This is a genomic window from Kitasatospora phosalacinea (assembly GCF_000716545.1).
GTDB classification, from domain to species: Bacteria; Actinomycetota; Actinomycetes; order Streptomycetales; family Streptomycetaceae; genus Kitasatospora; species Kitasatospora phosalacinea.
In genome coordinates this window covers 1-54,038 of sequence record NZ_JNWZ01000028.1, presented here as the reverse complement: position 1 = coordinate 54,038, position 54,038 = coordinate 1, and the positions used below count along the sequence as shown (strand labels likewise).

Below are 54,038 nucleotides of genomic sequence, written 5' to 3'. Positions count from 1 at the left end.
GTCCGTCGAGTCGGGGATCCGCCGGCTCTCCACCACCTCGATGCCGATCCGCCAGCCCTCCTCGGTCCGCTCCAGCCCGGTGACGCCCTCCGGGCTGCGCCCGGTCATCGCCCGCACCTGGGCGGCTGCCCGGCGGGCGGCCTCGGGGGCGTCGATCCGGGCGCGCTCCGGGCCCTCGTCGTCCTCGGGCTCCTCTTCAGATTCCTCCTCAGGCTCCTCCTCGGGCTCCTCTTCAGGTTCCTCCTCCGGCTCCTCCTCGACCTCCTCGGGCTCGGACTCGGCCTGCTCCGGCTCGGCGCGCCGGGCGGTCCGGCGACGGCGGGCGGGTGCGGGGGCCGACTCGTTCTCGTCCGGCGTCCGGCGCCGCCGCCGGGGCGGCTGCGCACGTTCGCGTTCCCGTTCGCCGGTGTCGGCCCGCTCGTCGGTGTCGGCCCGCTCGTCGGCGGTCCGGCGGCGGCGGGGTCGCGGCTCCGTCTCGGGGTCGCGGGCGGTGCGCCGTCGCGGCGCGCCGGTGGGCGAGTCGTGCGCCGGGCGGCGGGTGCGTGACTCGGGCACGGTTCACACCTCCCAGCCCTCGGTGGGCGGCAGCAGCCGCCGGACGAGTTCCGCTTCCCTGGCCGCCGCGTCCTCCTCGCTGATCGTGCCCGCCTCCCGGGCGGACTGGACGTCCATCAGCTGTCGGCGCACGGCAGCGGGGTCGTTCAGTTCCTGCCAGGCCTGCTCGTGCAGGCGTTCGGCCACCCACACCACGCCCCGGACGGGGGCGAGCGGCAGGGTCAGCAGGCCGGTGATCAGTCCCATGACCGGCGTCCTTGTGCGTCGACGAGTTCCGAGGCGAAGTCGTACGGGGCCAGCGGGCCGAGCAGCCGGAGGTCGATCCGGCCTTCCCAGTCGCCGCCGAGCCCGTCCGCGGCGTCCTCGAACTCCTCCCACCTGTCCTCGGCGACCAGGAAGGAGGCGTTGACCGGCTGGTCGGCCGAGGAGTCGGCGCGGGCGGTGGCCGTCGCGAGCGGTCCGAGCCGGGTCACCAGTTCGTCGGCGGCGGCCCGGGCGCGGGTCCGGAGTTCCTCGGCGACCAGTTCGCCGAGCCGGATCCGCTGGTACCGGGAGGCGTCCTCGGACAGCGTGCCGACCTCCTCCCGGAGCTGGGCGATGTCCGGCCGCTGGTCGAGGATCTCGCGCAGCACCCGGTCCTCCCGGTAGGTGCCCCGGACGGTGAACTGGGCGAGTCCGTCCAGTCCTTCCAGTGCGGCCAGGAAGCGCTGTTCCTGCGGGGCGAGCAGTTCGTCGGTGACGGCCGCCTCGTCCCGGACCACCGCGCCGAACCGGAACGGCAGGACGGGCGTGCGTCCGGCCGCCACCGCGTCCAGCACCCGGGCGTGACCGATCAGGTCCTGGGGCGTGCCGAGCGGACGGCTGGTGTCGATCTCGCTGACCAGGGCGGCCACCTCGTGGTACGACACCAGGGCCACCGGCGCGGGCGGATCACCGACCCCGGCCGCCCCCTCCGGCGCGGGGGTGCCGACCGGGACGATGCCGTAGACGTAGCAGGCCCGGTCGGGCGGGAGGGCGTCACTCATCGCTCACTCCCCTTCCGGGTCGGCCGCGACCGCCGACGGGGCCGCTCCTCCTGCTCCTCCTCGCCGTCGTCCTCGTCGTCCCCGCCGACCAGGCCGGTCACCTTCTCCTTCACGCCTTCGAGCGCGCCGCGGGTCTTGTGCCGGGCCCCGCCCTCCTGCATGTCGTTGACCAGTTGCGGAAGCCCTTCGCTCCGGTCCTGGGTGATGTCGAGCCGGTTGACCGCTTCGGCGAAGCGCAGGTACGTGTCGACGCTCGCCACGACGATCCGCGCGTCGATGGTCAGCAGTTCGATCCCGACCAGGGAGACGCGCAGGTAGATGTCGATGACCAGGCCCTTGTCGAGGATCAGGTCGATGACGTCCACCAGGCCCGAGGAGGAGGGGCGGGACATGTAGTTGCTGGAACGCGGGGCCACTGACACCGCTCTCACCTCTTCCGGGAGGAGGTCCGGCGGGAGCTTCGGCGGGCGGGCGGTTCGGGCTCGTCCTCCTCCTCTTCCTCCTCGGCCTCGTCCTCGTAATCGCCGTCCTCGTCCTGGTCCGCGTCTTCGTCCGCTTCCTCGTCCTCGCCTTCGTCCTCCTCCTCGTCCGCGTCCTCGTCCTCGTCCTGGTACTCGCCGTCCGGATCCTCGTCCTCGCCGTCCTCGTCCTCGTAGTCCTGGTCGTCGGGCCCCTCCCCGTACTCGTCCTCGCCCTCGTCCGGCTCGTCCTGGTCCGGCTCGTCCTGGTCCTGGTCGTCCTGGTCCTGCTGCTCTTCCTCCTCCTTCACGGCGTCCTCGTGCGAGCGCACGACCTCGCTGTCGCGGATCTCGCCGCGCCAGCCCTCGACGCTCTCGGGGTCGAGGATGGTCCGCGTCATCACGTGGCGGCGGAAGTGCTTCAACTCCAGCCGGACGCGCCGGCCCTGGGCCCGCCACAGGTTGCCGGTCCGCTCGAACAGGCCCTGGGGGTGGTACTCGATGACGAGCAGGATCCTGGTCAGGTTGGGGGTGAGTTCGTGGAACGTCACCGCGCCGTCCGCCGAGCCCTTCTCGCCCTTCGAGCGCCAGACGATCCGCTCGTCCGGGACCTGCTCGACGATCGTCGACTCCCAGGTGCGGTGCGAGAGGAAGATCCCGGCCTTCCAGCTGAGCTTCTCGTCGGCGGACTGGTCGACCTGCTCGACGCGCTTGGTGTACTTCGGGAAGTCCTGGAACTGCGTCCACTGGTCGTAGGCGACCCGGACCGGGACTCCGACGTCGATCTGCTCGACGATGTTGGTGACCTTGGTCTCCTTGTTCCCTCCACCACCGCCACCGCCCCCGCCGCCACCGAGTTTCCCGGTCACGGCCTCCTTCACGCTGGACGCTCCCGCCCCCAGCAGCTTCTTCGCGATCGACCCTTTGAGACCGCCGCCTCCGCCACCCCCGCCGCCGTCACCGTCATCGCCGTCGTCCCCGCCCCCGCCCCCGCTGCCGCCGTTCGCCACGTAGTCGACGAGTTTCTCGGTGACCCCGCCGACCTTGTCGGCCGCCGCCGTCATCGCCCGCTCCCCCAGCGCGGACGCCAACTCCCGGGCCTGTTCCATCAACCGGTCGGTGGGGAGCGCGTCCAGCACGCCGCCCGAGCCGCCCTTGCCGTCATCGGACTGGGACTGCTTGGCCATCGCCGTTCACCCCGCCTTCGTCTTCTTGGCCGAGGCCCGTGTCCCGGCGCTCTTGCGGGCGGACTCGGTCCCGGTCGACTTCCGACCGGACGCCGACGAAGCGGTCCGCTTCGCGGCCGTGGACTTGCGCGGTGACGCCGCCTTCTTCGCGGTCTTCTTCGCCGCGCCACCGCCGCTACCACTGCCGCTGCTGGTGGAACGGGAGGGGGCGGACGCCGTGCCGCTCTTGGCCCGCGACGGGCGTTTCGTCGCCCCGCCGGTCCCGCCGCTCGCCCGGGAGGTGCCGCTGCTGCGCGAACTACGGCGGCGCGGCGGCGGTTTCTCCTCCGGCTCCTCCTCGGACTCCTCGGGTTCTTCCGGTTCCTCCGGCTCTTCCTCGTCCTCCGCCTCGTCCGGCTCCTCTTCCTCGTCCTCCGCCTCGTCCGGCTCCTCTTCCTCGTCCTCCGCCTCGTCCGGCTCCTCTTCCTCGTCCTCCGCCTCGTCCGGCTCTGGCTCCTCGGACTCCTCCGGCTCCTCGCCTTCCTCCGGCTCCGCCTCGTCCTCCGGTTCCTCGTCGTCCCGGCCGCGTCCTGCGGTGCGGTCGCGGATGGCTTCGGTCTGCTGCTGCAGGCGGTCGGTGAGCGCGCCCATCCGGTTGCCCGCAGCCGTGACCAGGGCTTTCTTGCCCGCCTCGGTCAGGTCACCGCGCATCTCGTCCACCAGACCGCGCAATTGCGGTGAGGACTCCATGAGCTGCCCGAACAGCGCGCCCGGGTTGGTGCTGAGTTTCTTTCCCGCCGCCATCCCGGTCAGTGCCAGCGCCCAGCGGGCCTTGTGCCAGCGCCCGAGGAAGTAGCCCGCGACCACGGCGGTTGCCAACTTCGAATTCTTCATGGGATTCCCCGTAGAAGGAGTCGGACCGGTCCTGTAGGCCGCCCCTCTTCGACAGTCGTACCGCCTACCCGGCACGCCGAGGACGACACGCCCGTATCCGGAGCTTTCGGGCATTCATTCCGGATCACCCGGGTATGCGGGGTGCAGCGCGGGCCCGATCGGACGGGCCTGCCGGAGCGAGAACGAAGGAGCAGGTCATGACGGTCGACGTGATGCTGGCGGCGGAGTCGAGCGGCCCGTCCCTCCTGGTGGTGGTCATTCCGGCGCTGATCATCGTCGCCGCACTGATCGGGGCGTTCGTGTGGGGCAGCCGTCGGCGGGCCCGTCGGCGTCCCCCGACGGGGGCCCAGCCCGCGGCCCCGCGGGCCGGCTCCTGGAGCACTCCGGAGGGCGACGGGCCGGGCGACCCCACGCCGACCGCTTCCCCGCGCGATCCGGGCGACCCGAGCGGTCCGGTCGGCCGCTGACCGGCCGCCCGGGCGGGGCCGCCCTGGCGGTGGCCCCGCCCGGGCGGCTTTTGCGGCGATCGGCCCGTTGGGCGCCGGAATGTCGGGCATACGTGCGGCGTATCCGGAGGCTTTCGGCGATCGAGGAGGCGGTCAGCGGTGGTGCTGCTGTGTCTGGGGGTGATGGCGGGCTACGTGCTCGGCGGGCTGCTGACGGCCCGGGCGGTCTTCCGGCGGGAGCGGGAGCGCTTCCTGCGGGCGGGCGGCGGACCGGCGGTGGCCGACGCGCGGCGGGTCGGCACGTTCGAGCGGCAGGAGCGGCAGCAGGCCGAGGCGTTCGCGCTGTGCGCGGGCGCGCTGTGGCCGGTGGCGCTGCCCGTCCTGGCACTGCACGGCCTGGTGGGGAAGGTGGCGCTGGACCGCGGACGTCCCGTCGCCCTCCGGCCGGACCCGGCGGAGGTGGCGGCCCGCATCGAGGAGCTCGAACGCGACCTGCGGCTGGGCCGCCACGCGGGGCCCGCGCCCCGTCCGGTCGAGCGCCGCGCGGTGGGGGACGCTCGGCCGCCCGCCGCGGCCGGGGCCCCGGAGCAGCGGGCCGAAGCCGCGTAGGGCCGCCCTTCGTGATCGGTCCGAGGGGCCGGTCCGAGAGATCGGCGTGAGAGATGCCTGACGAGACCCCTCCCCTGAACCTCGGCGAACAGCTGCTGGAGCAGTTCCTGACCGCGGGCCGCACCCTCGATCCGGGGGAGGCGCCGCGCTTCGCCGAGCAGTACACCCGGGCGCTGGGCCTGGGGGCGGCGGCCGTCTACCTGGCCGACATCCAGCAGCACCGCCTGGTGGCGCTCGCCGACGGGCCGGACCTGCCGATCGACGGCACGCTGGCGGGCTGGGCGTTCCGGACGGGTTCGATGCGGGTGGCCGAGGACACCGGGGCGGGGCTGGTGGCCTGGTTCCCGCTGACCGACGGCGCCGAGCGGCTGGGCGTGCTGGGGTTGCGCACGGCGTCCCTGGACCGGGAGGCGGTGCGGCGCTGCCGGCTGCTGGCCTCGGTGCTCGCCATGGTGATCACCTCCAAGCGCGACACCAGCGACAGTTACGCGCACGGCACCCGGGCGGACACCATGAGCCTGCCGTCCGAGCTGCTCCGGGCCTTCCTGCCGCCGCGCACCGTCTGCACCGACCGGGCGATCTCCACCGCCGTCCTGGAGCCGGCCTACCGGCTGGGCGGGGACGCGTTCGAGCACTCGCTGGCCGACGGGGTGCTGCACGCCGCGGTGCTGGACGCGATGGGCCACGACCTGGCGTCCGGTCTGACCGCCGCGCTGGCCCTGGGCGCCTGCCGCAACGCCCGCCGCAACGGCGCCGACCTGCCGGACCTGGTGGACACGATCGACGAGGCGCTGCACGCCTGGTTCCCCGACCGCTTCGCCACCGGCGTGTTCCTGCGCCTGGACGTCGCCACCGGCACCCTGCACTGGGCCAACTGCGGCCACCCGCACCCCCTGCTGATCCGCTCCGGCGAGGTGGTTCCCGGCGCGCTGGACGGCCCGGGCGAACTGCCGCTGGGGCTGAGCCACTACACCGGCGCCCCGCGGACGGTGCGGACCTTCTCGCTCAAGCCCGGTGACCGGCTGCTGATCTACACCGACGGGGTGGTGGACGCGAAGGGCTCCAACCACGAGTTCTTCGGCCTGGCCCGGTTCACCGACTTCGTGATCCGGGCCGCCGGTGCCGGTGAGACGGCGCCGGAGACCCTGCGCCGGTTGATGCACGCGATCCTGGAGCACCAGGACGAGGGGCTCACCGACGACGCGACCATCATGATGATCGAGTGGCAGCCGCTCTCCCCGCCGCTCCTGGACGACACCCGTCCGCGCACCTCCCCCTGGTGAGCGCCCGGCCCGCCCCTTCCCGTCCCTCCCCGCCCCGGCCTCCGGCCTGATCGCGGATCACGGCACGGGCACGGGCACGGGCACGGACGCGAACGCGCCGGCGGCGGAGGCCGTGTGCCTCCGCCGCCGGCGTCGTCGTCATGGGTGCCGCGGGTGCGCTACCAGCGGTACCAGCATCCGCGACCGCCGGTCGCGTTGGTGCTGCGGGCGATGAAGCCGACCAGCCACACGACGAGCACGACGACCGCGACCCACCACAGGATCTTCACCGCGAAGCCCGCGCCGAACAGCAGCAGGGCGAGGAGCAGGACCAGCAGGAGCGGAACCACGATTTGTCCTCCTTGGTTGGCCTTATTTGGCATTTACGTCGGTACGACAGCCGTCTGCCCGGTGATCGTCCGCTCATGCCGAGGCCGGTACGAAAATCCGTCCGATCCGCTCCGGCCGGTCCGCTCCGGGGGCGGGGCCCGTCAGTTCCCGGCGGCGGGCGGCGGGAAGCGGTCCCAGACCCGGTGCCCGGCGAGCAGGTCGGCGACGTCGCGCAGGACCTGCACCGGGTCGGTGCCGAAGACGATGCCGGGACCGTCCGCCGGGAGGCCGGCCGCGGTGAGGACGTCGCGGGCCCCGCCCCAGCCGCCGATCGCCTTGGCGTGCCGCCAGGCCTCGCCGAGCAGCAGGACCAGCCGCGGGTCGAGGGTGGTGTGCGGGCCGGCGGCGCGGGCGTCCCGGGCGGGGGCGGCGTCGGCGGCGGGGCCGGGGACGTCGGCCAGCAGGACGGCGTCGAACTCGACCGAGCGGGCGGTGGCGAAGCTGCGCTGCACCCGGGCCGGGTCACCGCCGGTGGGGGCGACCACCAGGGGCACCAGGTCGGCGGCGAGTGCGGCCTCCCGGAGGGCGTCGAGGACGGCGGGGTCGGTGTCGGGCCCGGCGAGGATGCCGACGGTGCGGCCGGCGATCGGCCACTCGTGGCCGAGCTGGGAGAGCGCGGGGCTGGGCTCGACCGGTCCGTCGGCGGCCCCGGTCTCCGGGACGGGCAGGCCGAGGGCGTGGGCGACCTCGGCGCACAGCCGCCGGTCGATCCGGGCCAGGACCCGCAGGTTGCGTTCGCGGACGGCCGGTTCGGTGCACTTGCCCAGCTCGAAGCTGTAGGCGTTGATGATGTGCTCCTGCTCGACGGCCGTCATGCTGGCCCAGAAGAGCCGGGGCTGGCTGAAGTGGTCGTCGAACGAGGCGGGCGCCTCCCGGACCTTCCTGGCCTCGGGGACGGGCTGCGGGTGCTCGATGAAGGCGTGCTGGTCGGCGCCGGCGAAGAACGGGCAGCCGCCGTCCAGCGAGTTGGGCTTGTAGGGGGCGACGCCGGAGTGCACGGCGTCCTGGTGGAAGCCGTCGCGCAGCATGTCGTTGACTGGCGCGTGGGTGCGGTTGATCGGGATCTGGGCGAAGTTGGGGCCGCCGAGCCGGGTGATCTGGGTGTCCAGGTAGGAGAAGAGCCGGCCGGAGAGCAGCGGGTCGTCGGTGATGTCGATGCCGGGCACCAGGTGGCCGGGGTGGAAGGCGACCTGCTCGACCTCGGCGAAGAAGTTGGTCGGGTTGGCGTGCAGGGTCATCAGGCCGAGCGGCTGCACGGGGACCAGTTCCTCGGGCACGATCTTGGTGGGGTCGAGCAGGTCGATGCCCTGGAAGGTCTGCTCGGGGGTGTCGGGCATGACCTGGACGCCGAGCTCCCACTGCGGGTACGCGCCGGCCTCGATGGCGTCGTACAGGTCTCGGCGGTGGAAGTCGGGGTCGGCGCCGCCGATCAGCTGGGCCTCGTCCCAGGTCAGCGAGTGGACGCCGAGCTTGGGCTTCCAGTGCCACTTGACCAGGCTGGTGGAGCCGTCGGGGGCGGTCAGGCGGAAGGTGTGGACGCCGAAGCCCTCCATCGTCCGGTAGGAGCGCGGGATGCCCCGGTCGGACATGTTCCACAGGGTGTGGTGGGTGGCCTCGGTGTGCAGCGAGACGAAGTCCCAGAAGGTGTCGTGGGCGGACTGCGCCTGCGGGATCTCCCGGTCGGGGTGCGGCTTGGCGGCGTGCACCACGTCCGGGAACTTGATCGCGTCCTGGATGAAGAACACCGGGATGTTGTTGCCGACCAGGTCGAAGACGCCCTCGTCGGTGTAGAACTTGGTGGCGAAGCCGCGGGTGTCGCGGACGGTGTCGGCGGAGCCGCGCGAGCCGAGCACGGTGGAGAACCGGACGAACACGGGGGTCTTGGCCCCGGCGGCCAGGAAGCCCGCCTTGGTGAGGCCCGCGCCCGTGCCGTAGCTCTCGAACACGCCGTGCGCGGCGGCGCCGCGGGCGTGCACCACGCGCTCGGGGATCCGCTCGTGGTCGAAATGGGTGATCTTCTCGCGCAGGTGGTGGTCCTGGAGCAGGACGGGGCCGCGCGGTCCGGCCTTCAGCGAGTGGTCGGAGTCGGGCAGCCGGGCGCCCTGCGCGGTGGTGAGGTAGGCGCCGTCCTGGGCCCGGACCGGACCGTCCGTCCGCGGGCCGCGGCCGGTCGCCGAGAGGGGCGTGGGCGCGGCCTGGTCGGGCTTGGGGGGCAGGGGCGGGCGCGGCTCGACGGGTTCCTCGACCGTGGGCTCACCGGCGGTCGGCTCGCCGGGGAGGTCGGGGCGGGTGTCGTCGGCAGTCATGGGTGTCCTTTCGGAACGCGGGCGTCATGGGGCGTTACCGGCTCGGCTAACCGGTCGGCCCCGAACAGAAACGGACGAATGTCCCCAGGTATCTCTTATCGCCCCGTTTCCTCCCCTGCACCTCGGGCAGGCGCAACGCGATCAGACAGCCGAGGAGAGGTGGCGGCCGTGGAGCGGACGGATTTCGCGGACCGGGCGGCGCTGGTGACCGGCGGTTCGCGCGGGCTGGGCCTGCTGGTCGCGGAGGAGCTGGCCCGGCGCGGCTGCCGGGTCGCGGTCTGTGCCCGCGACGGCGCCGAACTGGCCGCCGCGGGGCGTCGGCTCGGGCGGCTGACGACCCGGTGGGCGGCGCTGGAGTGCGACCTGTCGGTGCCGGGCGCGGGGCGGGCGGTGGCCGCGGAGGCGGCCGAGCGGCTGGGGCGTCCGCTGGACGTGCTGGTGAACAACGCGGGGGTGATCCAGGTCGGGCCGCTGTCGGCCCTGGCCGAGGAGGACTTCCGCCTCTCCTGGGACGTCATGGTGGCGGCCCCGCTGGAACTGGTGCTGGCGGTGCTGCCGGGCATGCGCGAGCGCGGCACCGGGTCGGTGGTGAACATCGCCTCGATCGGCGGGCCCGTCCCGGCACCGCACCTGCTGCCGTACGTGACGGCGAAGGCCGCGCTGGCGGCGTTCTCCCGCGGGCTGCGGGTGGAGCTGGCGGGCACCGGGGTGCGGGTGACCACGGTGGTGCCGGGGCTGATGCGGACGGGTTCGCACCGGGCGGCCCGGTTCTCCGGCCGGGCGCCGCTGGAGTACGCCTGGTTCGGCGCGGCGGCGAGCATGCCGCTGCTGTCGATGGACGCGGGCCGGGCGGCGCGCCGGATCGTGCGGGCCGCCGAGCGGGGCCGGCCGGAGCTGGTGCTGACCCCGGCCGCGAAGCTCGCGGTGCGCCTGGAGGGAGTGGCCCCGGCGACGTTCGGGGCGCTGCTGGGCGCGGCGGGCCGGCTGCTGCCCGGCCCGGGCCGGGTCGCCGAGCACGACCTGTCGGGCCAGGCCGCGGCCGGGCGCACGGGCCGGCTGGTGCCGGTCCTCACCGCGCTCGGCGATCGGGCCGGCCGTCACACCAACGAGCCCGGCCCGCGAACGAGTTGACCGATCCCCACGGAAGGAGCGCGCGATGCGTGCGGTGACCTGGCAGGGCAGGCGGGACGTCAAGGTGACGGAGGTCCCGGACCCCCGGATCCAAGAACCCTCGGACGTGCTGGTGGAGGTGACCTCGACCGGCCTGTGCGGCTCCGACCTGCACCTGTACGAGGTGCTCGGACCGTTCCTCGACCCGGGCGACATCCTGGGCCACGAGGCGATGGGCGTCGTCCGGGAGGTCGGCGGCGCGGTGGGCTCGCTGAGCCCGGGCGACCGGGTGGTGGTGCCGTTCAACGTCAGCTGCGGCACCTGCCGGATGTGCGCCAAGGGGCTGCACTCGCAGTGCGAGACCACCCAGGTGCGCGAGTACGGCAGCGGCGCGGCGCTGTTCGGCTACACCAAGCTGTACGGCCAGGTGCCGGGCGGCCAGGCCGAGCTGCTGCGCGTCCCGTTCGGCGACACGCTGCCGGTGAAGGTGCCGGCGGGGCCGCCGGACGACAGGTTCGTCTTCCTCTCCGACGTGCTGCCGACGGCCTGGCAGGCCGTCGAGTACGCGGCGGTGCCGCAGGGCGGCACGCTGCTGGTGCTGGGGCTGGGCCCGATCGGCGAGATGTGCGTGCGGATGGCGCTGCTGCGTCCGGGCATCCGGCAGGTGATCGGCGTCGACCTCGTCCCGGAGCGGCTCCAGCGGGCCCGGGAGCGCGGCGCGGTGGTGCTGGACCTGAACGACCGGCCCCAGCTGCTGCCGCAGGCGGTGCGCGACCTGACCGACGGGCTGGGTCCGAACAGCGTGATCGACGCGGTCGGCATGGAGGCGCACGGCTCCCCCGTCGCGTCCGTGGCGCAGCGGATGACCGGCCTGCTGCCGGACGCGCTGGCCCGGCCGCTGATGCAGAAGGCCGGCCTGGACCGGCTCCAGGCCCTGCAGCTGGCGATCGAGCTGGTGCAGCGCGGCGGCACCGTCTCGGTGTCGGGCGTCTACGGCGGCGCGGCCGACCCGCTGCCGCTGCTGACCATGTTCGACAAGCAGATCCAGTTGCGGATGGGCCAGGCCAACGTGCGCCGCTGGACGGACGAGCTGCTGCCGCTGCTGACCGACGAGGACCCGCTGGGCGTGGACTCCTTCGCCACCCACCACCTGCCGCTGGACGAGGCGCCGGAGGCGTACGCGATGTTCCAGCAGAAGCGCGACGGCGCGATCAAGGTGCTGTTCAAGCCCTGACCGACCGCGCCGCCGCACCGCCGCCCCGGCCGAGACCGGGGCGGCGGTGCGGCGGTCCGGGTCAGGCGGCGCGCAGCGCGGGCAGCAGTTCCTTCTCGGCCCAGTCGGTGAACCCGGGCTGGCTGTCGCCGCCGACCTGGATCAGGGCGAGTTCGTCGAACCCGGCCTCGGCGTAGGGGCGGACGGCCTCGAGGAAGTCCTCGACCCGGTCGCCGCACGGGATGGAGGCGGCGACGTCCTCGGGGCGGACGTACTGGTTGGCGGCGGCGAAGCCAGCGGTGCCGGGCAGGTCGGCGTTGACCTTCCAGCCGCCGCCGAACCAGCGGAACTGGGCGTGCGCGCGGGCGATGGCGGCGTCCCGGTCGCGGTCGAAGCAGATCGGGACCTGGCCGACCGAGGGTTTGCCGGCTCCGCCCGCCTCGGCGAAGGCGGTGAGCAGTTCCCGCTCGGGCTGGACGGCGATCACCAGGTCGGCGAGCCGCCCGGCGGTGGCGCAGGAGACCGGCCCGGAGACGGCGACGCCGATCGGGGGCGGCTGGTCGGGCAGGTCCCACAGCTTGGCGCCGTCGACCTGGAAGTGCCGTCCGTGGTGGGTGACGTACCCGCCGGCGAACAGCGCCCGGATGATCTCCACGGCCTCGGCCAGCATCTCCTGGCGCACCGCGACGGGCGGCCAGCCGCGGCCCACCACGTGCTCGTTGAGGTTCTCGCCGCTGCCCAGCCCGAGCCGGAAGCGCCCTTCAGAGAGCAGTTGCACGGTGGCGGCCTTCTGCGCCACCACCGCCGGGTGGTAGCGGACGGTCGGGCAGGTGACGTAGGTCATCAGCGGCAGCGTCTCGGTGGCCTGGGCGACCGCGCCGAGCACCGCCCAGGCGTAGGGGGCGTGGCCCTGCTCGTCCAGCCAGGGGAAGTAGTGGTCGGAGATCACCGCGAAGTCGAACCCGGCCCGTTCGGCGCGGACCGCGTCGGCGACCAGGTCGCGCGGGCCGCGCTGCTCCGTCATGAGGGTGTATCCGATGCGCATGGTGGTTCCTCTCGGGACTGCTGCGGTCAGCTCGCGGTCAGCAGTTGCGGGGCGAGCGTCTTGATCAGGGTGTTGGTCCAGCGCAGTTGGCGGAGCGTCTGCGGGTGGCAGCGGCTCGCCAGGTCCAGCAGTTCGCCGTCCCGGCCGGCCTGCGCGGCCTGGGCGAGCATCTCCCAGTGCAGCGAGTTGCGGGTGGCGGCGAGGTGCAGCGCGGTCAGGGTCTCCAGCAGGTCGGGGAGGCCGTCCGGCCGCGGGGCGAGGTCCTCGGCGGCCTTGCGGCGCAGCCGGGTGAGGGCGGCGGGGTCGCGGTCGGCGGGCAGGTGCAGGTCGCGGGCGGCGGCGGTGGCGGCGATCAGGCGGGCGTGCTCCGCGGACCAGCGGGCGGTGTCGGTGGCGACGTGGTGGAACTCGTGCTCGGCGCGGTGGTCCCCGGCGGCGGCCAGCAGGTCGTCCCGGAGGGCGAGTTCGCCGTCGTGCAGGGTGCGCAGGACGGCTTCGACGGGGTTCACGGGGTGGCCTCCGGTGCGGGTTCGGGCCGCTGGTCGGCGAGCGCGGCGGGGCCGCCGGTGGTGGGGGGTGCGGCGGCGGGGTCGGCGGGTGCGGAAGCGGTGGTGGTGGGGGCGGGCGCAGGGGTACCGTCGGCGGGGGCGAGCCGGGTGAGGCGGGCGGCGGCGGTCTTGTAGAGGGGCTGTTTGGAGACCGGGTCCCAGTCGGTGACGGTGGTCTCGTTGGCGGCGCGCCCGCCCTCGGGGCCGGGGCCGGTGCGGCCGGGGGTGTCCCAGTAGCCGTAGTGGAAGGGCAGGAAGAGCAGTCCGTCGCGCAGCGCGGTGACCCGCAGCCGGGCCCGGACGGCGCCGCGCGGGGTGGCGACCTCGACCAGGTCGCCCTCCCCCAGGCCGCGCCGGCGGGCCTCCCCGGCGCCGATCTCGACCCACATCTCGGGGGCGGCGGCGTCGAGTTGGGGGACGCGGCCGGTCTTGGTGCGGGTGTGGAAGTGGTAGAGGGTGCGGCCGGTGGTGAGTTGCAGCGGGTAGTCGTCGCTGACGTCCTCGTGCGGGGGCAGGTACTCGGCGGCCTTGAGCACCGCCTTGCCGTGGGGGTTGAGCGCCCGGTACTCGGTCTCGGAGACGGAGGCGCCGGTGACCAGGTCGCGCCCGTAGCTCTCGCAGGTGTCGGGGGCGGCCCAGCTGATGCCGTCGGTGTAGAGGCGTTCGGTGCCGTCGGGGTGGTCGGCGTCGCAGGGCCACTGGACGCCGCCGCGTTCGCGCAGCAGCTCGTAGCTGAGGCCGGTGTAGTCGCAGGGGCGCCCGGCGGAACAGCGCTGCCAGGCTTCGAACGCGCCGCGCGGGTCGTGCCAGCCGATCAGCGGGGCGCCGTCGCGGTCGCGGAAGTCCATCCGGCGGGCGTAGTCGAGCAGGATGGCGAGGTCGGGGCGGGCCTGTCCGGGCGGCTCGACGGCCTGTTCGCACAGGTGGACGGTGCGGTCGGCGTTGGTGAAGGTGCCGGTCTTCTCGCCCCAGGTGGCGGCGGGCAGCACCACGTCGGCGAGCAGCGCGGTCTCGGTCGGGTAGAGGTCCTGGACGACGGTGAACAGGCCCTCGGAGCGCAGGAGTTCGCGGATCCGGGCGAGCTCGGGCAGCGAGACGGCCGGGTTGGTGCCGGAGATCCACAGCAGCTTGATCGAGCCCTGCTCGGCGTACCGGAAGATCTGCATCGCGGGGGTGGGCGGGCCGTGGTGCGGGATGCGGTCCACGTCCACGTTCCACAGCTTCGCGAGTTCGACGACGTGCTGCTCGTTCTCCCAGTTGCGGAAGCCCGGCAGGTCGCCGTCGGCGCCGCACTCGCGGGTGTTCTCGGCGGTGGGCTGGCCGTTCATCTGGAGCACCCCGCAGCCGGGGCGGCCGAGCATGCCGCGCACCAGCTGGATGTTGTTCACCTGGACGGCGGCGGCGGTCGCCTGGTGCGACTGGTAGACGCCCTGGAGCACGGTGGAGAGCAACGCCCGTGCCTCGCCCAGCAGTTCGGCGGCCCGTTCGATCTCCCGGGCGGGCACGTCGCAGATCCGCGCGGCCCACGCGGGCGTGCACCTCGCGACGCCGGCGGCGAGTTCCTCGTACCCGACGGTGTGCGCGTCCACGTACGCGTGGTCGATCCGGTCGGTGCGGACGAGTTCGTGCAGCAGCGCGTTGAGCAGCGCGACGTTGGTGCCGATCCGGGGGGCGAGGTGCACCTCGGAGCGGGCCGCGACGGGGGTGGGCCGGGGGTCGACGCACAGCAGCCGGGGCGGGGTGGGCCCGGCGAGGCGGTCCAGCACCCGCATCCACAGCACCGGCTGGGTCTCGGCCATGTTGTGGCCGTACAACGCGAGCGTGTCGCAGTGGTCGACGTCGGTGTACGAGGCGGGCTGGCCGTCGCAGCCGAAGGTCTCCTTGAGCGCCTCGGCGGCGGTGGCGGTGCACAGCCGGGTGTTGCCGTCCAGGTGGTTGGTGCCGATGCCCGCGCGGGCGATCACCGCGAGGGTGTAGTACTCCTCCAGGAACAGCTGCCCGGAGGTGTAGAAGCCGATCGAGCCGGGGCCGTGGGCGTCCAGCAGGTGCCTGGTCCGGTCGACGACCAGGCCCATCGCGGTGTCCCAGTCGCTCTCCTCCAGGCGGCCGTTCCGCCGCACCAGGGGCACGGTGAGCCGGTCGTCGGCGTGGTTGGCCTGCCAGCCGAACAGGTCCTTGGGGCCGAGCCGCCCCCGGTTGACCCGGTCGTCCGCCCGGCCGCGCACCCCGACGATCCGGCCGTCGCGCACCGCGACGTCCATCGCGTCGCCGTTGGAGTGCAGCAGCGAGGCGGTCGGCACCCAGCGGTCCACGCCCGTCCCGGTCAGGTGGGTGTCGCGGCGCACCGGCCACGGCTGCCCGGGTCCGTACGGGGTGCGGTCGCCCCAGGGTTCGGCGATCCGGTCGATCCGTTCTCGCATGCTCCACCTCCGTGCTCTGCTGTGCTGCGTGCTCGTGCTGGGTGTTCCGTGCCGGGTGTCCCGTGCTGCGTGCGCCGCACTCCGTCCGGCGGCTGCCGCGTGTACCCGGGGGGGCGGCCCGGTATGCGCCGGGCGGTCAGGGGCCGAGCAGGTCGAGGACGGCCCGTTCGGCGGCCGGGCCCGGGGCCGGGTCGGGCAGGGCGTCGGCGATGGTGACGCCCCGGTCGTACAGCTCCAGCAGGCGCGGGTTGATGTAGGAGGCCCGGCACACGGCCGGGGTGTTGCCCAGGTGGTCGGCGACCTCCCTGACCACCCGGGCCACGGCGCGGCGGCCAGGCCCCGACCGGGAGCCGGCCAGGCCGACGGCGGCGAGGACGGTGGCGTGCCAGGTGCGGAAGTCCTTGGCGGTGGCGTCGGTGCCGGTGTGCTCGCGCAGGTAGCCGTTCAGGTCGGGGGCGGTCAGGGGGTGCCAGCACCGGCCCTCCCAGTACGCCCACAGCGCGGGGTCCCGGTCGGCGCGCCGCCGCAGGGCGCGGACGGTCCGGGCGGCGGCGGTGTCGGTGAGGGTGAGTTCGCGGTGCCGGCCGGACTTCGCGGTGTACGAGAAGTGCAGGCGGTCGCCGCGCACGGTGCTCTGCGCGCGCAGCAGCGTGGTGAGGCCGTGCGAGCCGTTGGCCTCGCGGTAGGCCGGGGAGCCGATCCGGAAGAAGCCGAGGTCGAGCAGGCGCACCGCGCAGGCGGCGACCCGGTCGTGCCGCAGGCCGCGCAGTTCGAGGTCGGCCGCGAGGCGGGCGCGCAGGGCGGGCAGGGTCCGGGCGAAGGCCAGGACGTGGTCGTGCTTGGCGGCCTCGCGCCGGGCCCGGAAGTCGGGGTGGTAGAGGTACTGGCGGCGCCCGGCCTCGTCGGTGCCGACGGCCTGGAGGTGCCCGGTGGGTTTCGGGCAGATCCACACCTCGGTCCAGGCCGGGGGGACGGCGAGCGCCCTGATCCGGGCCAGGGCGGCGGGGTCGCGCAGCGGGGTGCCGTCGGTGTCGCGGTAGGAGAAGCCCCGGCCCTGCCGTCGGCGGCTCCAGCCGGGGGCGTGCGGGTCGCTGGTGGTCAGCCGTCCCATCGGTGCCTTTCGCTCGGGGGGGTCGGGCCCGGCCCGTTCAGCCGCCGGGCCGCAGGTGGTCGCGCAGCAGCCGCAGGGCGGCTTCGACGGCGGCGGCCCGGATGTCGGCGGGGCGGTCGGTGGGTGGTTCGGGCCGGGCGGTGCGGGTGCCGCCGGGGCCGCTGACGGCGACGTGCACGGTGCCGACGGGCCGGCCGTCGTGCGGGGCGGGCCCGGCGACGCCGGTGGTGGCCAGGCCGTAGGTGGCGTGGGTGCGGGCCCGGACGCCCTCGGCCATCTGGGCGGCCACCTCGGGGTGGACGGTGCCCTGGTCGGCGATCAGGGCCTCGTCCACCCGCAGCAGGCCGCTCTTGACCTCGGCCGCGTAGGCGACGACGCCGCCGAGGAACACCCCGCCCGCGCCGGGGGCGTCGGCGAGGACGGAGGCGAGCCGTCCGGCGGTCAGCGACTCGGCGGTGGCGACGGTGTGGCCGGCGGCGGCGAGCGCGGCGGTGACCTGGCGGGCCAGCACGGCGCTGTCCGGCAGAGCGGGGCGGGGGGTGCCGGTGCTCATGTCTCGCGGGCGACCTTGACGGTCTTCAGTTCGGAGTCGGCGCTGTCGGGGACGAGCATGCCCGCGTCCAGCCCGGTGCGCAGGTAGTCCAGGACGGCGTCGTTCAGGCGCTCGCCGGGGACGACGGCGGGGATGCCGGGCGGGTAGGGGGTGAGCATCTCGGCGGCGATCCGGCCGGACGCCTTCTCCAGCGGCACGTGTTCGGTCGGCCCGAAGAAGGCGTCGCGCGGCAGCGCCTCCTGGTCGAGGCGCAGCTCACCGGGGTCGGGGACGTCCACGGTGGTGGCCGGGCGCAGGGTCGGCGCGGCGGCGACGAGTTCGCGCAGGCCGTGCAGCAGGGCGTCGGCGGTGGTGCTGTCGTCGGCGTGGGTGAGCTGGGCGCTGATCCGGCGGTGGTCGCAGACGTGCAGGGTGAGCTGGTGGTGGGAGCGCAGCCAGTCGCCGGCCCGGTAGCCGGTGGTGCCGAGCGCGGAGATGTCGATGATGACCTGGAGCGGGTCGAGGTCGGCGGCCAGTTCGGGGCCGCAGAAGTCGTCCCGGCCGTGGACGTGCAGGCCCTCGACGGCCTCGATCCGCTCGCGGACGTCGGCGGCGAGCGTCAGGGCGGCCCCGTACAGCTCGCGGCCGTGCTGGACCATCTGGCGGCGCCAGCCGTCGAGCGCGGCGTACACCAGCACGGAGGGGCTGGTGGTGCCGAGCAGGTCCTCGCGCTGCTTGAGGACGTCGGGGGCGACCAGGTCGCCCTGGAGGTGGAAGACCGAGCTCTGTTCGAGGGCGGAGCCCATCTTGTGCACGGAGGTGACGCAGACGTCGGCCCCGGCGTCCATCGCCCACTGCGGCAGGTCGGGGTGGAAGGGCAGGTGCGCGCCCCAGGCCTCGTCCACGATCAGGGGCTTCCCGGCGGCGTGGCAGACCTCGGCGATGCCCTCCAGGTCGGCGCAGGTGCCGTACGGGGTGGGCGAGGTGACCAGCGCGCCCTTGACGTCGGGGTGCCGCTCCAGGGCGGCGCGGAACGCCTCGGCGCGCGGCGGGTGGGCCAGGTGCAGGTTCGCGTCCCAGGACGGGTCGACCCAGACCGGGCGGATGCCGGCCAGGATCAGCCCGGCCACCACGGACTTGTGGGCGTCCCGGCCGACCAGCAGTTCCTCGTGCGGCCCGGCGACGGAGAGCATGGCGGCCTTGACCGACAGGGAGCTGCCGCAGGTGGAGAAGAAGGTGTGATCGGCGCCCACCGCCTCGGCCATCAGTGCCTGGGCGTGCGGCAGGATGCCGCGCGAGTCGGTGCGGTCGTCGAGGCCGCCGCTGGCCAGCACGTCGGAACGGAACACGTCCGGCCCGAGGGCCCGCAGGACCCGCGGGTCGGCACCCCGCCCCTGCTTGTGCCCGGGCGGGGTGAACACGGTCAGCGGGTTGGCGTGGAAAGCTGCGAGGGCCTCGAGCACCGGCGCTTGTGACTGGTCCATGCGGCGCGTGTGCCCCCGGCCGGGACGGCGAAACCGGGCGGAACCGGACGGCGGCCCGGAACCTGACGGCGGCTCGGCGGCGGGCGGCGGTTCAGCGGCGGACGGCGGTGACCAGCCAGGCGGCGGTGCGCAGCCGGACGCCGTCGGGGCCCTGGTGGGGGGTGAGGGCGGTGGTGAAGGCGGCGTGGACCCGGGGGGCGGCGGCGTCCGGGTTCCCCGGGTCGAGGAGGGTGAGCAGGTGCCGGCCGGGGCCGGAGCCGAGCAGCAGGTCGGCGGCGTCCTCGGCGTCGTGCCCGAAGCGGCCGGCGGCCTCGACGGGTTCGGTGCGGACGCGGTCGAAGCCGGCCGCGTCGAGGACGCGGCGGACGAGGGCCGGGTCGGCGAGCGAGAACATGCCGGGGCCGTCGGCGGGCCCGGGCTCCTGGGCGGGGACGCCGAGCAGTTCGCGGACGGTGTCGTACACCGCGATCCACTCGGTGCGGGCCGGGTCGGCCATGCAGACGAAGGCGAGCCGACCGCCGGGGCGCAGGGCGCGGGCGACGTTGGCGAACGCGGCGACCGGGTCGGCGAAGAACATGGTGCCGAAACGGCTGATCGCGGTGTCGAAGGCGGCGTCGGGCAGCGGGTGGACCTGGGCGTCGCCCTGTTCGAAGGCGATCCGGTCGAGACCCTCGGCGGCGGCGAGGGCGCGGGCGGTGGCGAGCATCGGGCCGGAGAGGTCGAGGCCGAGGGTGGCGGCGGCGGTGCGGGCCGCGAGCCGGGTGGTCCGGCCGGCGCCGCAGCCGATGTCGAGGACGCGGCTGTCGGCGCCGATCGCGGCGGCGTCGAGCAGGGGCCGGTCGAAGCCTTCGTTGACGGCGTTCCAGCGGTCCTGGTGGTCGCTCCAGTGGCGGCCCTCGGCGCCGTTCCAGGCTTCGGACTGTGCGGTGTTCACCGGTGCGGACATGGAGTCCCCCTGTCGGGAAGGCTAGGATGGGCATCTGCCCATACCCAGCGTATGGGCGAGTGCCCATACCGGCAAGGCCCCCACCGGGAGGACCCGAATGTCACCGCGCGGCGTAGCGATCCCCGACGTCCGGGAGCGGCTGTTCGCCGCGGCCGGACGGGTGCTCTCCCGGGAGGGCCCGACCGGGCTGACCAACCGCTCGGTCACCGAGGAGGCCGGCTGCGCGAAGGGGCTGCTGTACAACCACTTCGCCGACCTGGACGACTTCGTCGCGCAACTCGTCCTGGACCGCTTCGCGAAGGTCGCCGCCGAGGTCGCCCCGCTGCCCGGCCGGGCCGGGCGGGGGGACGTCCGGGAGAACCTGGCCCGGGCGGCGCTCGTCCTGCTCGGCGCGAACGGACCGGTGATCGCCGCCGCGGCGCTCTCCCGCCCCGGCGCGGCCGAACGGGTCGGGCGGGCCTGGCGGGACGGCGCGCCCGGGCCGGGCGCGGTGGAGGGCGCGATGACCGCGTACCTGGAGGCCGAGCGCGGCCTCGGCCGCCTCTCCCCCGGCGCCGACTGCCCGATGCTGGCGCTCGCCCTGGTCGGCACCGTCCACCACCTGCTGATGCACGGTCACGCCGGGACGGACGACCGCCCGGAGCTGATCCGCCGTCTGGTCGCCGCGCTGGTACCGGCACCCGAAGGGGGTAGTACCGCGGTACCACCGGGCGGCGAATGATCGTCCCCGGGTGCCGCCGTCCCGGCCCGCGCCGCGCCTAGCGTGGCTACGAGGCGGTCGGGACGGTCCCGGCCGGGTGGCGGCAGGGAGCGGGCCGATGATCGAGGCGCAGCAGTTGACGAAGCGTTACGGCGAGAAGACCGCCGTCGACGGGCTGGACTTCACCGTGAGACCGGGCAGCGTGACCGGGTTCCTCGGCCCGAACGGCGCGGGCAAGTCCACCACCATGCGGATGATCGTCGGACTGGACGCGCCCACCTCCGGGTCGGTGCGGGTCGACGGCCGCCGCTACGCCGAGCACGCCGCGCCGCTGCAGGAGGTCGGCGCGCTGCTGGAGGCGAAGTCGATCCACCCGGGGCGCTCGGCGTTCAACCACCTGATGGCGCTGGCGCACACCCACGGCATCCCGCGCTCCCGGGTCGACGAGGTGATCGGCCTGACCGGCCTGGAGTCGGTGGCGAGGAAGCGCGCCGGGGCGTTCTCGCTGGGCATGGGGCAGCGCCTGGGCATCGCGGCGGCCCTGCTGGGCGACCCGGCCACGGTGATGCTGGACGAGCCGGTCAACGGCCTCGACCCGGAGGGCGTGCTGTGGATCCGCAACCTGCTCACCGGCCTGGCCGCCGAGGGGCGGACGGTGTTCGTCTCCTCGCACCTGATGAGCGAGGTCGCGCTGGTCGCCGACCACCTGATCGTGGTCGGCCGGGGCCGGCTGCTGGCCGACACCACCGTGCGGGAACTCGTCGCGCAGGCCGGCGGGGACCGGGTCACGGTCGCCTCCGCCGACCCGGCGAAGCTGCGCGGGCTGCTCACCGGGCCCGGGGTCGAGATCACCGGCCGGAGCGGCTCGGAGGAGCTGGAGGTGACCGGCCTGACGGCCCGCCGGATCGGCACCGTCGCGGCCGAACACGGCATCGCGCTCTACGAGTTGGCCACCCGCACGGTCTCCCTGGAGCAGGCCTTCATGGACCTGACCCGGGACGCCGTGGAGTACCACGGCTCCACCACCACCACCGCCGAGACCCCGAGGAGCGCCGCGTGAGCACCATCGCCCCCACCCCCGCCGCGCCGGCCGCCGCCGAGCGCCCCGCCCGCCCGCCGTACGAGGTCACCGCCGTCCGGGTGCTGCGCTCGGAGTGGGCGAAGGCCTGGTCGCTGCGCTCGACCTGGATCACCCTGGGCCTCGGGCTGTTCTTCCTGGTGGCGTTCGGCGTGATCGCGGCCTACCAGTTCAAGTCCCGGCTGACCTCCGGCCGCCCCATGGACCGGGACTTCGCCGACGCCGACGCGCTCAGCCTGTCGCTGTTCGGCACCAACTTCGCGCAGCTCGCCCTCGGCGTGCTGGGCGTGCTGATCGCGGCGGGCGAGTACTCGACCGGCATGATCCGCTCCACGCTGGCCGCGGTGCCGCGCCGGCTGCCGGTGCTGTGGGCGAAGGCCCTGGTGTACGGGGTGGTCGCGCTGGTGCTGGCCACCGCCGGGGTGTTCGTGGCCTTCCTGCTCGGCAGCGGGATCCTCTCCGGCACCCGGGCGGCGCTGACCCTCTCGGATGCCGGGGTGGTGCGCGGCCTGCTCGGCGCGGGCCTGTACCTGGCCCTGGTCGGCGTGATCGGCGTCGCGCTGGGGATGCTGCTGCGCTCGATCGCGGGCGGCATCTCGGTGCTGGTCGCCTCGCTGATGCTGGTGCCCGGCCTGGTGTCGCTGCTGCCGAGCTCGTGGCACGACCACATCAGCCCGTACCTGCCGAGCAACGCGGGCCAGGCGGTGTTCGCCCTGCACCACGACAGCACCACGCTGTCGCCGGGCGCCGGGCTCGCCGTGTTCGCGCTGTGGACCGCGGCCGCGCTGGCCGGCGGCGCGGTGCGGCTGCTGCGGCGCGACGCCTGACACACTGACCTGCCCGCCGCCGCGGTGCCCGGACGGCCGTCCGGGCACCGCGGCGCACCCCGTCCGACCACCCCGGGGGCTTCCCGTGCACGATCCGGTCCGAACCGACCACGCCGCGGGCGCCGAGGACGCGCCGCTGCCGGGCCATCCGCTGCTCGACCGGCTGGCCCGGGCCGGGCAGCGCCTGCGCGGGCCCGCCGCCCGGCGCCCCTGGCTGCTGGACGCCGCCGTGGTCGTCCTCTCCTACCTGGCGTTCTGCGTCCCCGACCTGGTGCACGGCGACGGCGACGGCCCGCGCGGGCACCGCGTCGCCTTCACCCACCTGCCGCTGCCCGCCGTACTGGCCTTCCAGGCCGCACTGCTGCTGCCGCTGCTGTGGCGCCGCCGCCGGCCGGCGGCCGCGTTCGCCGCGGTGACGGCCGTGTTCCTGCTCCAGTGGTCACTCGGCGCGGCGCTGCGGGCGGACGCGGCGCTGCTGCTCGCGCTGTACGCGCTGGCCCTGCACGGGCGGCTGCGGGACCTGGCGTGGGCCTGCGCGGCCTGCGCGCTCGGCATCGGCCTGGTGGCGGCCCGGCTGTCCTCGGCGGTGTCGGTGTGGGACGTGCTGTTCTTCCTGGCCGCCGCGGTGACCGCCGCCGTCGCGCTGGGCATCGCGGTGCGGGTGCGCCGCGCCCAACTGGCCGGGCTGCGCGAGCGAGCCGCCCGGCTGGAGGTGGAGCGCGACCAGCGCAGCCGGCTGGCCGCCGCGAGCGAACGCGCCCGGGTGGCCCGGGAGATGCACGACATCATCGGCCACAACCTGTCGGTGATCATCACCCTCGCGGACGGCGGCGCGTACGCGGCCCGCTCCGCCCCCGAACGCGGGCAGGAGGCGCTGACCCTGATCGGCGACGCGGGCCGGCAGGCGCTCGGCGAGCTGCGCCGGATGCTGGGCGTGCTGCGCGAGCACGGCGCCGGCCCCGAACTGGCCCCGCAGCCGGGCGTCGCCGACCTGGACGAGCTGTGCGGCCGGATCCGGGCGGCGGGCCCGGAGGTGCTGCACCGCACCGAGGGCGCCCTCGAAACGCTGGACCGCGGCGTCCAGCTGACGGTCTACCGGATCGTCCAGGAGGCGCTGACCAACACCCTCAAGCACGCCGGGCCGCGGGCCCGCGCCCGGGTCACCGTCTCGCTCGCGGGCACCCGGCTGCGGGTCCGGGTCGACGACGGCGGGCCGCCCGGCGGCGCCCCCGCGCCCGGCGCGCCGCCCGGCGAGGGGCAGGGTCTCACCGGCATGCGGGAGCGGGCCGCGCTGTACGGTGGCACCGTCTCGGCGGGGCCGGCCCCGGGCGGCGGCTGGTCGGTGCTCGCCGACCTGGACGTCACGCCCGTCGCCGCCCTCCCGGCCCCCGCCCCCGCTCCCGACCCGTCCGCACCGCCCGCTTCTCCCGCACCGCCCGCGCCGCCCGCCCTCGACCCGATCGGAGACCCGGCGTGACCACCGTCCTGATCGTGGACGACCAGCCCCTGCAGCGCTTCGGCTTCCGGATGCTGCTGGAGAGCCAGCCCGACACCTCGGTCGCCGGGGAGGCCGGGCACGGCGCGGAGGCGGTCCGGCTGACCGCCGAACTGCGCCCCGACGTGGTGCTGATGGACATCCGGATGCCCGGCATGGACGGCATCGAGGCGACCCGGCTGATCGTCGCCGCCGGCGGCCGCTCCCGGGTCCTGGTGCTGACCACCTTCGACCTCGACGAGTACGCCCACGCCGCGCTGCGCGCCGGGGCCAGCGGCTTCCTGCTCAAGGACGCCCGCCCCGAGGAACTGCTCTCGGGCGTCCGCGCGGTGGCCGGCGGCGACGCCGTGGTGGCCCCCGCCGTCACCCGCCGCCTGCTCGACGCCTACGCCCACCACCTGCCGGCCCGTCCCCCCGGCCCGGTCGACGACGACCCCCGGCTGGCCGCCCTGACCGGCCGGGAACGCGAGATCCTGCTCGCCGTCGGCCGGGGCTGGAGCAACGGCGAGATCGCCGAACGCCTGGTGCTGTCCGAGTCGACGGTCAAGACCCACGTCGGCCGGGTCCTCGCCAAGATCGGCGCCCGCGACCGGGTCCAGGCCGTGATCTTCGCCTACGACCTGGGCCTGACCCGCCCCCACCCGCCCGGGTAGCCCGGGGGTCCGCCCGCCCGGCGGTCCGGCCGCGCCCGAGGGGGCGGGGGGCCGGAAGTGCCTCCGGGTCGGCTCGGCTACCCTTCAGCGCGCCCCGTCGACGCGGGGGCCCGTCCGGGCGCGGTGCCCGGACCGGGAGGGGAAACGGGAGACGGACGACGTGGACGAGCAGGAGCGGTCGGGGGCGGAGCGGCCGCCCGCGCCGACGAAGCGGCCGGTGCCGGTGTGGCTGCGCGGGCGGGCGGCGCGCTGGGGCGGCGGGATCGCGGCGGCGGCGCTGCTGGTCGGGGGCGGGGCGGTGGCGGTCGCGGCCGCCGGGCACCACGGGCACCACGGCGGAAAGGTCTCGGCCCGCGACGGCGAGCGCGGCGAACACGACGCGCGCGGCGGGAAGCGGCACGAGCGGGGCGGACGCGACTGGCGGGCGGGGCGCTCCGGCGAGGGCCGTTCCGGCGGCGAGGCGCGGCCCGACCACCGTACGGATCGACGGGACCGGCCGGGCCCCGGCGCCCCGGCCCCGCTGCCCCCGCTCTCCGCCGCCGACGCGGTGGCGAAGGCGACCGCCGCGGTACCCGGCGGTCGGACCGAGTCGCTGCGCCCGGCCACCACGGACGGCGGCGGCCGGGCCTGGCAGGTCGTGGTGCTCGGCCCGGACGGCGTGCGGCACCTGGTGACGGTCGACGGCGTCGACGGCACGCTGACCGGCAACACCGTCCTCGGCGGCTGACACCCGCCGCCCCCGCCGCCCTCCGCCAGGCCCGGGCGGCTGCCGGGCGGCGTCCGGGCGGCTGCCGAAGGACACTCCGAGCCCTTCGGCAACCGTCCGGCGCGCCTGGCCCATCCTGGTCCTGACGGTGCCGCCCGGCCCCGGCGCTCCCCGGAAAGGCGCGACGATGCTCCCCCGTTCCCCCCGATCCCACCGCCGGGCCGGGGTCCGATGACCGACCCGTCCCCGCGCCGCCCCCGCTCCGCCCGCCCCGCCCTGCTCGCCCCGGCCTGCGGCGGGGCGTTCGCGCTGCTCACCCTGGCGGTGGCGGTGCACGGCTGGATCCCGTTCGCCTTCGAGGCGGCCGCGGTGCGCTGGGGCGTGACGCACCGACCGCCGGTGGCCCGCTCGCTGGCGGTGGCGGTCACCGCGCTGGGCACCGACGTCTTCCCGTACCTGCTGGCGCTGGCGGCGGGCGCGTTCTCGGTCCGCTCCCGGCGCCCGTCCGGGCGCCGCCGGAGGACCCTGGTCCTGCTCGCCCCGGCGGTCTGGCTGGCGGCCGGACAACTGCTGCGGCAGGCCCTGATGCACGGCTTCGCCCGACCACGGCCGCCCGCGGCGGGCTGGGCCTTCGACGCGTCCGCCTTCTCGTTCCCGTCCGGCCACGCCTTCACCTCCGCCCTGTCCGCCGGCCTGCTGGCGGCGGCGGTGTCCCGGGCCCGGCCGTCCGCGACCCGCGCCGCGGCGGCGGGGGCCGCCCTGTTCGCCGCCGCGATCGGCTTCACCCGGGTCTTCCTGGGCGTGCACTGGCCGCTGGACGTCCTGGGCGGCTGGCTGCTGGCGGGGGGCTGGCTCTCGCTGGGCGCGGCCCTGCTGCCGAGGCTCCCGGCCGGGCTCAGGCCGGTTTGCGCCACACCGAGACGTGCTTCGCGGAGTCCTGGGTGAACGGGGCGCCGTCCCAGTCCGCGACGCGGCGTTCCGGTTCGAGGCCGGCGATCCGGGCCATCAGGTCGAGCTCCGCCGGCCAGGCGTACCGGTGGCGGGAGGCCTCGCGGCGGTAGCGGCCGTCGTCGCCGTCGCGGGTGAGGTGGTGCGAGACGAGGACCTGCTCGACCAGGTCGAAGGTGTCGAAGCCGAGGTGCCGCTCGGAGACGTCGAACGGGACCGCGACCTGGCCGGGCGGCAGGAACCGCAGCGGCGGCACGTGCAGTTCGACGACGAACCGGCCGCCGGGGGCCAGGTGGCGCGCGGCGTTGCGGAAGCACTCGACCTGCTCGTCCTGGGTGAGCAGGTTCGAGATGGTGTTGTAGACGAGGTAGACCAGGGTGAACTCGCCGGGGACGACGGTGGTGGCCATGTCCCCGATGACCACCGGGAGGGTCTCCTCGTCGACCTTGCGCCGCAGCACCGCCGCCATGTGCTCGGACAGTTCGATCCCGGCCACCGGCACGCCGCGCTCCCGGAGCGGGACGCCCACCCGCCCGGTGCCGATGGCGAACTCCAACGCCCGGCCGTCCCCGGCGAGTTCGGCCAGGAAGGCGAGGGCCGGTTCCAGGGCGGCGGCCGAGGAGCCCTCGGCCTCCTCGGCGTCGTAGCGCTCGGCGGTCTCACGGTTCCACAGTTCGCTGCTCGTCACGGGCGTCCACTCTGCCGGGGGCGGGAGGCGCTGTCGACGCATTTGCCCCCGGCTTTGTCCCCGGCTTTGCCCCCGGCGCCCGGCCGCCCCGGTGGTAGGGTGCGCCGACCGTGACCCGCCGGGAGGGCGGGAACCGCCGTGCGCCGACTCCGCCCGTCCGTCGGCCGAGGGACCGGAGGCCCACGTGCCCGTCGAGCTGCGCCGCTCCACCGTCCTGACCCCGCAGGTCCGGCAGGGGTTGCTGGAGGTGTACGCGGACGTGCGGGCGCCGCTGCTCCACGAGCCGAACTACCGGGTCGAGGCGTTCGCCGAGCGCCTCGACCGGCACGCGGGCGGGGCGGGGTTCGCACTGGTCCTCGGCCACGACGGCGGCGCGCCGGTCGGGTACGCGTACGGGAACACCGTGGGGCCCGGTGACGAGTACTGGGGGCGGCTGGCGGGGCCGCTGCCGGCGGGGTTCACCGACGAGCCGGTGCTCGCGCTCCGGGAGATCGGGGTCCGGGGCCCGTGGCGGGGCACGGGCGCGGCGCGGCGGATCCACGACGCGCTGCTGGCCGGCCGGCCGGAGGGGCGGGTCTGCCTGATGGTCAATCCGCTGGCGGGGGAGGGCCGGGTGCGGCGGGTGTACGAGGGGTGGGGGTACGTGCCGTTCGGTGCGCAGCCCGCGTCGGCGCTGTCGCCGGAGCTGGTGGCGATGGTCCGTCCGACCGGCTGAGGTCCGGGCCGGCGGCGGGGGTCAGCGGGAGGTCGCGGCGAGCAGGTAGCGGTGCTCGGGGCGGCCGGTGTCCCCGTAGCGGAGGGAGAGCCGCAGGCGGCGGTCCTGGGCGAGCTGTCTGAGGTAGCGCTGGGCGGTGGAGCGGGAGAGGCCGGTGGCGTCGGCGACTTCCTGGGCGGAGAGCGGGGCGGCGGCGCGGCGGAGGGCGGCGAGGACGAGGTCGGTGGTGGGGGCGCTGTGGCCCTTGGGGAGGTGGGGGGCGGGGGCGGAGCCGGTGCGCAGGGCGGCGAACATCCGGTCGACCTCGTCCTGGGAGGTCTCCCGGGCGGCGGGGCCGGCGAGGGCGTGCCGCAGGTCGGCGTAGGCGGTGAGCTTGTCCCGCAGTCCGGCGAAGGTGAAGGGTTTGACCAGGTACTGGAGTGCGCCGTGCTGCATGGCGGCGTGCACGGTGGAGACGTCGCGGGCGGCGGTGACCATCATGACGTCGCAGCGGATACCGGCGTCGCGCAGGCGGCGGACCAGGGCGAGGCCGGTCTCGTCGGGCAGGTGGTGGTCGAGCAGGACGAGGTCGGCGGGGGCGCGTTCGAGGGCGGCGCGGGCCTGGGCGGCGCTGTGCGCGGTGCCGGTGACCCGGAAGCCGGGGACCTTGGCGACGTAGGCGGCGTGCACGTCGGCGACCCGGAAGTCGTCGTCGACCACGAGGACGTCGATCATGCGTTCTCCAGGGCGGGATCGGTGGTGCGCAGGGCTTCGGGCAGTTCGACGGTGAAGCGGGCGCCGCCGAGCGGGCCGGTGCCGACGGCGAGGCGGCCGCCGGTGCGTTCGGTCAGGCGGCGGACCAGGGCGAGGCCGAGGCCGCGGGGGCGGTGGGCGGGGGCGTCCTTGCTGCTCCAGCCCTCTTCGAAGACGCGTTCGCGCAGCTCGGGCGGGACGCCGGGGCCGCTGTCGGCGACTTCGACCAGCAGGGTGGTGCCGGCGGTGCGCAGCCGCACTTCGACGGCGCCTCCGGGGGCGGCGTCCATCGCGTTGTCGACCAGGTTGCCGACGACGGTGACCAGGGCGCGGGCGTCGACCAGGGTGTCGGGCAGGTGGCTGTCGGGGGTGACGGTGAGGCGGATGCCGCGTTCCTCGGCGACGGCGGCCTTGCCGGTGAGCAGGGCGGCGGTGTGCGGGTCCTGGACGTGGCGGCCGATCCGGGCGGCGCGGGCGGTCTGGGTGCCGGACTGTTCGGAGATGAACGCGGCGGCCTGGTCGTGGCGGCCGAGTTCGAGCAGTCCGAGCAGGGTGTGCATCCGGTTGGCGTGTTCGTGGTCCTGGGCGCGGAGCGCTTCGGTGAGGCCCCGGGTGTGGTCCAACTCCCTCACCAGGGATTCGAGTTCGGTGCGGTCGCGGAGGGTGGTGACGGCGCCGCCGTCGGCGGTGGCCATCCGGTTGACGACCAGCACGCGGTCGTCGCGGACGGCGGGCAGGTCGGTGCCCCCGACCCGGCCGGTGAGGACGTCGGCGAGCCGGCCGGGCGGCAGCAGTTCGTCGACGGTGCGGCCGGTGCAGTCCTCGGGCAGGGCGAGCAGGCGCAGCGCCTCGTCGTTGGCGAGCCGGATCCGCCCGGCGGCGTCGAGGGCGAGCATGCCCTCGCGGATGCCGTGCAGCATGGCTTCGCGCTCGATCAGCAGGGCGGCGATGTCGGCGACGGCGATGTTGTGGGTGCGGCGCTTGAGCCGGCGGGCCAGGGCGAGGGTGGCGGCGAGGCCGACGACCAGGCCGGCGCCGGCGCAGAGCAGGATGCCGCCGGCCATCGAGACCAGCCGGCCGCGGATGGAGTCGTCGCTGAGGCCGACCGAGACCTCGCCGACGATCCGGCCGTCGGCGAGCCGCAGCGGGACCTTGCCGCGGGCGGTGCGGCCGAGGGTGCCGTCCTGGATGGCGGTGACGCTCTCGCCGCGCAGCGCGGGTTCGGGGTCGGTGGAGACCCGCAGGCCGATCCGGGCCGGGTCGGTGTGCGAGAGCCGGATGCCGCGGTCGTCGGTGATGACGACGAACTCGGCGCGGCTGGCGTGCCGGATCCGTTCGGCGATGTCCTGCGCGGTGGCGGTGTCGCGGTCGGCGGCGGCCCGGGCGACGTCCGGGTCGGTGGCGGTGACCTGGGCGATGGACAGGGCGCGCTGCATGGCCTCGCGGTCGAGTTCGGCGCTGACCGGGGCGAGGAACAGGCCGGCGGTGACGGCGGTGACGGCGACGGTCACCACGGTCTGGCTGAGCAGCAGCTGGGCGAACACCCGGCGCGGCCAGTGCGGCCGGAGCGTTCGTCTCATCGCGGTGTCCTTCCTGCTCAGCGGGGTCGTCCGTCGGGTGCGGGGTGAGGGGCCACCCTATGTTTCCGGCGTGTTTCTGTCAGCCCCGTCCCGGTTCCGGTGCCGTCACGGGTCCGTTCCGACCCGGTTGTTGTAGCGGAAGCAAAACGAGCACAACAGCCCTCAACGCGGCAAAGCCGCGTTACGCCCGCAAGGCTCCCGCCGCACCCGCCGCCCCTCGTAGCGTCCCGGTCCACAGCAGCGGGCCGGCGAGGGAGCCGGCCGAGGAGGTAGGTGGTTCACGTGGACCCGCACGAGGCCGGGGCCGTCCCGGCGATCGAGTTGACCGGAGCGACCAAACGCTTCCGGACGCCGTCCGGCACCCTGCACACCGCCGTCCGGGAGCTCGACCTGACCGTCGCCCCGGGCGAGTTCGTCGCCGTCGTCGGCCCGACGGGGTGCGGCAAGTCCACCACCCTGACACTGGTCAGCGGCCTGGAGGAGCCCACCGAGGGCGAGGTGCGGGTGTACGGGGAGCCGGTGTCCGGCATCAACGGGCACGTCGGCTTCGTCTTCCAGCAGGACGCCGTGTTCCCGTGGCGCACGGTGCTGTCGAACGTGATGGCGGGGCCGAGGTTCCGCGGGGTGCCGGCCGACCGGGCCCGGGAGAAGGCCCGCGACTGGCTGTCCCGGGTGGGGCTGTCGGCGTTCGAGGACCGCTACCCGCACCAGCTCTCCGGCGGCATGCGCAAGCGGGTCGCCCTGGCCCAGACCTTCGTCAACGACCCGCGGATCCTGCTGATGGACGAGCCGTTCTCGGCGCTGGACGTGCAGACCCGGGCGCTGATGTCGGACCAGCTGCTCGAACTGTGGGCGGGCACCGGCTCGTCCGTGGTCTTCGTGACGCACGACCTGGACGAGGCGATCGCGCTGGCCGACCGGGTGGTGGTGATGACGGCCGGGCCGGCCACCGTCAAGGAGGTCTTCACCGTCGACCTGCCACGCCCGCGCACCGTGGAGGCCGTCCGGCTGGAGCCGCGCTTCGTCGAGCTGTACCGCGAGATCTGGGCCTCGCTCGGCGAAGAGGTCCGGATCACCCGTGAGAGAGGAGCGGGTCGTGCCGCTTGAGACCGCCGCCCCCGCCACCCCCGCCGTCACCCGCACCGAGGTGCGCGAACGGGCGGCCCGCAATCGGAAGTTGGGCGTGTACGGGGCCCGGGCCGCCGTGCTGGCCGCTTTCCTCGGCCTGTGGGAGGTGTGCGCGCGCACCGGGGTGATCGATCCGTTCAACTTCTCCCAGCCGTCGAGGATCTGGGCCCAGATCTGGCAGTGGGTCACCCACGGCACCGCGCAGGGCTCGCTGGGCGAGCAGATCGGCTACACCCTGTACGAGGCGCTGACCGGCTGGGTGCTGGGCGTGGTCGGCGGCGTGCTGCTGGGCATCGCGCTGGGCCGGGTCCGGTTCCTGGCGGACGTGTTCGGCCCGTACGTCAAGGTGCTGAACGCGATCCCGCGGATCGTGCTGGCCCCGATCTTCCTGATCTGGTTCGGCCTCGGCCCGGCCTCCAAGGTCGCCTCGGCCGTGGTGCTGGTGTTCTTCCCGGTGTTCTTCAACGCCTTCCAGGGCGCCCGCGAGGTGGACCGCAACCTGGTCGCCAACGCCCGGATCCTGGGCGCGGACAGCCGGAAGGTCACCCTGCAGGTGGTCGTCCCGGCCGCCACCACCTGGATCTTCACCAGCCTGCACGTCAGCTTCGGCTTCGCGCTGATCGGCGCGATCGTCGGCGAGTACATCGGCGCCACCAAGGGCCTGGGCCTGATGGTCGCGGCCGCGCAGGGCACCTTCAACGCGGCGGGCGTGTACGCCGCGATGACCATCCTGGCCGTGGTCGCGCTGTTCACCGAGGGCCTGCTGACCTTCGCCGAGAAGCGCCTGTTCCGCTGGAAGCCGGCCGACGCCGGCGACGGCCGCTGACCCTCCCCCGCCCCGTCCGCCCCTGAGAGGCTCCCCCACCATGCGCAGAACCGCTGCCGCCGCCCTCGCCGCCGTCCTCCTGCTGCCGCTGGCCGCCTGTGCCAACGACGCCGCCACGTCCCACAACGGCGCCGCCCCCGCCGGGAAGAAGGTCGACGGGCCGACCGTCAAGATCATGGTCGGCGGCCTGGACAAGGTCATCTACCTGCCGGCCATGCTGACCCAGCGGCTCGGCTACTTCGCCGACGCCGGGGTCAACGTCGAGCTGCTGAGCGAGCCGGCCGGCGTCAACGCCACCACCGCGCTGCTGGCCGGCGACGTGCAGGGCGCCGTCGGCTTCTACGACCACACCATCGACCTCCAGGCCAAGGGCAAGAGCGTCGAGTCGGTCGTCCAGTTCTCGCAGGCCCCCGGCGAAGTGGAGGTGGTGTCCGCCGAGCAGGCCGACGCGATCAAGTCCGGCGCGGACTTCAAGGGCCGCAAGCTGGGCGTCACCAGCATCGGGTCCTCCACCGACTTCCTCACCAAGTACCTGGCGGTCAAGAACGGCGTCGACGTCAGCGAGTTCAGCCCGATCGCGGTCGGCGCGGGCCAGACCTTCATCGCCGCGCTCCAGCAGGGCTCGATCGACGCCGGCATGACCACCGACCCGACGGTGGCCAACATCCTGTCCAAGCAGCTCGGCACCGTGCTGTACGACATGCGTACCCCCGAGGGCTCCCGGGCGGCGCTCGGCGGCCTGTACCCGTCCTCCTCGCTGTACATGAACACCTCGTGGGTGGACGGCAACAAGGACACCGTGCAGAAGCTCGCCGACGCCTTCGTGAAGACGCTGAAGTGGATGAACACCCACACCCCGGAGGAGATCGCCGCCCAGATGCCCGCCGACTACGCGCAGGGCGGCGCCGCCGAGTACGCGGCCGCGATCAAGGCCACCCTGCCGATGTTCACCACCGACGGCGTGATGCCCGCCGACGGCCCGAAGACCGTGCTGGCCGTGCTGGCCGCCTTCCACCCGGACGTGCGGGGCAAGGAGTCGGACATCGACCTCGCCAGGACGTACACCACCGAGTTCGTCACCAAGGCCGCCGGCTGACGCCCGCCCGCCGCGGCGGCCCCGCCCCCTTCCCGGACAGCGGGGGGGCGGGGCCGCCGCGGTGCTCCGGCCGGTCAGGACTTCACCACCCGGAGGACCTTCCCGGTGGCGCCCGCGGTGAGGTAGCCACCGCTGTGGTACTCGTCGGAGACGTAGTAGCGCAGGGTGATCTCGTCGGCGAACCAGCCGTAGTCGACGTGCAGGTAGCTCGACGCGGGGTTCGGGACGCCGAGCCGGTCCCTGGCGGTGGCCATCACGGTCGGGACCTGGTTCCAGTCGATCTTCGCCAGGTCGGCGGGGTCCTGTCCCGGGACGACGGTGCCGCCGGGCCGGCTGGTGAGCTTGCCGTTGCGGTAGCTGACGTCGTCGTAGCGCGTCGGGTCGTCCTTCTTCAGCACCCGGGCGTTGGCGTACTCCGGATAGATCGACATGTCGATGACGGTGGTGCTGCCGGTGGCCGCGCGGATCTTCTCCACCAGGCCGCGGGCGCCCTCGGCGGTGAGCAGGCCGGTACCCGGGTCGACGGACGCCCCGGGGCCGGCGGCGGGTCCGGCGGCACCTATACCTGCACTGGCACTGGCACTGGCACCTGTACTTGCGCTCGCACCGGCACCGGCACCGGCGGACGTCCCGGGGGTGGCCGGGGTGCTCGCCGGGGCGGTGACCTTCGCGAGGGGGACGTGGCCGTTGTCGGCCTTCTTCCCTTCGAACAGCTCCGACCCGAGCGTCCAGCCCAGCAGCCCGAGCACCGCGGCCCCGGCCACCACCGCCGCCGACACCCGCCCGGTGCGCCGGCGCGGCCGCGGCGGCCGGCCCGCCCCGGTGGGGGCGTGCGGCAGGACGCCGTCGGTCTCGGTCCGGCTGTACGGGATCGGGGAGTTGGTCTCGGTCGGCGAGAAGGCCGGGCTGCCGCCGAGGGTGCCGTCGACGCCCTGCTCGGCGGCGGCGAGCAGCCGGTCGAGCCGGGCCGCGTCGGGCCGCTCGGCGGGGTCGCGGGCGAGCAGCGCGAGCAGGGTCGGCCCGAGCGCGCCGCAGCGGACCGGCGGCGGCAGCGGCTGGTCGAGGATGGCCGCGAGGGTGGCGATGCTGTTGGCCCGGCGCAGCGGGTGGTGCCCCTCGACGGCGACGTACAGCGTCATGCCGAGCGACCACAGGTCGGAGGCGGGGCCGCCCTCCTGGCCGCGGATCCGCTCGGGGGCGATGTACTCGGGCGAGCCGATCAGCGCGCCGGTGGCGGTCAGGCCGGTGGACTCGCTGAGCGCGGCGATCCCGAAGTCGGTGAGGACGGGGGTACCGTCGGCGCGCAGCAGCACGTTGCCCGGCTTGACGTCCCGGTGCTGGATCCCGGCCGCGTGCGCGGCGGTGAGCGCGGCGAGCAGCCCCCGGCCGATCCGGGCGGCCTCCTGCGGCGCGAGCGGCCCCCGGCGGATCCGGTCGTGCAGGGAGCCGCCGGAGACCAGCTCCATCACCAGCCAGGGGTGGGCGAGTTCGGCGTTGTCCACGATGTGGTGGATGGTCACCACGTTGGGGTGCTGCAACCGGGCCAGCGCCCGAGCCTCCCGCAGGACGCGCTCGCGCAGCTCGTACGCGGCCGCCGGATCGGCGTCGAGCACCGCCGGATCCGGCGGGCGCACCTCCTTCAGCGCCACCTCCCGCTCCAGCAGCGCGTCCCTGGCCCGCCAGACCAGCCCCATCCCGCCGCCGCCGAGCCGCGACACCAACTCGAAGCGGCCGTCGATCAGTTGGCCGCCCGGCCCCGCTGTCGTCATGCCGCTCATCGTAGGGGCTCGGACGGACGCCCATCGCACCCTCCCGCCCCCGTCCCCGCACCTCACGGCCCCGGCGTCAGAGCGCGGCGAGGCGGGCCGGCGGCTCGGCTTCGGCCGGCTGCCGGTCGGCTGCCGGTCGGCGCCTTGGTGCCGACCGGTCTGATCGCGACCGGCCTCAAGCCCGAACCGTCCGTCGCCGGGTGCGCCCCGGCCGACGCCCCCGTGGAGGAGGCCCCGTGACCCCGCCCGAGATCGTCCGCCCCTCCCCCGGCCCGGAGGACCGGGCCCACGCCTTCGGCGGCCGGGCGCCGCTGACGACCGCCCGGCCCGGCGGCGACGGCGCCCTGCCGGCGATCGGCGACGGGCACGCCCGGCAGGGCGAGGGCGAGGTGTGCGGGACGGCGGTGGAGACGGCGGTGCGCACCACCGCGGTGGTCGACCCGGTCAAGGGCGGCGGCCCGGCCTGGCCCCGGCGGCGAACGTCTGCGACACCGACTACACGATGGCCGTCAAGCCGCCGAAGTCCGTGCCGGGCCGGGCCCGGGCGTACGACGGCCTGCACGGGCGGCTGCGGGAGGTCGCGGCGGCGTACCTGCGGCACCGGTGGCGCGCGGCGGCCGTGAAGTCTGCGATCGTTGCAGGTGAAGGCATACGCGAGCGTGTGCGAACCCAGCGCAGAGGAGCAGCAGTCGTGATCTTCATCGCCGTGAAGTTCACCGTCCGGCCCGAGTACGGCGCGAGCTGGATCGAGCGGGTCGAGGAGTTCACCTCCGCGACCCGGGCCGAGGAGGGGAACGTCTTCTTCGAGTGGTCCCGGAGCGTCGACGACCCGCACCAGTACGTGCTGCTGGAGGCGTTCCGGGACGGCGAGGCCGGTGCCCGGCACGTCGAGTCGGAGCACTTCAAGACCGCGATGGCCTGGATGCCCGACTTCATCGCCCGGACGCCGGAGATCGTCAACGTCGAGGTGCCCGGCACCGGTTGGAGCGCGATGGCGGAGCTCAGCCCGCGCGGCTGAGCCCGCCGGCGGCCGGCGCCCGACCCGCCGTCAGGCGCCGGCCGCGTCCTTCGCCTTCCGGGAGGCCAGCAGGCTGGCGACGGTGGTGACCGCCAGCACCACCACGATGAAGGCCAGCGAGAACGCGATGCCGATCTCGGGCACGTGCACGCCGCTCTCGTGCAGGGCGTGCAGGATCAGCTTGACGCCGATGAAGCCGAGGATCACCGACAGGCCGTAGGACAGGTAGACCAGTCTGGTCAGCAGGCCGCCGATCAGGAAGTACAGCTGGCGCAGCCCCATCAGCGCGAAGGCGTTGGCGGTGAAGACGATGTACGCGTCCTGGGTCAGGCCGAAGATCGCCGGGATCGAGTCCAGCGCGAACAGCACGTCGGTGGTGCCGATGGCCAGCATCACGGTCGTCATCGGCGTCATCAGCCGCCTGCCGTCGATCCGGACGAACAGCTTGGTGCCGTGGTACTCGTCGGTCGACGGGACGTGCCTCTTGACCAGCCGCAGCAGCCGCCCCTCCTCGAACTCCTCCTCGGTCTCGTCCTGCCCGGCCTCCTTGAGCAGCTTGACGGCCGTCCAGACCAGGAACGCGCCGAAGAGGTAGAACACCCAGGAGAACTTGGCGACCAGCGCGGCGCCGCCCGCGATGAAGACGCCGCGCAGCACCAGGGCGACGATCACGCCGAACATCAGCACCCACTGCTGGTAGATCCTCGGCACCGCGAACTTGCCCATGATCAGGATGAACACGAACAGGTTGTCGATGCTCAGCGACTTCTCGGTGATGTAGCCCGCGAAGAACTCCACCGCGGGCTTCGACCCCCCGTACCCCCACACGAAGGCGCCGAACAGGCCCGCCAGCAACACCCACACGGTGGTCCAGATGCCGGCCTCCTTGATGGAGACCTCGTGCGGCTTGCGGCCGCCGATGAAGAAGTCGGCCACGATCAGCGCGATCAGCGCCGCGATGGTGGCGGCCCACAGGCCCGCGGATACGTCCATGGCTGCTCCTCGGCGGTGCCCCGGGGCGGGGCGGGGCGGCGTGGGGAGCTCCATCCTGACCGTCGAAGATCGATCCGCCCGCCCGACACACCCGACGAGCGGCCCGCTCCTGCGCACCGGCACCGCAATTGCGGACGGGAAGTGACCGCTTCGGCCCGTAACGTGGCGGCAGGTCCACCACCCGACGGGAGAACCCGCACCGCATGAACGACGTGCTGTCCGTCCGCACCCTGAACCGGACGCTGCTCGAACGGCAGTTCCTGACCGGACGGACGGGGCTGTCCGTGCCCGAGGTGGTGGAGCGGCTGATCGCGCTCCAGGGGCAGGAGCCGAACTGGCCCTACCTGGGGCTGTGGGCCCGGATCGAGGGCTTCCGGCGCGAGGAGTTGGCGGCGCCGCTCGCGGACGGGCGGGTGGTGCGCTCGGCCTCGCTGCGCAGCACCCAGCACCTCTCCGGCGGGGCGGACTTCGGCCGCTGGCGGCCGCTGCTCCAGCCGGTGCTGGACCGGACCTCGCGGTCCCGGTACTTCGCACCCGCCACGGACGGGCTCGACCTGGACGAACTGGCCGCCACCGGGCGGGAGTTGCTGACCGGCCGTCCGCTGTCGCGGCAGGCCCTCGCCGCCGAGCTGGCCGCCCGCCACCCGGGGCGGGACGGGAGGCTGCTGGCGGCCGCGGTGCAGCTGCGGCTGCCGGTGGTCCACGGGCCGGACAGCTCCGCCTGGGGCGGCTGGGGCACCCGGGCCAACACCTCGCTGACCCTCGCCGAGCAGCGGCCCGGCGAACTGTCGGCGGGCGCGGCGGTGCTGCGCTACCTGGCGGCGTTCGGCCCGGCCGGGGTGCGGGACTTCCAGGTCTGGTCCGGACTGACCCGGATGCGGGCGGTGTTCGAGGAGCTGCGCCCCCGGCTGCGGGTGCACCGCGACGAGCGGGGCACCGAACTGTTCGACCTGCCGGACGCGGTGCTCGCCGACCTGGACCGGCCCGTCCCGGTGCGCTTCCTGCCCGCGTACGACAACCTGCTGCTCGGGCACGCGGACCGCACCCGGGTGCTCGCCGACCCCGACCGCCCGCGGGTGATGCCGGGCTCGGCCCGGGTCCGGCCGACCTTCCTGCTGGACGGCTTCGTCGCGGGCGTCTGGGCGGTCCGCGGCCCGGAGCTGCTGGTCGGTCCGTTCCGCCCGCTGCCGGACGCCGCCGCCGAGCAGGTGGCGGCGGAGGCCGAGCGGCTGGCGGCGTTCCTCGGGCCCGGGCAGCGGGTGGTGTTCGCACCCGCGGGCCGGGGGGCCGCCAACCCGTAGGCGGGCCGGGGACGGTGACGGCACCACGACGCACCGCCGCGCCCCGTCCGCCGACGGGGCGCGGCGGCGTCTCTCACGCCGGCGGGCGGATCACAGGCCGGTGCCGTAGTAGCCGCCCAGGCCGCGGTGGTAGTCGGCGTCCAGGGCGTGCGACTCGCGGTGGTACTCGGGGGAGTCCTTGATCTCCTCCTTGGCGCGGTCGACCCAGACCGTCTTGGCCTCCTCGTCGATCCGCCGGACGACGCCCGCCGGGAGCAGCACGTTTCGGCCGAAGATCCACGGGCCGGTGTCGACCACGATGTAGCCGTCCTCGGCCTCGTAGGAGTGCTTGTCGACCTTGCCGATGTGCCCGTCGGTGGCTTCGACCCGGTAGCCGGTCAGGTCGACACCCGGGTTGTAGCCCTCGGCCTTCTCGTAGCCCCACATGCCGTCACTCACAACTGCCTCCTTCGGGACGGGAGTTCGTCGTTCTGCGGATCGGTTGCCCGGTTCCGGCACGGGCATGCGCGGCTTTTCGACCGATTCGTTCGGTGCGGCGCTCAGGGGGCCGGTGCGGCCGGGGGTTCGAGGCGGGCGAGCCAGCCGGTGAGCAGGGCCTCCAACTGGGCGGCCTCGGCGGGGTCGAGTGCGGCGAGGAGTTCGTGCTCGTTGCGGATGTGGTCGGCGAAGGCGCGGTCGATCAGCTCGCGGCCGGCCCCGGTGAGGGCGACGACCCGGCCGCGCCGGTCCTCGGTGGCGGCGCGGCGGGTGACCAGCCCGGCCCGCTCCAGGCGGTCGATGCGCTTGGTGACGGCCCCGGTGGTGACCATGGTGTGCGCGGCGAGCTCGCCGGGCGCGCGCTCGTACGGGGCCCCGGCCCGGCGCAGGGCGGCGAGCACGTCGAACTCGCCCTCGCCCAGGCCGTAGCGGGCGTAGACGGCGCACAGCTCGTGGGTGAGCAGGGTGGCGACCCGGTGCAGGCGGCCGATCACGCCCTGCGGGGCGACGTCCAGGTCCGGCCGTTCGCGCCGCCAGGCGGCCTGGATCCGGGCGACGTGGTCGAGGGGCTGCTCCATGGCACCAGCATAGCCCGAACGTCTTCCGTGGAAGTTATATTGTCTTCCATGGAAGCTTTCCTCCGATGGGGCGCGCCCACCGCCCTCGCCCCGATCGCCTGGGGCGCCAACTACTACGTCACCCACCGCTACCTGCCCGCCGACGCCCCGCTCTGGGGCGCCGCCCTGCGCGCCCTGCCCGCCGGACTCCTGCTGCTCGCCGCCGCCCGGCGACTGCCGCGCGGCGCCTGGTGGTGGCGCTCGGCCGTGCTCGGCACGCTGAACACCGCCGCCTTCTTCGTCCTGGTCTACCTGGCCTCGCAGTGGCTCCCGGCGGGCACCGCCGCCATGGTGATGGCCCTGTCCCCGCCGGCCCTGATGCTCTGCGCCTGGCTGCTGGCCGGCGAACGCCCGCTGCCCGCCCAGCTCGCGGGCGGCGCGGTCGGCGTCGGCGGCGCGGCCCTGATGCTCGCGGACGGCGCGGGCCCGGCCGGCCTGCCCGGACTGCTCGCCTCGCCGGGAGCGCTGCTGGTCTCCTCGGTCGGCTACGTGCTCGCCACCCGCTGGACGACCGGGGGCGGGAGCCCGGACGGGGGTGGCGGGCCGGGCGTACTGGCCTCCACCGCCTGGCAGTTGACGCTCGGCGGGCTGCTCCTGCTGCCGGTGGCGGCCCTGGCCGAGGGAGCCCCGCCCGCGCTGGACGGCGCGGCGCTGCTCGCCTTCGGCTACACCTCGCTGATCGCCACCGCGCTGGCCTTCCTGGTCTGGTTCGCCGGGCTGCGCCGCCTGCCCGCCGCCACCGTCGGCCTGATCGGCCTGCTGAACCCCGTCACCGGCGTCCTGCTCGGCGCCGCCCTGGGCGGCGAGCGCCCGGGCCCGGCCCGGTTCGCCGGGATGGCCCTGGTCGTGGCGGGCATCCTGCTCGGCCGGCCCCGCGGCGCCCGTCCCCACCCGCACCCCCGCCCTCACCCCCGTCCGGCCCCGGGTGCGCCGGCCCTCGCCGACACCCCGGGGCTCGCCGGCGCGCCCGAACTCACGGACGCACCGGGGCTCGCCGACGCGCCCGAACTCACGGACACACCGGCCCGGCCCCGGCGCCGGTGGTGGTGAGCGCGGCGGCGATCGCGTCCCGGTCGTCCTCGGTCAGCCGCAGCGCGCCCGCCTCGATCCAGCCGTCGACCTGCTCGGGGCGGCGGGCGCCGACGATCGCGCCGGTGACACCGGGCCACTCCAGCGTCCAGGCCAGCGCGACGGCGGCGACCGTGGTGCCGTGCGCCTCGGCGATCGGGCGCAGGGCGTCGACCAGGGCGAGGTTGGCCGCGAGGCCGGTGGTGAACTCGGGGACGCCCCGGCGCCAGTCGTCGACCGGCAGCGCCGCGACCCGCTCGGCGGTGAACGCGCCGGTCAACAGCCCGGAGTGGAGCGGCTGGTAGACGATCGAGCCGGTGCCGTGGGCGTGCGCCCAGGCCAGTTCGGGCGCGGCCTCCCGGTGCAGCAGGCTGAACTGCGGCTGGATGGCGTCGACGTGGGCGACCGCCTCGGCGGCGGCCAGTTGCGCGGTGTCGTGGTTGGACAGCGCGATCGCCCGCACCTTGCCCTCCGCCTTCAGCTCGGCCAGCGTCGCCCAGTACTCCTCCAGGGCGGTGGCGTGCCGGGCCGTGGCGGCCGGGTCCTCGTCGGGGCCGAAGGTGAGCAGCGCGCCGTCGCCGGGCCAGTGCGCCTGGTAGAGGTCGATCCGCTCGACGCCCAGGCGGCGCAGCGAGTCCTCCAGTTCGGCGCGGATGCCGGCCGGCTTGAGCAGCTTGCGCGGCGCGGCGGACGGGTCCGCCGGGTCCCACACCAGGCCGACCTTGGTGAAGACGTAGGGGCGCTCGGACTCCGGGAGCGCGGCCAGCGCCTTGCCGACGACCTCCTCGGAGTGCCCGAGGCCGTACACCGGCGCGGTGTCGATCCAGTTGACGCCGGCCTCGACGACCCGGTGGACGGTCGCGATCGAGTCGGCGTCGTCCTGCGCGCCCCAGGCGAAGCGCCAGCCGGCGCCGCCCAGCGCCCACGCGCCGAAGCCGAGCCGGGTGATGTCGAGGTCCGTGCCGCCGAGCCGGGTGGTGGGCAGAGCGTTCATCGTCGGGTGTTCCTCACGTTCGGGTGTCCGGGCGGTGCGCGCCGCCGGCCGCCGTCCTCCCGGCGTCCCTCGCGGCGCACCACCCATCGTCGTCCCCGCGCGCGCCGCCGCCCAGGGTTCCGCCCGACCCCGGTACCGCCCGACCTGGGTCTGCCGGAACCACCTTCGCGACCACCCGCGTACGACGCGGCGGGGGGCCCGGCCTCAGGGGGGAATCGGCCGGGCCCTCGTCCGCCGCACCGGACGCCTGCCCCGCACCCGCGCCTTCATGCCAGCGAATTGCCCGTGAGTCGTCCGCGAGTCGTCTGCGGGCTCCCGCCACCGCGCGGGGCGCCGCCGGGTCATTGCCGCGTGTCCCCTGTGGTGGCCGATCCGCGGATCGGCCATGGGCAGCGACGGGCGGGGTCGGATCGTTCCTGTCGGCCTGTGGGACCTGGTGGAGCCGTTGCCGCCGGTGGCCCGGTTGCGGCCGCAGGGAGGCGGGACCGCGAAGCCGGACGACGAGGCGGTGTCCGCCGCGATCGTCTCCGGGCCGTCGAAGTCGACGGTGCACCGCCGCTTCCGGCTCTGGACCCGGGACGGACCGGGGGCGGCGCGGATCCGTCGGGTATTCGATGCAACCGGCCGCTCACGGCGTTGGTACTACGGTCGGACGCGCGTGCGTTCGACGCGGATGACGGGAACGGCAACGGGATGACCGACGAGGAGTTCGACGCGTTCTACGTGTCTTCGTTCTCCCTTCTGGTGGGGCAGATCTACGCCATGACGGGGGACTACAGCGAGGCGCAGGACGCGGTGCAGGAAGCATTCCTGCGCGCCTGGGGGCGGCGCGGGCAACTGAGCGACTCGGGGTCACCCCACGCCTGGATCCGTACGGTGGCCTGGCGGCTGGCCGTCAGCCGCTGGCGACGGGCGCGCCGGGGCCTGGACCTGATGCTCCGCAACCACCTGCCCGAGGACGCGCCCGGCCCCGGGCCCGAGCACACCGCGCTGGTCGCGGGGCTGCGCAGGCTCCCGGCGGCGCAGCGGCAGGCCATCGTCCTCTTCCACCTGTGCGATCTGACCGTGGCCGAGGTCGCCCGGGAGACCGGGGTCGCCGAGGGCACCGTCAAGGCCCGGCTCTCCCGCGGCCGGGCCGCACTGGCCGAACACGTTTCCGACCGGGACGAGAGGGAACTCATCCGTGCCTGACCACGCCGGCCCCGACACCGACGACCTCTCCGTCGCCCTGCGGCAACTGGTCGCCGACGCTCCGTCCGCGGTCCCCCTGCCGCCCGCCGAAGTTCATCGCACCGGTCTCCGGCGCCGCCGTCGGCGCCGTACCGTGCTGGGGTCCGCGGCCGTGCTCGCGGCTGCCGTCGTGATCGCCGGCGGCCTTCGGTCCGGCGCGGCACCGCGGCCGCCGGCCCCGCCCGCCGCCTCGCCGTCACCGACGGGCAGTCAGGCCGAGGCCGCGGTACCCAGTGCCGTCATCGACGCCGACAGCCACAGGATGACGGTCACCGGGAAGGACGGCCAGGTGACGGTACTGGACGTCACGGCGGGTCGGCCGGGCAGCGAGACACCGAGAGGACGGATGACGGTCCAGGACAAGCTCCCGAAGGTCGGAATGTCCGACGACGGCCCCTCCGGTGGGCAGGACGGCGCGACCGCGGCCTGGTGCGTCCGGCTCGTCCGGCCCGACGGCACGACCACCACCTACGTCTGCTCGATGCCCTGGCTGTCCCCTTCCGCCATCGGGAAGGCGAACACCACCCACGGGGCCGTGGGCCTGCTGGCGGACGACGCACGGTGGTTCTACGACCACGTCGATCCCGGCGACACCGTCGAGGTGGTCGGCTCCTCCACCGACGGCCCGTCCGGCGCACCACCCTCCCCGTAGCGGGAACGGCGGCCACCCGGCCTTCCCCGGCCCCGCCGCCACCCTCCGCTGCCACTCAGCGCCGCTCCGGCGCCGGCGCCTGTCGGCGGGTCGCGTGCAGTGAGGCCAGGAGGTGCAGCCGGTCTGCGTCGGCGCTGTCCGGCGCGGCCGTCCAGACCAGCATGGCCAGGCCCGGCGCACCGGGCAGGGGGTAGGTGTCCCAGTCGAGGGCGATGTCACCGACCTCGGGCATGTGGAAGACCTTGGTGCCGCTGATCGACGAGCGGACATCGTGCCGGGCCCACAGGCGTCTGAATTCGGCACTGCGGATGCTCAGTTCGCCCACGATCGCGGTGGCACGCGGATGGGTGGGGTCGGCGGCGACGGCGGAGCGCATCATCCCGATGTAGTCCAGTGCCTGCTGTTCCCAGTCCGGACAGCTGCGCTCGCCGGTCGCGGTGTCGTCGAAGATCAGCAGGAGCATGTTGAGCCGGTGCGCGGGGTGGTCGCCCGGGTCGCCGAGCAGCGCTTCCGCCATGGGGTTCCAGGCGAGCAGGTCCAGGTGCCGGCCGATTACGACCGCCGGGGTGTTCATCACCTGCAGCAGCCGCCGCGTGTTGTCCGGGACCTGCTCCGGCCCGCGCTCCGCCCGGACGGGCGTGGGCCGCCGGGCGGCGCGGGCCAGGGCGAACAGGTGCCGTCGTTCGGTGTCGTCGAGGACGAGCGCGTCGGCGAGCGCGTCCAGGACGGTGTCGGACGGGCGCGTCTCGCGGCCCTGTTCCATCCGCTGGTAGTAGTCGGTGCTCAGCCCTGCGAGCAGGGCCAGCTCCTCTCGCCGCAGTCCGGTGACCTTGCGCCGTCCGCCCGGCTCCAGGCCCACGTCGCGCGGACGCAGCCGGCCGCGCCGGGCGCGCAGGAAATCACCGAGTTCACGGGCGTACGGATGGGTCATGCCACCAGTGTGGCGCCGTACCGGGCGTTCATGGTGGGTCGCGCAGACCCAGGCAGGCGGGGACCACCCCGGTGTCCCGCCGTGCTCCTACTGTCGTGCTCCACCGCACGGATCCACGCCTTCGCAAGGAGCACCGCATGGCCGGATGGAACACCGACCGCATTCCCGACCAGCACGGCCGAATCGCCGTCGTCACCGGAGCCAACTCGGGCCTCGGGCTGGTCACCGCGACCGAACTGGTCCGCCGTGGCGCCCGCGTCGTGCTCGCCGTCCGCAACACCGCCGCCGGAGAGCGGGCCGCCCGCCGGATCGGAGGCGACGTCGAGGTGCGCGAACTCGACCTGGCCTCTCTCGCCTCGGTGCGCGCCTTTGCCACCGAACTGACGTCCGACCACCCGGCCGTCGATCTGCTGGTCAATAATGCCGGGGTGGTCCTGCTCGGCCCGCGCCGCACCTCCGCCGACGGCTTCGAGCTGCAGTTCGCCACGAACATGCTGGGACACTTCGCCCTGACGGGTCTGCTCCTCGACGCGCTGGCCGCCGCGCCGGAAGCGCGCGTGGTCAGCCTCAGCTCCATCACGCACAAGAGCGCGCACCTCGACTTCGACGACCTGATGGCCGAACGCGACTACCGCGCCTCATCCGCCTACGGCCGCTCCAAGCTCGCCACCACGGTCTTCGGAATCGAACTGGACCGCCGGCTGAGGGCCGCCGGGTCACCCGTCACCAGCACGCTGGCCCACCCCGGCCTCACCCGCACCAACCTGACGCCCCGCGCCTGGGAACACCGCGGCCGGCTCGGACGGGCGATCGCATGGTTCGGCCTGCTCGCCACCCAGGCGGTGGAGCAGGGCGCACTGCCGCAACTGCGAGCCGCGACCGATCCCGACGCGCACGGCGGCCAGTTCTTCGGGCCGGCCGGACTCTTCGAAACACGGGGCCGCGTCACCCGGGCACGGCTCAGCCCCGAAGCGGCCGATCCGACCGTCGGCGGACGGCTCTGGTCGGCGGCGCAGGCACTGACCGGCGTCCACTACCTCTGAGCACCGGAACGCGAAGCCGCCCCGCGTCCTCACCCCACGAGATCGTCACACCTGATCCGCCGCCTGCCGCCCCGGCCCGCACCCGGCAGCACCCGGCAGCACCGCGGAACGAACGGCACAGGACCTCGAACGCCCCGGTCGGGGGCCGGGATCGAACGCCAGAGGACCTCATGCCGCCCGGGCGATTCCGACAGGGCCGCACCGCAGGAGGGGCCGACTTCCCCGGCTGCTCGGAAGTCGGCCCCCGCGCGGCTCCCGCGCGGTTTTGACGGGGGATCTGTCCTGGCGGGTGCTCGGCCGGGCCGAAGCAACCGGCTGTCACCGACGGACATGCGCCTTGGTGCAGGCGCTCGTTCGGCTACCTCGCGAGAGCGCGGAACAGGCCCTCGAGGTCCCGTTCACCGTCCCGGGTCTGGGCCCTTCCCCGGCACCGTCACGGTCGCCGCCCTGGCCATCTGGCTCCGTTCGTGATCGCGCGGACAGAACCCAACAGGCTCACGGCGCGCAGGACGTGCCGCTCGTCGGGGGTGAGGTCCTGCAGGGTGCGGGCGACGAGGGCGGGGAAGTCGTGGTCGAAGTCCTGTGGGGAGGGTTCGCGGGTGCGGCGGGTCTCCAGGAAGCGCATCGAGGCGAGGTCGAGGAACAGCGGCAGGCTGTGGGAGCGGGCGGCGATCGCGTGGCGGACCGGTGCGCCGATCAGCGGCTCGCCGTCCGGGCCGCTCAGGCGGCGGGTGAGGTAGTCCTCGCAGTCCTCCGGGCTGGAGTCGCCGATGAGCACCTGCCGGTCGGCCTCCGCCCTGCTGCCGGTGCCGGTGCCGGTGCCGGCGGCCGCGGTGCCCGGCGCCGCGGCGGGCAAGGCGTCCGCGGTGCCCGCGCGGGCGGAGAGGACGCGGGCGGCGAGCTGCTGCCACGCCGCCGGGCCGGTGTAGTCGAGCTGGCCCTGCAGCGCCGCGTCGGCCCACTGCAGCCGGCTGCGTCCGGTGACGACGAACAGGGCGTCGGGCATCAGCCACACGACCCGCTGCACCAGGCGCTCCAGGTCGCGGTGGGTGCGGTCGCCGGTGTCCTCGAAGGTGTCCAGCAGCACCACCGGCACGCCGGCCTTCTTCGCCGGCAGCCGGTCGATCTCGTAGGCGAGCAGGTGCGGATAGAAGGACAGCGCTTCTACATCGGGCTCCGCCTCCAGCAGGTCCGCCAGCCGCGGGCAGCCGGCCAGCGCCCGGGCGGTGGCACGGCGCTCGCCTACCGCCCGCACCACGGCGGTGGCTACCTGGCCGACCGCGGAACCGACCAGCCCGGGCAGCGCGAGCTCGTCCGCGGCCTCCGACAGCGCCCCCTGCACCTGCTCGGGCAGCGCCTTCGCCAACCGGCTCACCAGCCCGGTACGGCGCAGGTACTCCTCCACCGCCGACGCCACCGCCACTCGCGCCCGGATCCTCGACCGCCTCCTCGCCCTGGCCGTCGCCGCCGGCCTGGAGGGCGTCACCATCGGGGCGCTCGCCGACGACCTGGGCATGAGCAAGGCTGGCGTGATCGGCCCGTTCGGCACCAAGGAGGAACTCCACCTGGCAGCCGTGGAGGAGACGGTGGCCCGCTTCCGGGAAACCGTCCTCGCCCCGCCCTGTCGCCCCGGCCCGACGCCACCGCTCGCCGACCGTTCCGGTGGTCCGGACCCGCCGGTGGTCCGGACCCGGGCTCAGCCGGCGAGAAGAGGACGGCGACGGTGAACTGCGCCGTCAGCCGTCAGCCGCCGGGGCCGCCGCTCGGCATCCCGATCCCGGGGCGGAGCGGCACCGAGGCCCGGCCGCCGCTCACTCCTCTCCCTTGACCACCGTGAGCAGGCGCAGGCCCCGCGGTCCGATGCCGTCCTCCTGGACGCGGAGCCCGGCGGCCCGGCACTGCTCGGCGACCCACGCGGGAGCGAGGCGGAGCTTCGCGTAGCTGCCGACCTGCAGTGACCAGCCGTCCTCGGTGCGGGTGTGGATCAGGTCGTGGACGGTGACGGTGTCCTCCGCGCCGGACTCGACGAAGCACGTCATGATGCGGTCGTCGGTGGCCCGTACGGGCAGGAACCGATCGGCCCCCGACAGCGGTGTGCTGAGGTCGCGGTAGGTCAGGACGAGCAGCCCGCCGTCGGCGAGGCAGTGCGCGGCGTCCGCCATCAGCCGAGTGACGTCGTGCGCGGCGGGCAGGTGGGTCAGGGTGTCGCCCATGCAGACGACGGTCGAGGCGGACCCGGCCGCGACCAGCCGGGGCAGCGCTTCGCGGATGTCGGCGCGCACCGGGCGGATCGCGGGCGCCTCCTTCGCGTACTCGCTGAGCTCGTCGAGCAGCCTGGCGCTGGTGTCGACGGCGAACACCGTCGCGTAGCCGAGTCGTGCCAGGGCCAGCGACTGGGGGCCGGGACCGCACCCGAGGTCGACGGCGACGTCGTTGCCGGACCGCGGCAGCACACCCAGCCTCTCCAGGAGTTCGGCCTGCGTCTGGGCGACCGGGCGGATGTCGCCGCCGAGCATCCACGTGTAGTGTGCGGCGAGCAACCGCTCGTAGTGCTCTGCAGCGGACGGGGTCTGCGGCATGGGCGTCTCCTCCGGTAGGGGAAATGGGCGTCTGGCGAAGCGAGTTGTGGCCCCAGTGCCTGCGGCTGGCGGGCCCGCCCGCTGATCATCTTGCGGGCCCCGGCACCGCCGCACCAGCCCGGATCCGTTCACGGTGGCGTGAAGCGATGCTGAAAGCCGGAGGTGGCCCGTGCTGGACCTGTCCCGGCTGCGCACCCTGCGGGCGGTGGCGGTGCACGGCTCCATCAGCGGCGCCGCTGCCGCCCTCGGCTACACCCCATCGGCCGTTTCCCAGCAGATCGCCAAGCTCGAACGGGAGACCCGCACCACGTTGCTGGAGCGCCACGCCCGCGGCGTCACCCTCACCGGCGACGCCGAACACCTGGTCGCGGCCGCGGGGCAGTTGCTCGCCGTCGCGCAGGAGGCCGAGGCGAGACTGGAGGAGCGGCGGGGGCGGCCGAGCGGAACGCTGACGGTGGCCAGCTCCCCGACCGCCGTCCGCGGACTGCTGCCCGGCGCACTCGCCAAGCTCACCTCCGCGCATCCGGACCTCACGGTACGGACCATCGAGGCGCTCGACCACGCCTGCGCCGAGCTGGTGGCGCAGGGCGTCGCCGACCTCGGTCTGGCGCACGACGCCGAGCTGGCCCGGCTGCCCGTGCCGAGCGGCCTAGAGAGGACGCTGATCGGCGAAGATCCGGTGGAGGTGTGCCTGCCGGCCGCCCACTCCCTGGCGCCTCGGACCGTCCTGTCCCGCGAGGACCTCGTCGGCGTGGACTGGATCACGCCGCCCCCGGGGGCCGTCTGCCACGACTGGGTGCAGCTGACCATGCGCGGACTCGGCCACGAGCCCGTACTCGCCCACCAGGCGTCCGAGGCCGCCTCCCAGCTCGCGCTGGTCGCGGCCGGCCTCGGGGTGGTGCTCGTCGGCCGCCTCGGACGCGGGCCGCTGCCGGACGGCGTCGTGTCGATCCCGCTCGAACCCGCCCCCATGCGACAGGTCCACGCCCTGTGGCGGTCGGGCACGGGGCGGCGGCCGGCGGTCACCGAGGCGTTGCGCCTGCTCTTGCAGGAATGGCGCGACCTGGGATACGAGTCGGCGGGCCGCCCCACCACCTGAGCGGCACGGCCCCTGAACCGGCGGTTCGGCGGTGCCGCCGCCCCGCCAGCGACGTCCACGCGTCGGCGCGGCCCTCCGCGACGCGCCCGGCCCCACCGCGGCACCGCGCACCGGCCGCTCTCCGCCGCGCGGTCCGGACCCGGCCGGACTCGGGCCGCCCCCGGAGCGCGCCCCCGTCCTCACCGGCGCCCCAGGGTGCGACGGGCGTAGTCGACGGTGACCGCGCCGAGCAGCGGGCCCCAGGCCACCAGGGGCAGGTACGCGAGGGTCATCACCAGCCCGGCGAAGCCGTGCGGGGAATCCGGGTCCGCCATGTTCCGGCTCCAGCCGCCGAACAGGGCGAGCGCGCCGAGCGCGGTCAACACCGCCGAGCCCAGCGCGGCCGGGACGATCGCGGCGAGCGGGCGCACCCGTCGGCCGCCGACCAGCGGGACCCAGCGGGGCGCCACCCGGCCCCACGGCCGAACCAGGCCGAGGGTCAGGAAGGCCAACGCCTCGGCCACCGCGCTCAGCACCACGCAGTAGGCGGTGCCCCACCCTGGCTGGTGCGCGGCGTGCTGCGCGGCCGTGGCACCACTGAAGCCGAGCGGCACGCCGAAGCCGAAGACGATCCGCCACAGCCCGGAGGGGACGGTGGTCCAGACGGTGGCCCCGGCGGCGAGTCGGGCCCAGCGCGGGGCGGGCGGGACCGCGGGGACGGCCGCGTCCCCCACCCCGGCCGGCCCCGCCCGGCGCGCGGTGCTGGAGGCGTTGATCGCAAGCTTCGACACGGTGGACTCCCTTCCGGCCCCGGCCCCTCGGCCGGTGCGGTGCCTCAAGGCTGGCCGTCCGGAGCGGGCCCGCGACAGTGCCGATCGGGTTGATGTCCCTGCTCAACCGGCCTGCCGAATATGCCGATCGGCACAGGCGCAGCCCCCCATCGGCGTCGTAATGTGGCGGCAGTCCAAGAGAGGCGGTGACGGTGACTCAGCTCCTGTCCCTGGTGGTCCCGGCCCTCCTGCTGCCGACCTGGTCGGTCCGCGGGCGGTACGGGGCGGCGGCGGTGACGACCGCGTGCGGTGCGGCGTCCGTGACGGTCACGGCCGCCCTCTGGGCCACCGGCCCCTGGACGGAGGCGGAACGCTGGGCCGGGGTGGTCGGGCTGGTCGAACTGGCCGCCCTGCTGCTGGCGGTGGTTCTCAGCCTGCGCGCCGAGGACGGCCCGCGGTGCGCGGCGGCGGCCTGGACGGCCGGCGGAGCGGTCGCGCTCTGGCCGTCCCGCTTCGACGGGCCCACCGACGCGCTCACGCTCTTCGGCTTCGGATCGATGCTGTCCCTGCCGGCCGTGCTGATCGGGCTCTACCTGCGGGGCCTGGACGACGGCCGGGCCCGGGCGGTGGCCGAGGCCAGGCGGACCCAGCGGCTCGAACTCGCCCACGACCTGCACGACTTCGTGGCGCACGACGTCAGCGGCATGGTCGCCCAGGCCCAGGCGGGGGCGTACCTGGCCTCCGTCGACCCGGCGCGGGCGGCCGAGATGTTTGAGCGGATAGAGCAGGCCGGGCAGCGGGCGCTGGCCTCGCTGGACCGCACGGTGCAGCTGCTGCGCAGCCAGGAGGCGGCCGACCGCGGTCCGCAGCCCGGCCTCGCCGGACTCGCGGGAGTCGCCGAGCAGTTCACCGCCGCGGGCGGTGCCGAGGTCAGGGTGGAGCTGCCGGAAGGGCCGGTGCCGCGCGAGGTGGAGGGCACCGTGCACCGGATCGTGGTCGAGTCCCTGACCAACGTCCGGCGGCACGCCCCGGTGGCTCGAACGGTCGAGGTGCGGGCCCGCCGCAACGGCGAACGGCTGGAGGTGACCGTGACCGACGACGGCGGGGCGCCGGCGCCGGGAGGGCGCCCGCGGCGGGGCGGCGGGAGCGGGCTCCCGGGGCTGGCAGCCCGGGTGGAAGCCCTCGGCGGCTCGCTGGAAGCAGGCCCGTACGGGAGGCAGGGCTGGCGGGTGACGGCGTCGCTGCCACTGGAGACAGCCCCCGGTGGGCCGGAACGACCGCAGGAGCCGACGCGGATCGGCACGGGGGAGGCGCGGGCATGAACACGGGCACGGGTCCGATCCGGATCCTGGTCGCGGACGACCAGGCGGACGTCCGCAGTGCGTTCCGGATGATCCTGGACGCCCAGCCGGACATGACGGTGGTGGCCGAGGCAGCGGACGGCGCCGCGGCCGTGGAGACGGCCCGGAGGCTGCGGCCGGACGTGGTGCTCGCGGACATCCGGATGCCGAAACTCGACGGCCTGGAGGTCACCCGGCACCTGTCCGACTGGTGCAAGGTGATCGTGGTGACCACCTTCGACCTGGACGAGTACGTGCACACGGCCCTGCGGCACGGTGCGGCGGGGTTCCTGCTCAAACGCTCGGGGCCGGTCCTCCTGACCGAGGCGGTCAGGGCGGCGATTGCCGGAGACGCGTTGATCAGCCCCCAGGTGACCGTGCGGCTCCTGCGACACATGGCATTCCCGGGAGCGGAGCCGAAGCCCGGACCGGTCGCCGGTGCCGCGGCGGCGAGGCCGCCGACAGGCGGCCCGGTCGAGGAACTGACCGCGCGGGAGCGGGAGATCGCCGAGCAGGTGGCAGGCGGGGCGACCAACGCCGAGATCGGCGCGGGGCTCTACATCTCCCCGGGGACGGTGAAGAACCACCTCGCCAGCATCCAGCGCAAGCTCGGCACCCGTAACCGGGTGGGCATCGCAGCCTGGGCGTGGAAGCAGGCGGCAGGCAACCGGTCCCCGGACTGCGGCCCGCACGGTTGAGCGGCCTCACCGCCACCGGGCGGACCGGGCTGCCGGCCCCGCCCGACAGCCCGGCCCACGCCGCGGCCGCCCGATGGCGCGACCGCCTCGCGACTGAGCATCCCCTCGTAGCGTAGAGGCCGTGATTGCAGGGGAAGTTGGGAGTCATGGCAGAGAAGAGGCGGAAGTTCGACGCGGAGTTCCGTGAGGGGGCTGTGCGGATCGTGACCGAGACCGGCAAGCCGGTCGCGCAGGTCGCGAGGGAGTTGGGGATCAACGACACGACGCTGGCCAGCTGGGTCTCCCGGGCCCGGCAGTCCGGCCCGGCCGGTGGCGGGCGGGCGGGCGGGCGGGCGGGGTGAGAGTGCCCAGGAGGAGCTGAAGCGGCTGCGGCGGCGCAACGCCGAGCTGACGAGGGAGAACAAGGAGCTGGTCATGGAGCGTGATGTCCTCAAACGCTGCATGGACCTGTGGGTGAAGGAGCTGTGGCGGACCCGGCGGCACTCGTCGGGGTGATCAGCGACCAGAGGACCGGACACGGCATACCGCACTCCGTCTCCTGCCGCGCGCTCGGCGTCTCCGAGGCGTGGTTCTACAAGTGGCGTCGCAGACCGGCCGCACCGACGAACCGCGAGCTCAGGCGCGCGCGGCTGGAGGAGAGGATCAGGCATTTCTTCCACCGGATCATCAGCGAAGCACGCGCCGGCTGCCATCAGGAGAACCTGGCCGCATAAGGAAGGTCTCTACGCCTCCAAGGGATTGACATAGAGCAGTTCCCCTGTTCACCGCTCCGGGAGGCTCCCCGCCCCGGACCGTGGTTGATGTTCACGAGAACGGGAGGCACCTCGTGGACCCGTCCGCCGGACGGCCATGGCCAGGATCAGCGCGCGGCGTGACGAGCTGTCAGGCCCACAGGGCAGACTGTTGCTCATGCCAGAAGCCGGGCTGGATGCCGCCGCCAACTCCCTGCGGGCCTGGCTCAACCGCCAGCAGTTCACTGACCTGTCCACCCCCGAAGTGACCGCCTTCTTCACCAACTCGGTGGCCGCCTGGGCGACCGAGTTGGGATATGAGGTCCGGCGGGAGGTCAACCTGCTCACCGCTACCCGGCAGGGCCGGACCGGGCGCCTCGACCTGCAGCTGCGGCACCGCTCCGGCAAGGGACGGCTGATCAGCATCGAGGTGGACCGGGGCACGAAGGCGTGGTCCCTCGACAAGCTCGTCCAGGCCGCCGAGCTCGGCCACCTGGCTCTGTGGCTTCGGTGGAGCCGCACCCCCGTCACCCTGCCGATCCCGCCTACGGTCCGGCTCATCCGGGCCCAGGTGCTCAGGCGCACCACGCTCACGCTGGCGACGGTGCACTCGCTCCAGCCGGACAACTGCGGGTAGTAGAACGTCCGCGTCGTCCCCTGACGGAGGCAGACCCGTGCAGGACGCAATCTTCGTCGCCGCTCCCGAGGGCATGTCGTGGCCGCTCGGCAGGCATGACGTCGAACGGCACCTCGCTACGCGTTTCCCCGGCGTCCAGACCTGGCACAAGTACGCGCCTGTCAGCCGCGCCGACTACGTCGACTTCGAGATCACCATCGACGGCGAGCCACGACACGGCACCTACGTCGACCACCGACACCTGATCCTCCGCGACGGCACTCCCGAGTTCTGGGCCGACACGATCGCCTGGTTCCTCGGCCTGCTTCCCCCCGGTACCCCCGCCGTGGCGATGGTGGAGTCCAACGAAGACATCGTCCCCATCCCGGCCGCAGCGAGCTCCCGTCACATCACAGACCTCCTCGACGAGCGGGGGTGCGGGACCACGGCTGGTCCGGTTCAGGACTGCAGTCGTTCCCCTGAGGCCCGTCGGTGACGGTGTCGAAGTGAAGGGCCGCGGTCGTCGGGCACGACCGGCGCTGGGTAGTGAACATCGCCATTGATCAGATGCCGTTGGTCGCAGCAGGTGTTGCTGGTGCACCACGGGCCGGTTCCGACAGGGGTGTGGCGCGCACCGCTGTCGAGCCGGTCCCGGCCGGGACGCCGGTGCTCCCAGAAACCCGCCCCGACCAGGTGCACAAGAGGAAGAGGCCGCCACCCGCGGGTGACGGCCTCCAGACCCTCCACTACGCCCCGGCAGCCCGGCCGCCGGGGCCCGGACTGCCAGGCCACGCCGAGGGCCTCCAGCTACGCGAGCTGCTCCGGGGCACTGCCGCTGCCGCTGGACCGTGGCGAGGTGCGGGAACCGGCAGGTCTGCTGATCCTGGATTCATGATCGAAGCCAAGGGATACAACGGTCAGGTCACGTTCGACGGCGAGTACATCACCATCACCCGGAAGGGTTTTCTGGCGCGGACGTCGGTCGGCAAGGGCGAGAAACGGATCCACATCTCGCATATCACGGCCGTCCAATGGAAGCCGCCCGGAAAGCTGGTGAACGGCTTCATCCAGTTCACCGTGCCGGGCGGCACCGAGCGCCGGTCCGGATTCGGCAACCAGACGAATAGCGCGATCCACGACGAGAACAGCGTGATCGTCATGAAGAACCAGGCCGCCGCGTTCGAGGAGCTCCGAGAAGCCGTCGACGAAGCGATCGTCCGCCAACACCGGCCGGTGCCGACGGATTCGCTGGCCGACGAACTCACCAAGCTCCAGCAGCTCGCGGACTCCGGAGCGCTGTCCGCCCAGGAGTACGAGAGCGCCAAGGCCCGGATCCTGGGCTCCTAGGGAGCGTATTCGGTTGTGATCAAGGGGTGGTCTTGGCGAGGTCCTTGATCCAGATCATTGCGCCGCGAAGCTGGAGGCCGGCGAGGTAGCTCTC

Annotated in this window: 59 protein-coding genes (1 of these 59 running past the window's edge); 32 read left to right on the top strand and 27 right to left on the bottom strand. The window is 74.6% G+C overall.

Features of this window, described 5'->3' with window-relative positions; genetic code table 11:
* The 6 genes in view from gvpO to OO48_RS38350 are tightly spaced (at most 6 nt apart) and all read right to left on the bottom strand, a layout consistent with a single transcriptional unit that may run on beyond the window.
* Window positions 1-555, bottom strand: partial view of a gas vesicle protein GvpO gene (gvpO, locus tag OO48_RS36320; protein WP_081952163.1) — the 5' portion only. Its footprint begins 108 nt before the window's first position; the window shows 555 of its 663 coding nt (coding positions 1-555); its start codon is at window positions 553-555; its stop codon lies beyond the left edge, outside the window.
* A 3-nt stretch (window positions 556-558) separates the two neighbouring features.
* The gene (locus tag OO48_RS16170; protein WP_033216696.1) at window positions 559-801 is read right to left on the bottom strand and encodes a gas vesicle protein GvpG; all 243 of its coding nucleotides are present in this window, start codon (window positions 799-801) and stop codon (window positions 559-561) included.
* Complete coding sequence (locus tag OO48_RS16165; protein ID WP_033216694.1) at window positions 792-1,580, bottom strand: GvpL/GvpF family gas vesicle protein; 789 nt, start codon at window positions 1,578-1,580, stop codon at window positions 792-794. Before OO48_RS16165 ends, OO48_RS16170 begins: the two co-directional genes overlap by 10 nt.
* Window positions 1,577-2,002, bottom strand: coding sequence for a gas vesicle protein GvpJ (gene gvpJ, locus OO48_RS16160; RefSeq protein ID WP_425338547.1), 426 nt, complete (start codon window positions 2,000-2,002; stop codon window positions 1,577-1,579). The genes OO48_RS16165 and gvpJ overlap by 4 nt, the downstream gene beginning before the upstream one ends.
* 5 nt (window positions 2,003-2,007) lie before the next feature.
* Complete coding sequence (locus OO48_RS16155; RefSeq protein WP_033216692.1) at window positions 2,008-3,225, bottom strand: SRPBCC family protein; 1,218 nt, start codon at window positions 3,223-3,225, stop codon at window positions 2,008-2,010.
* A 6-nt stretch (window positions 3,226-3,231) separates the two neighbouring features.
* A complete protein-coding gene (locus OO48_RS38350) occupies window positions 3,232-4,071 on the bottom strand; it encodes a histone protein (RefSeq protein WP_157845465.1) in 840 nt (279 codons plus the stop codon).
* Window positions 4,072-4,295: 224 nt separating this feature from the next.
* Between OO48_RS38350 and OO48_RS16145 the strand changes: the two genes are divergently transcribed.
* The 3 genes from OO48_RS16145 (at window position 4,296) to OO48_RS16135 (ending at window position 6,436) form a co-directional block, all read left to right on the top strand.
* A complete protein-coding gene (locus OO48_RS16145) occupies window positions 4,296-4,565 on the top strand; it encodes a DUF6479 family protein (protein WP_051732194.1) in 270 nt (89 codons plus the stop codon).
* A 138-nt stretch (window positions 4,566-4,703) separates the two neighbouring features.
* Window positions 4,704-5,153, top strand: coding sequence for a hypothetical protein (locus tag OO48_RS16140; RefSeq protein WP_033216690.1), 450 nt, complete (start codon window positions 4,704-4,706; stop codon window positions 5,151-5,153).
* A gap of 53 nt (window positions 5,154-5,206) precedes the next feature.
* Window positions 5,207-6,436 carry a PP2C family protein-serine/threonine phosphatase gene (locus tag OO48_RS16135; protein WP_033216688.1) on the top strand — a complete coding sequence of 410 codons (1,230 nt, stop codon included), beginning with the start codon at window positions 5,207-5,209 and terminating at the stop codon, window positions 6,434-6,436.
* A 158-nt stretch (window positions 6,437-6,594) separates the two neighbouring features.
* Here OO48_RS16135 and OO48_RS16130 read toward each other — a convergent pair whose 3' ends face one another.
* Together OO48_RS16130 and OO48_RS16125 are read right to left on the bottom strand one after the other, a co-directional pair.
* Entirely contained in the window at window positions 6,595-6,765 is a 171-nt protein-coding gene (locus OO48_RS16130; protein ID WP_033216686.1) for a hypothetical protein, read from the bottom strand.
* A gap of 141 nt (window positions 6,766-6,906) precedes the next feature.
* Window positions 6,907-9,111, bottom strand: coding sequence for a catalase (locus tag OO48_RS16125; protein WP_033216684.1), 2,205 nt, complete (start codon window positions 9,109-9,111; stop codon window positions 6,907-6,909).
* 168 nt (window positions 9,112-9,279) lie between these two features.
* On the opposite strand from OO48_RS16125, the gene OO48_RS16120 reads away from it, so the two are divergent.
* Together OO48_RS16120 and OO48_RS16115 are read left to right on the top strand one after the other, a co-directional pair.
* Entirely contained in the window at window positions 9,280-10,242 is a 963-nt protein-coding gene (locus OO48_RS16120; protein ID WP_280842421.1) for an SDR family NAD(P)-dependent oxidoreductase, read from the top strand.
* A 25-nt stretch (window positions 10,243-10,267) separates the two neighbouring features.
* The gene (locus tag OO48_RS16115; protein WP_033216680.1) at window positions 10,268-11,455 is read left to right on the top strand and encodes an alcohol dehydrogenase catalytic domain-containing protein; all 1,188 of its coding nucleotides are present in this window, start codon (window positions 10,268-10,270) and stop codon (window positions 11,453-11,455) included.
* 61 nt (window positions 11,456-11,516) lie between these two features.
* Here OO48_RS16115 and OO48_RS16110 read toward each other — a convergent pair whose 3' ends face one another.
* The 7 genes from OO48_RS16110 to OO48_RS16080 form a co-directional block, all read right to left on the bottom strand.
* Window positions 11,517-12,479 carry an LLM class F420-dependent oxidoreductase gene (locus OO48_RS16110; RefSeq protein ID WP_033216678.1) on the bottom strand — a complete coding sequence of 321 codons (963 nt, stop codon included), beginning with the start codon at window positions 12,477-12,479 and terminating at the stop codon, window positions 11,517-11,519.
* 26 nt (window positions 12,480-12,505) lie between these two features.
* Window positions 12,506-12,988 (bottom strand): hypothetical protein, encoded by a 483-nt coding sequence (locus OO48_RS16105; protein WP_033216676.1) that lies wholly within the window; start codon window positions 12,986-12,988, stop codon window positions 12,506-12,508.
* A complete protein-coding gene (locus OO48_RS16100) occupies window positions 12,985-15,447 on the bottom strand; it encodes a molybdopterin oxidoreductase family protein (RefSeq protein WP_033216675.1) in 2,463 nt (820 codons plus the stop codon). Before OO48_RS16100 ends, OO48_RS16105 begins: the two co-directional genes overlap by 4 nt.
* A 136-nt stretch (window positions 15,448-15,583) precedes the next feature.
* On the bottom strand, window positions 15,584-16,558 hold the full coding sequence (locus tag OO48_RS16095; RefSeq protein ID WP_033216674.1) for a DNA topoisomerase IB: 975 nt from the start codon (window positions 16,556-16,558) through the stop codon (window positions 15,584-15,586).
* 37 nt (window positions 16,559-16,595) lie between these two features.
* Window positions 16,596-17,111 carry a CinA family protein gene (locus OO48_RS16090; RefSeq protein WP_051732193.1) on the bottom strand — a complete coding sequence of 172 codons (516 nt, stop codon included), beginning with the start codon at window positions 17,109-17,111 and terminating at the stop codon, window positions 16,596-16,598.
* Window positions 17,108-18,574 (bottom strand): aminotransferase class I/II-fold pyridoxal phosphate-dependent enzyme, encoded by a 1,467-nt coding sequence (locus OO48_RS16085; protein ID WP_033216671.1) that lies wholly within the window; start codon window positions 18,572-18,574, stop codon window positions 17,108-17,110. Before OO48_RS16085 ends, OO48_RS16090 begins: the two co-directional genes overlap by 4 nt.
* Before the next feature lie 91 nt (window positions 18,575-18,665).
* Entirely contained in the window at window positions 18,666-19,520 is an 855-nt protein-coding gene (locus tag OO48_RS16080; protein ID WP_033216669.1) for a class I SAM-dependent methyltransferase, read from the bottom strand.
* Window positions 19,521-19,617: 97 nt separating this feature from the next.
* Here OO48_RS16080 and OO48_RS16075 point away from each other — a divergent pair, with 97 nt between their 5' ends.
* From OO48_RS16075 to OO48_RS16045, 7 genes are all read left to right on the top strand, one after another.
* Window positions 19,618-20,241: a TetR/AcrR family transcriptional regulator gene (locus tag OO48_RS16075; protein WP_033216667.1), complete on the top strand. Its 624-nt coding sequence runs from the start codon at window positions 19,618-19,620 to the stop codon at window positions 20,239-20,241.
* Between the two features lie 97 nt (window positions 20,242-20,338).
* Complete coding sequence (locus OO48_RS16070) at window positions 20,339-21,280, top strand: ABC transporter ATP-binding protein (protein WP_033216666.1); 942 nt, start codon at window positions 20,339-20,341, stop codon at window positions 21,278-21,280.
* Window positions 21,277-22,125: an ABC-2 transporter permease gene (locus tag OO48_RS16065; RefSeq protein WP_033216665.1), complete on the top strand. Its 849-nt coding sequence runs from the start codon at window positions 21,277-21,279 to the stop codon at window positions 22,123-22,125. Before OO48_RS16070 ends, OO48_RS16065 begins: the two co-directional genes overlap by 4 nt.
* 136 nt (window positions 22,126-22,261) lie before the next feature.
* Window positions 22,262-23,602, top strand: coding sequence for a sensor histidine kinase (locus OO48_RS16060; protein ID WP_209439490.1), 1,341 nt, complete (start codon window positions 22,262-22,264; stop codon window positions 23,600-23,602).
* Window positions 23,599-24,273 (top strand): response regulator, encoded by a 675-nt coding sequence (locus OO48_RS16055; RefSeq protein WP_033216664.1) that lies wholly within the window; start codon window positions 23,599-23,601, stop codon window positions 24,271-24,273. Before OO48_RS16060 ends, OO48_RS16055 begins: the two co-directional genes overlap by 4 nt.
* Window positions 24,274-24,433: 160 nt before the next feature.
* Window positions 24,434-25,000 (top strand): PepSY domain-containing protein, encoded by a 567-nt coding sequence (locus OO48_RS16050; RefSeq protein WP_033216661.1) that lies wholly within the window; start codon window positions 24,434-24,436, stop codon window positions 24,998-25,000.
* A gap of 210 nt (window positions 25,001-25,210) precedes the next feature.
* Complete coding sequence (locus OO48_RS16045) at window positions 25,211-25,924, top strand: phosphatase PAP2 family protein (RefSeq protein WP_051732191.1); 714 nt, start codon at window positions 25,211-25,213, stop codon at window positions 25,922-25,924.
* Here OO48_RS16045 and OO48_RS16040 read toward each other — a convergent pair.
* The gene (locus OO48_RS16040; protein WP_033216659.1) at window positions 25,875-26,615 is read right to left on the bottom strand and encodes a class I SAM-dependent DNA methyltransferase; all 741 of its coding nucleotides are present in this window, start codon (window positions 26,613-26,615) and stop codon (window positions 25,875-25,877) included. The two genes, OO48_RS16045 and OO48_RS16040, sit on opposite strands and share 50 nt — an antisense overlap.
* Window positions 26,616-26,799: 184 nt before the next feature.
* Here OO48_RS16040 and OO48_RS16035 point away from each other — a divergent pair, with 184 nt between their 5' ends.
* On the top strand, window positions 26,800-27,330 hold the full coding sequence (locus OO48_RS16035) for a hypothetical protein (RefSeq protein WP_033216656.1): 531 nt from the start codon (window positions 26,800-26,802) through the stop codon (window positions 27,328-27,330).
* A 21-nt stretch (window positions 27,331-27,351) separates the two neighbouring features.
* On the opposite strand, the gene OO48_RS16030 is transcribed toward OO48_RS16035, so the two are convergent.
* Window positions 27,352-28,044: a response regulator gene (locus tag OO48_RS16030; RefSeq protein WP_033216654.1), complete on the bottom strand. Its 693-nt coding sequence runs from the start codon at window positions 28,042-28,044 to the stop codon at window positions 27,352-27,354.
* Window positions 28,041-29,642, bottom strand: a complete 1,602-nt coding sequence (locus tag OO48_RS16025) for a sensor histidine kinase (protein ID WP_051732190.1) — start codon at window positions 29,640-29,642, stop codon at window positions 28,041-28,043. The genes OO48_RS16030 and OO48_RS16025 overlap by 4 nt, the downstream gene beginning before the upstream one ends.
* A 282-nt stretch (window positions 29,643-29,924) precedes the next feature.
* Here OO48_RS16025 and OO48_RS16020 point away from each other — a divergent pair, with 282 nt between their 5' ends.
* Genes OO48_RS16020 through OO48_RS16010 form a run of 3 tightly spaced genes read left to right on the top strand, consistent with a single transcriptional unit; the run spans window position 29,925 to window position 32,692 of the window.
* Complete coding sequence (locus tag OO48_RS16020; RefSeq protein ID WP_033216652.1) at window positions 29,925-30,749, top strand: ABC transporter ATP-binding protein; 825 nt, start codon at window positions 29,925-29,927, stop codon at window positions 30,747-30,749.
* Window positions 30,739-31,596 carry an ABC transporter permease gene (locus OO48_RS16015; RefSeq protein WP_033216650.1) on the top strand — a complete coding sequence of 286 codons (858 nt, stop codon included), beginning with the start codon at window positions 30,739-30,741 and terminating at the stop codon, window positions 31,594-31,596. Before OO48_RS16020 ends, OO48_RS16015 begins: the two co-directional genes overlap by 11 nt.
* Window positions 31,597-31,636: 40 nt before the next feature.
* Window positions 31,637-32,692 (top strand): ABC transporter substrate-binding protein, encoded by a 1,056-nt coding sequence (locus OO48_RS16010; protein ID WP_033216649.1) that lies wholly within the window; start codon window positions 31,637-31,639, stop codon window positions 32,690-32,692.
* A 74-nt stretch (window positions 32,693-32,766) separates the two neighbouring features.
* On the opposite strand, the gene OO48_RS16005 is transcribed toward OO48_RS16010, so the two are convergent.
* Window positions 32,767-34,461, bottom strand: a complete 1,695-nt coding sequence (locus tag OO48_RS16005; RefSeq protein WP_051732189.1) for a serine/threonine-protein kinase — start codon at window positions 34,459-34,461, stop codon at window positions 32,767-32,769.
* Between the two features lie 691 nt (window positions 34,462-35,152).
* Here OO48_RS16005 and OO48_RS16000 point away from each other — a divergent pair.
* Entirely contained in the window at window positions 35,153-35,479 is a 327-nt protein-coding gene (locus OO48_RS16000) for a putative quinol monooxygenase (RefSeq protein WP_033216648.1), read from the top strand.
* Between the two features lie 30 nt (window positions 35,480-35,509).
* Here the strand turns inward: OO48_RS16000 and OO48_RS15995 are convergent, their stop codons facing one another.
* Window positions 35,510-36,472, bottom strand: a complete 963-nt coding sequence (locus tag OO48_RS15995; protein WP_033216645.1) for a TerC family protein — start codon at window positions 36,470-36,472, stop codon at window positions 35,510-35,512.
* A gap of 203 nt (window positions 36,473-36,675) precedes the next feature.
* Between OO48_RS15995 and OO48_RS15990 the strand changes: the two genes are divergently transcribed.
* Window positions 36,676-37,773, top strand: coding sequence for a winged helix DNA-binding domain-containing protein (locus OO48_RS15990; RefSeq protein ID WP_033216643.1), 1,098 nt, complete (start codon window positions 36,676-36,678; stop codon window positions 37,771-37,773).
* 90 nt (window positions 37,774-37,863) lie between these two features.
* On the opposite strand, the gene OO48_RS15985 is transcribed toward OO48_RS15990, so the two are convergent.
* Window positions 37,864-38,211 (bottom strand): hypothetical protein, encoded by a 348-nt coding sequence (locus OO48_RS15985; protein WP_033216641.1) that lies wholly within the window; start codon window positions 38,209-38,211, stop codon window positions 37,864-37,866.
* Window positions 38,212-38,312: 101 nt separating this feature from the next.
* Window positions 38,313-38,828, bottom strand: coding sequence for a MarR family winged helix-turn-helix transcriptional regulator (locus tag OO48_RS15980; RefSeq protein ID WP_033216639.1), 516 nt, complete (start codon window positions 38,826-38,828; stop codon window positions 38,313-38,315).
* Window positions 38,829-38,876: 48 nt separating this feature from the next.
* On the opposite strand from OO48_RS15980, the gene OO48_RS15975 reads away from it, so the two are divergent.
* Entirely contained in the window at window positions 38,877-39,917 is a 1,041-nt protein-coding gene (locus OO48_RS15975) for a DMT family transporter (RefSeq protein WP_081952161.1), read from the top strand.
* Here OO48_RS15975 and OO48_RS15970 read toward each other — a convergent pair.
* Window positions 39,877-40,929 (bottom strand): aldo/keto reductase, encoded by a 1,053-nt coding sequence (locus tag OO48_RS15970; RefSeq protein WP_033216637.1) that lies wholly within the window; start codon window positions 40,927-40,929, stop codon window positions 39,877-39,879. The genes OO48_RS15975 and OO48_RS15970 overlap by 41 nt on opposite strands.
* Window positions 40,930-41,314: 385 nt before the next feature.
* Between OO48_RS15970 and OO48_RS38340 the strand changes: the two genes are divergently transcribed.
* The 3 genes from OO48_RS38340 to OO48_RS38335 are packed head-to-tail and all read left to right on the top strand — an operon-like array spanning window position 41,315 to window position 42,811.
* Window positions 41,315-41,626, top strand: coding sequence for a hypothetical protein (locus OO48_RS38340; RefSeq protein WP_157845464.1), 312 nt, complete (start codon window positions 41,315-41,317; stop codon window positions 41,624-41,626).
* On the top strand, window positions 41,623-42,120 hold the full coding sequence (locus tag OO48_RS15965) for a SigE family RNA polymerase sigma factor (protein ID WP_033216633.1): 498 nt from the start codon (window positions 41,623-41,625) through the stop codon (window positions 42,118-42,120). The genes OO48_RS38340 and OO48_RS15965 overlap by 4 nt, the downstream gene beginning before the upstream one ends.
* The gene (locus OO48_RS38335; RefSeq protein ID WP_033216631.1) at window positions 42,113-42,811 is read left to right on the top strand and encodes a L,D-transpeptidase family protein; all 699 of its coding nucleotides are present in this window, start codon (window positions 42,113-42,115) and stop codon (window positions 42,809-42,811) included. The genes OO48_RS15965 and OO48_RS38335 overlap by 8 nt, the downstream gene beginning before the upstream one ends.
* A 55-nt stretch (window positions 42,812-42,866) precedes the next feature.
* On the opposite strand, the gene OO48_RS15955 is transcribed toward OO48_RS38335, so the two are convergent.
* Entirely contained in the window at window positions 42,867-43,742 is an 876-nt protein-coding gene (locus OO48_RS15955; protein WP_033216629.1) for a helix-turn-helix transcriptional regulator, read from the bottom strand.
* Between the two features lie 137 nt (window positions 43,743-43,879).
* Between OO48_RS15955 and OO48_RS15950 the strand changes: the two genes are divergently transcribed.
* Complete coding sequence (locus tag OO48_RS15950; protein ID WP_033216628.1) at window positions 43,880-44,785, top strand: oxidoreductase; 906 nt, start codon at window positions 43,880-43,882, stop codon at window positions 44,783-44,785.
* Window positions 44,786-45,218: 433 nt separating this feature from the next.
* On the opposite strand, the gene OO48_RS15945 is transcribed toward OO48_RS15950, so the two are convergent.
* On the bottom strand, window positions 45,219-46,208 hold the full coding sequence (locus tag OO48_RS15945; protein WP_033216626.1) for a hypothetical protein: 990 nt from the start codon (window positions 46,206-46,208) through the stop codon (window positions 45,219-45,221).
* Between the two features lie 10 nt (window positions 46,209-46,218).
* Between OO48_RS15945 and OO48_RS41040 the strand changes: the two genes are divergently transcribed.
* On the top strand, window positions 46,219-46,512 hold the full coding sequence (locus tag OO48_RS41040) for a TetR family transcriptional regulator (RefSeq protein WP_342449650.1): 294 nt from the start codon (window positions 46,219-46,221) through the stop codon (window positions 46,510-46,512).
* A gap of 84 nt (window positions 46,513-46,596) precedes the next feature.
* Here the strand turns inward: OO48_RS41040 and OO48_RS15940 are convergent, their stop codons facing one another.
* Entirely contained in the window at window positions 46,597-47,364 is a 768-nt protein-coding gene (locus OO48_RS15940; protein WP_033216624.1) for a class I SAM-dependent methyltransferase, read from the bottom strand.
* 169 nt (window positions 47,365-47,533) lie between these two features.
* Between OO48_RS15940 and OO48_RS15935 the strand changes: the two genes are divergently transcribed.
* Window positions 47,534-48,463 carry a LysR family transcriptional regulator gene (locus OO48_RS15935; RefSeq protein ID WP_033216622.1) on the top strand — a complete coding sequence of 310 codons (930 nt, stop codon included), beginning with the start codon at window positions 47,534-47,536 and terminating at the stop codon, window positions 48,461-48,463.
* A gap of 179 nt (window positions 48,464-48,642) precedes the next feature.
* On the opposite strand, the gene OO48_RS15930 is transcribed toward OO48_RS15935, so the two are convergent.
* Window positions 48,643-49,233 carry a hypothetical protein gene (locus OO48_RS15930; RefSeq protein ID WP_245194668.1) on the bottom strand — a complete coding sequence of 197 codons (591 nt, stop codon included), beginning with the start codon at window positions 49,231-49,233 and terminating at the stop codon, window positions 48,643-48,645.
* A gap of 191 nt (window positions 49,234-49,424) precedes the next feature.
* On the opposite strand from OO48_RS15930, the gene OO48_RS35180 reads away from it, so the two are divergent.
* The 7 genes from OO48_RS35180 to OO48_RS15895 all read left to right on the top strand — a co-directional run bounded on the left by OO48_RS35180 (window position 49,425) and on the right by OO48_RS15895 (window position 53,944).
* A complete protein-coding gene (locus tag OO48_RS35180) occupies window positions 49,425-50,534 on the top strand; it encodes a sensor histidine kinase (protein WP_157845461.1) in 1,110 nt (369 codons plus the stop codon).
* Complete coding sequence (locus OO48_RS15920) at window positions 50,531-51,250, top strand: response regulator (RefSeq protein ID WP_033216620.1); 720 nt, start codon at window positions 50,531-50,533, stop codon at window positions 51,248-51,250. Before OO48_RS35180 ends, OO48_RS15920 begins: the two co-directional genes overlap by 4 nt.
* A 146-nt stretch (window positions 51,251-51,396) precedes the next feature.
* Entirely contained in the window at window positions 51,397-51,591 is a 195-nt protein-coding gene (locus OO48_RS39855; protein ID WP_245194667.1) for a transposase, read from the top strand.
* A 150-nt stretch (window positions 51,592-51,741) separates the two neighbouring features.
* Complete coding sequence (locus tag OO48_RS15910; protein WP_157845460.1) at window positions 51,742-51,963, top strand: hypothetical protein; 222 nt, start codon at window positions 51,742-51,744, stop codon at window positions 51,961-51,963.
* A 196-nt stretch (window positions 51,964-52,159) separates the two neighbouring features.
* Window positions 52,160-52,618 carry a hypothetical protein gene (locus tag OO48_RS15905; protein WP_033216725.1) on the top strand — a complete coding sequence of 153 codons (459 nt, stop codon included), beginning with the start codon at window positions 52,160-52,162 and terminating at the stop codon, window positions 52,616-52,618.
* Window positions 52,619-52,655: 37 nt separating this feature from the next.
* Window positions 52,656-53,093 carry a hypothetical protein gene (locus OO48_RS15900; protein ID WP_033216618.1) on the top strand — a complete coding sequence of 146 codons (438 nt, stop codon included), beginning with the start codon at window positions 52,656-52,658 and terminating at the stop codon, window positions 53,091-53,093.
* Window positions 53,094-53,488: 395 nt separating this feature from the next.
* Entirely contained in the window at window positions 53,489-53,944 is a 456-nt protein-coding gene (locus tag OO48_RS15895; protein ID WP_033216616.1) for a DUF4429 domain-containing protein, read from the top strand.
* The last annotated feature ends 94 nt before the right edge of the window (window positions 53,945-54,038 follow it).

What these genes read in the sequence shown, in the direction of transcription:
- OO48_RS16075 (WP_033216667.1), top strand. Translation starts at nt 19,618, where the DNA reads ATGTCACCGCGCGGCGTAGCGATCCCCGACGTCCGGGAGCGGCTGTTC.
- OO48_RS16145 (WP_051732194.1), top strand. Translation starts at nt 4,296, where the DNA reads ATGACGGTCGACGTGATGCTGGCGGCGGAGTCGAGCGGCCCGTCCCTC.
- OO48_RS15895 (WP_033216616.1), top strand. Translation starts at nt 53,489, where the DNA reads ATGATCGAAGCCAAGGGATACAACGGTCAGGTCACGTTCGACGGCGAG.
- OO48_RS16155 (WP_033216692.1), bottom strand. Translation starts at nt 3,225, where the DNA reads ATGGCCAAGCAGTCCCAGTCCGATGACGGCAAGGGCGGCTCGGGCGGC.
- OO48_RS15955 (WP_033216629.1), bottom strand. Translation starts at nt 43,742, where the DNA reads ATGACCCATCCGTACGCCCGTGAACTCGGTGATTTCCTGCGCGCCCGG.
- OO48_RS15940 (WP_033216624.1), bottom strand. Translation starts at nt 47,364, where the DNA reads ATGCCGCAGACCCCGTCCGCTGCAGAGCACTACGAGCGGTTGCTCGCC.
- OO48_RS16100 (WP_033216675.1), bottom strand. Translation starts at nt 15,447, where the DNA reads ATGCGAGAACGGATCGACCGGATCGCCGAACCCTGGGGCGACCGCACC.
- OO48_RS16165 (WP_033216694.1), bottom strand. Translation starts at nt 1,580, where the DNA reads ATGAGTGACGCCCTCCCGCCCGACCGGGCCTGCTACGTCTACGGCATC.
- OO48_RS38340 (WP_157845464.1), top strand. Translation starts at nt 41,315, where the DNA reads ATGGGCAGCGACGGGCGGGGTCGGATCGTTCCTGTCGGCCTGTGGGAC.
- OO48_RS15905 (WP_033216725.1), top strand. Translation starts at nt 52,160, where the DNA reads ATGCCAGAAGCCGGGCTGGATGCCGCCGCCAACTCCCTGCGGGCCTGG.
- OO48_RS16170 (WP_033216696.1), bottom strand. Translation starts at nt 801, where the DNA reads ATGGGACTGATCACCGGCCTGCTGACCCTGCCGCTCGCCCCCGTCCGG.
- OO48_RS16025 (WP_051732190.1), bottom strand. Translation starts at nt 29,642, where the DNA reads ATGAGACGAACGCTCCGGCCGCACTGGCCGCGCCGGGTGTTCGCCCAG.
- OO48_RS16045 (WP_051732191.1), top strand. Translation starts at nt 25,211, where the DNA reads ATGACCGACCCGTCCCCGCGCCGCCCCCGCTCCGCCCGCCCCGCCCTG.
- OO48_RS15920 (WP_033216620.1), top strand. Translation starts at nt 50,531, where the DNA reads ATGAACACGGGCACGGGTCCGATCCGGATCCTGGTCGCGGACGACCAG.
- OO48_RS15965 (WP_033216633.1), top strand. Translation starts at nt 41,623, where the DNA reads ATGACCGACGAGGAGTTCGACGCGTTCTACGTGTCTTCGTTCTCCCTT.
- OO48_RS39855 (WP_245194667.1), top strand. Translation starts at nt 51,397, where the DNA reads ATGGCAGAGAAGAGGCGGAAGTTCGACGCGGAGTTCCGTGAGGGGGCT.
- OO48_RS15975 (WP_081952161.1), top strand. Translation starts at nt 38,877, where the DNA reads ATGGAAGCTTTCCTCCGATGGGGCGCGCCCACCGCCCTCGCCCCGATC.
- OO48_RS16080 (WP_033216669.1), bottom strand. Translation starts at nt 19,520, where the DNA reads ATGTCCGCACCGGTGAACACCGCACAGTCCGAAGCCTGGAACGGCGCC.
- OO48_RS15950 (WP_033216628.1), top strand. Translation starts at nt 43,880, where the DNA reads ATGGCCGGATGGAACACCGACCGCATTCCCGACCAGCACGGCCGAATC.
- OO48_RS16135 (WP_033216688.1), top strand. Translation starts at nt 5,207, where the DNA reads ATGCCTGACGAGACCCCTCCCCTGAACCTCGGCGAACAGCTGCTGGAG.
- OO48_RS15970 (WP_033216637.1), bottom strand. Translation starts at nt 40,929, where the DNA reads ATGAACGCTCTGCCCACCACCCGGCTCGGCGGCACGGACCTCGACATC.
- OO48_RS16010 (WP_033216649.1), top strand. Translation starts at nt 31,637, where the DNA reads ATGCGCAGAACCGCTGCCGCCGCCCTCGCCGCCGTCCTCCTGCTGCCG.
- OO48_RS16005 (WP_051732189.1), bottom strand. Translation starts at nt 34,461, where the DNA reads ATGACGACAGCGGGGCCGGGCGGCCAACTGATCGACGGCCGCTTCGAG.
- OO48_RS16085 (WP_033216671.1), bottom strand. Translation starts at nt 18,574, where the DNA reads ATGGACCAGTCACAAGCGCCGGTGCTCGAGGCCCTCGCAGCTTTCCAC.
- OO48_RS15995 (WP_033216645.1), bottom strand. Translation starts at nt 36,472, where the DNA reads ATGGACGTATCCGCGGGCCTGTGGGCCGCCACCATCGCGGCGCTGATC.
- OO48_RS16115 (WP_033216680.1), top strand. Translation starts at nt 10,268, where the DNA reads ATGCGTGCGGTGACCTGGCAGGGCAGGCGGGACGTCAAGGTGACGGAG.
- OO48_RS16125 (WP_033216684.1), bottom strand. Translation starts at nt 9,111, where the DNA reads ATGACTGCCGACGACACCCGCCCCGACCTCCCCGGCGAGCCGACCGCC.
- OO48_RS16095 (WP_033216674.1), bottom strand. Translation starts at nt 16,558, where the DNA reads ATGGGACGGCTGACCACCAGCGACCCGCACGCCCCCGGCTGGAGCCGC.
- OO48_RS16090 (WP_051732193.1), bottom strand. Translation starts at nt 17,111, where the DNA reads ATGAGCACCGGCACCCCCCGCCCCGCTCTGCCGGACAGCGCCGTGCTG.
- OO48_RS16030 (WP_033216654.1), bottom strand. Translation starts at nt 28,044, where the DNA reads ATGATCGACGTCCTCGTGGTCGACGACGACTTCCGGGTCGCCGACGTG.
- OO48_RS15980 (WP_033216639.1), bottom strand. Translation starts at nt 38,828, where the DNA reads ATGGAGCAGCCCCTCGACCACGTCGCCCGGATCCAGGCCGCCTGGCGG.
- OO48_RS16070 (WP_033216666.1), top strand. Translation starts at nt 20,339, where the DNA reads ATGATCGAGGCGCAGCAGTTGACGAAGCGTTACGGCGAGAAGACCGCC.
- OO48_RS15990 (WP_033216643.1), top strand. Translation starts at nt 36,676, where the DNA reads ATGAACGACGTGCTGTCCGTCCGCACCCTGAACCGGACGCTGCTCGAA.
- OO48_RS16110 (WP_033216678.1), bottom strand. Translation starts at nt 12,479, where the DNA reads ATGCGCATCGGATACACCCTCATGACGGAGCAGCGCGGCCCGCGCGAC.